Genomic DNA, 51253 nt, shown 5'->3' on the forward strand with positions numbered 1-51253 from the left:
AAACTGGTCCCCTCCCCTTCCTTTGATTTTACGGAAATCTCCCCCCGATGTTCCCGAACTATCTTAAAGACCAGGGTCAGTCCAAGGCCGGAACCTGTTTCCTTGGTGGTAAAATAGGGTTCAAATATTTTAGAAATATTTCCATCCGGTATCCCTATACCGGTATCCGACACAAGGATTTGGATTTCCCCATCCAGAAATTCGGTTTTTAGGGTAAGCTTCCCCCCCCCATCCATGGCAGCCTGGGCGTTCTTAATAAGATTGAGCAGCGCCTGCTTCATGTACCGTTCGTCAAAACCTATCCGGGGAAGGTTCTTATCAAGTTCTAAAATACATTTGATGTCCGATTCTTCCAGCTCATAGCGGACAAACTCCGCCAGTTCTTCTATGAGGACATTGAGGTCCCCTTCCCGGAAATCCATATTCATGGGACGAACCGCAAACAGAAAATCTACCACGATCCGGTTGAGGCGATCGATTTCTTCGTTTACCACACCAATATACTTATCCAGACTTGAAAAATATGAACGGGGATCCTGGCCCAATGCGTCTATACCGCTGGGATGGGCGTTGTAGTATATTTCCTTGTTCGCCTCCATGGCCTTCTGGATCAGCTGGATATGTATGGAAAGGGAGCCCAGGGGATTTTTGATTTCGTGGGCCACGCCGGCAGCCAGGGTGGTGAGGCTGGCAAGGTTTTCCGCCCGCCGGAGCTGGGCCTCCTTGATCCGTCTTTCGGTGATGTCCTCAATATAGATGAGGGAACCCGTAACCTGATGGTTCTTTACCAGGGGAAGAACGCTGATACTGAGCAGCCGGGAGACCCCTTGAACTAAAGTTCCGGGCACTGAAGTTCCGGGAACTTTAGTGCCATTGATCTCCACATCAAATTCCCGCTCTTCCACCCGGTCGCCGTTTTGCAGGGTAAGCTCAAAAAAATCTCGGATCTTCTCATCCCGTACCACCTGCCACAGGGGAACCTTCCCCTGCTCGAAAGAGCTGATTGGAAGCATCCGTTCGGCGTATTTATTGGCCAGTACCAGGTTGTTTTCCGTATCGCAGACCAGGATACCCTCGGTGATAGAATCCAGTACCGTTTCCAGGCGGTCTATTTCGGCGGCGGCGGAAAAAAGCAGATCCCGAACCTGCTCCCCGGTCATCTTATTGAGTTTTTGTAAGGCCCGCTTAATAAATTCTCTCATGGTATCTTCCCTAAAAATAACCATTCTTGGTGTTTTTTGCAATCCGTATTCACCCGGATTGCATTTTTATTTAACGTATAATATAGTAACTATAAGGAGCTGGATTATGGCGATTGCCTTCGATTCCGAATTACGCCTGCCGGCTTCCCGCGAAGGCCTTGATGCGGTAATAGATTGGGTTACGGAGAAAATGGATTATGAGCATTGCCCCCGGAAAATGCAGAATCATGTTGCGGTAGTCACGGAAGAATTGTTCGTAAATATTTGTGATTATGCCTACGGCGCTGGGGTAGGACAGGCGCTTATCCGGATTACTTTTAAGGATAACTCCCTGTATATGCAGTTTGAAGATTCCGGCATTCCCTTTAATCCCCTGGAACAGGGTGCTCCTGATACAAACGCCCGCATAGAGGATCGCCCGATTGGCGGACTCGGCATCCATATAGTAAGGAAATGGATGGATTCGGTTACATACGAAAGAATAGACGAGAAGAATATTCTTACCCTACGAAAATTAATTCCCAACAAGGAGCAGGGATAAAACCTGAATTTGGGCAATAAACATGGAAATATTAGAGCTTCAAAAAGGAACGAAACTTATTCTCACTATAAGAGGCAGGTTGGATGCCAATGAGGGGGATCTGTTACAAAAACGGTTCAAACAGATTAAAATGATGACCACCGATTTGACCCTTGATCTTTCAGAACTGAAATTTCTTTCCAGCGCGGGAATCCGGATAATCATTACTATTATGAAAGAAATGAACGCCAAGAAGGGCACATTCGCCATTAGTAAAATAAGCCCCGAGGTGCGGGAAATTTTTAATGTGGTCGGCCTTATAGACCTTTTTGTTCAGGATGAAAAATATGTCATTGTGGTAAAGGAAAAATCAGAAACAAAAGCGGTTTTAACCATGTCAGGCAATCCTGATCTGAAGTCCGGCCGGGACCTGAGCGACCATATAAAGGAATTGCAGGCCCAGGGGATCACAGAATTCGTACTTGATATGACCGGGATAGCTACCACAACCCCAAAATTTGAAGAAAAATTATTCGAAATTACACGGGAAATAGAGACAAAAAGCAAATTGACCGTGTTACGGCCCCCGGAACCGCCGCCAATAGTACCGGCATAAACAATTACTTATAGTAAATAGCCAGGGTGGTAATATCATCCGACTGTTCGGCGCCTGATACAAACCCGGCAATGTCATTCCGTATGGCAGTGTCAAATTCTTCGGGCAATAAATCGCGGTGTTTATTAGCGGATTCAAGGAAGCGGTCGTTGCCCCATTGTTCCTCAAGGGTATTCATAGCTTCGTTGACCCCATCGGTATACAGGTAAAGCCTGTCTCCGGAATGAAAGCCGATCTCGCAAAGCTGGTATTCCGAACCTTCCAGCATTCCCAGGGGAATACCTTTTTTAAGTTCCATAAAACGGTAGGGTTCGTTATTCTGCGAAATGAGCGGCCTGTTATGCCCCGCATTTGCATAGGTCATCTTTCCGGTTTCCAAATCAAGACATACAAGAAAAACGGTAACAAACATACTCAGGGTGTTATCCTCGCTGAGCTGATCATTCACCTCCCTAAGGGCGGAAGCCGGATCAAGGCCGCGGAGCATCTTTGCTTTAATAAGCGTTTTTGCGATCACCATAAATAAGGCAGCCGGAACACCCTTTCCGCTTACATCGGCGATTACAAATACCGCTTTGGTCTCTTCATCGTTCAGATAGAAAAAATCATAAAAATCGCCTCCAACCTGTTTCGCGGAGATCATCTTCGCAAACAGCGCAAGCCACTTATGGCTGGTAAATTTCGGAAATATTTTAGGCAGCATATCATTCTGGATTTCCGAGGCGATAGAAAGCTCGGCATTTACCCGTTCCTTTTCCGCAGTTATCCTGCTGATATTTTCTATGTGGGCTTTTATATCCCCGGTCATTTTATTAAAGGCATTGCCCAACTCTGCTATTTCATCATTCCCCTTTATGATAATTTTAGCGGCAAGGTCTCCGCTGCCGATACGCCGTACAGTTTCTGCAAGCCTGGCAATGGGCCTTGTCAGGGACAGGGCAAGGATATATGCGAAAATTCCTGCCAGGATAATTACCGGAATAAGCGATATGAAAAGTGCGATAATAGCATTTTGTTCCAGCCTTTTTACAAAGCTTATTTCAAAATCAAGTCCCAAAACGCCGGAAACGGCGCCGTCCTTAATAATAGGTACGTAAGCGGAAATGGCGTTTCCGTATTCATTGGCAACCGGTTTATCGGCAATTCGAAGCGTCCGCTCTTTATAGGCGATATCCATATCTTCCCCGATATAATCCGGATCATGCAGAATATCAATATCAATGGTATCCGGCGTCCAGTCCGAAGACAATAAAAACCGGTACTTATCCCCCACCTTTTCCATATAATAGATATACAGCATATTAAATGAAACGGCGATCTGATCAAGCTTTTCAATCCTGGCCCAAAAATCAGGAGACTGCTCCCTGGCCCCGCTTAAGAGATACTGCGTATCGGCCAATTCGGGCATCCGCTTTTGTACCAGCGCCGCCACTTCCGAGAGGGTTGTCCGATAACTATCTATTATATAATTCTGATAGCGGGAATACATCAAAATTCCGACGCCGAGGGAAACAATAATACCTAATCCGCTTATAAAAATGAAAAAACGCGTTTTCAGACTTTTCATTAATATGTTTCCATGAGACGGGGAGAGCCGTGACTGACCATACCCCGCTTGAGTTCAGAGGCGAGCCGGTCCAGGGCAAGGGCGGGGCTCAGGTTGTAGGTACCCACGGCGCTCTCCGCCTCCCGCACCGCAGCGCGCCATATATCCCGATAGGCAAGGGCGCCCGGGTCTCCTGCAACTTGCAACGAAGTTTCCCGCGCATTAAGACTTTCCCCAATCAGGGTGAGGAGGGACTGCAAAAATTGGCTGAACCGGCTGCGGAGCTCAAAATTGTCCGCGCCCTCCAAAACCTTGGATACCAGGGACTTTGTATCCTCCAGGGGCCGTCCAAGACCGGCGGCCTCCGCAATAGGGGCGGTGTATTTTCCCAGGCTTACCAAGGGGTCGTTCAGCGGCGCGCCGGATCGTTTTAGGGTAATCACCGATCCCATGGCAACCGAGGCGACGAAGAGGGCCCCCAGGGGATAGAGGGTTTCACCGGAAACCGGAAGGAAGGAATCAAGGTATAGGCTGATCGAATCCACCTGTTCCCGGGGATCCCGGAATATCTTGCGTAAAACCTGTGCCTCCACCGTTTTGTCCCGGGCGATAAAACGGTACGGCCGGACCCGGGATAAAATAGTGGGGAGCAGCGCCTCGTAATGGGCCGTGGAAAGCACAATGGTTACCCTTTCCGGGGGCTCTTCCAGTATTTTGAGCAGAGAATTACGGGCGCCATCCTGCATGTGGTCGGCGTTTTCAATAACCAGGAGTTTCCGTTTCCCCTGGGGCGCCAGGCGGCTCCACCACGCGGCCCGGCGTACTTGGGCTACAGAGATACGGTCGCCAATGCCCTCGGCTTCCAGTTTAAAACTGATTTTTAGAATCGAATCCACCGTTTTAGTGAGGGCCTCGGGATCTACGGCGTCTAATTCATCCAGATTCTCGTCCAGGGACTGAATAAGGGGATTTAGTTTTGATATTTTTGGATCGTCCTCCCACAGGACCGGGGAAAAACGGGCCAGGAGTTTGCGGACCGAACGGATAAACAGGAACCGTGTTGCCGGAACCGGGGGATCCCGCAAAAAAGCGGCGGCGGAGGCCGCAATCTCCGCAGAAAAGTTCCGGGGCCCCAGGAGGAGAAGATCCGGATGGGTAAGTTGGCGGTGGCGGGCGCAGGCCGGACAGGAACAGTTCCAGGCCCCTGTTTGTTCGCAGGAGAGGACACGCCCAAGCTCCAGGGCGGCGCTGCCCTTACCCGAAGCCTGGGGACCTGAAAACAGCATGGAAGGCGCCAGGATTCCCCCGCTGATATCCGATGAGAGCAGGCTTATTACCGGCTGGCCTAATACATTTTCAAACATTGTTTCCCGCCCCCAACACGGGCAGCCTCAATTCCCCCACCAGGGGCCCGAGGAACTTCGCAAAAAAACTATGCTCCAAAAGAGAGTCGGGGTTGAACAGGGGCTGTATGCCGATAACGAAGAGGATCAGGCTTACCAGAAGCAGCCCCTCCAATAGGCCAAAGACGAGCCCCAGGGCATGATCAAGCCCCGCTAGAAGATTAATCCGGGAGATAATATCCTGGATGATATGCTCCAGTATTTTGATAACAAGCAAAACGATTACCATGATGGCGACAAAGGCTATCAACTCCGGCAATACCGCCACATCCGAGAGAATCTTCGTTCGGACAAAGGCAGCTCCGGCTTGATAAAACAGCAGGGCCGCCAGAAGGCTCAGTACCACCGAGGCCATGGACATGATCTCCTTGATGAACCCCCGCAGGGCACAGCGGATGATCAGAATAAAAATAAGTACAATAAAGATGATGTCGATGATCGCCATGTTCATGTTTCTCCAGTAAGCGCCGAAAATATTTCCCGGGCGATCAGCGCCGCCCCGTCCCGGTTCCCCATACGCGCCGAAGAAGCGGCCATGGCGTTCCGCAGCTCCGCATTTTCCGCCAGCCCAGCCACGGCGCGGGCCAAGGCCGATGCGGTTTCCTTCAAATTCCCTGCGCCGCCGATTACCACCGCAGCGCCGGCCTTTTCGAAAACCCGGGCATTTTCCACCTGATCCCCCCGGGTACCCGAACCCCGGAGCGGTATGAGCGCCATGGGCTTCCCCGCAACAGCGGCTTCCCAGACCGTACCGGCGCCGCTGCGGCCCAGGATCAGTTCCGCTGCGGCCAATACCTGGGGCATATCCTCCCGGATATACGCGTAGGGAAGGTATCGTTCCGAAGCGGGTACATCCCAGCCCTGGTTGGGGCCGGTCTGGTGTACCACGGTATAATATTTGGTAAGGGCGGGCAAACATTCCCTGACCAGTTCGTTGATCTCCCGGGCGCCCTGGCTGCCCCCTAAAACCAGGAGTATCCGCTCATCAGGCCCAATCCCCAAGAAGGCCCTTCCCCGGGCGGCGTCGGCATTACGGAAGCCGGGCCGTACGGGATTACCGGCGGTCACCACCCTTTCCCGGAAAGCCGGGGCAAAAAAGGACGCCGTGTCCTCATAGGCGGTAAATATACGCCGGGCAAACCGGGCGTTAATCCGGGTAGCAAGCCCGGGGCTATAGTCCGACTCATGGGTAAACACCGGGATACCCAGGGAAGCTGCGGCGGCGCAGGGGGGAACGCTGACGAAGCCGCCCTTTGAAAAGAGCAAGGCGGGCTTCTCTTTTTTTAGTATACGCCGGGCCGCCCAAAACCCGGCGTTTATTTTCAGAATATCCGAAATGTTTTTGAGGGAAAAATACCGCCTGAGCTTTCCCGAAGGGACGCCGAAAAACTCAAACCCCGCCTCTTCTACAATGGACCGGTCCATTCCGGCGGCGGAGCCTATCCAGAAAATCCGGCAGGGTAGAAGTTCCTTCAAGGCCGCGGCCACAGCCAAACCGGGGTATATATGCCCACCGGTACCGCCCCCGGTAAAGGCTATAGGTATCATGAATAAAGTATACCCACTTTACCCCAAAGGAGCAACTAAGAACCGGAACCGCCTTGAAAAAGTATAAAATCATGGTATATTGGGTTAATGAATACCAAAACAACGCTTATCGAAGTTCCCTACGGTACGAAAAAGCTTTCCTGCACAGTTCCAATGGACCGCAGTGTCAGGGTACTCCGTCCCGCTCCGCCGGCGGAGGATGGAGCTTCGGAGATTGATATAATCAAACAGGCTCTGGCGGCGCCCATCGCTTCCCCTCCCCTTGCGGAACTTGCGAGGGGTAAGAAAAACATAGTTATCCTGACCAGCGATCATACCCGGCCTGTGCCGAGCAGCCTTACCCTGCCGGCCATGCTTGGGGAGATACGCCGCTTTTCTCCGGAAGCAAGGATCACCATCCTTATCGGTACGGGGTGTCACCGGGCGACAAGCCGGGAGGAGATGGAAAAAAAAATTCGGCGCCGAACTATGTAAAGGGGAAACCATTATAAACCACAATTCAGAAGACCCCTCTTCCCTGGTATCCCTGGGCCGGCTGCCCTCCGGGGGGGAACTGGTGATAAACCGCCTGGCCGCGGAGGCGGATCTCCTGGTGGCGGACGGCTTTATCGAGCCCCACCAGTTTGCGGGTTTCAGCGGCGGCCGTAAGAGCGTCCTGCCGGGTATCGCCAGCTTTACTACGGTACTTGCCAGCCATAACGCCGAATTTACGGTGCACCCCGCTTCCCGGCCGGGAAGCCTGGAGGGTAACCTGATCCACCAGGATATGCTCTACGCCGCACGGCAGGCGAAGCTGGCCTTTATCCTGAACGTAGCCCTTTCCCCGGCCAAGCGGGTTATCGCCGCCTTCGCGGGGGATATGGAAAAGGCCCACCTGGCGGGATGCGATTTTGTTTTGAAACACTGCGGGGTAAGGGCGCCGGCAACGCCGGTGGTGATCACCTCCAACGGAGGGTATCCCCTGGATCAGAATGTCTATCAGTCCACCAAGTCGATCATGCAGGCGGATCTGGTCTGCGAAAATGGGGGGGTTATCATCTCCGTTAATGAATGCAGGGATGGGCATGGGTCGGAATCCTTCTACCGTATTTTTAAGGAATCCCCGTCCCTGGATACGCTGCTGGGGGAAATTGAAAAACGGGGGCGGGAGGAAACGGTTCCGGACCAATGGGTAATTCAGCTAACCGCAATGATACTGCGGAAAAGGACGGTCATATTCGTGTCCGCCGTTACGCCGGATATTATTGAAGGCCTGCATATGCGCCATGCCGCAAGCCTGGAGGAAGCGCTGACCATGGCGGACAAGATTATAGGCAGGGAAAACAGCCCCATCACGGTGCTTCCGGACGCAGTATCCCTGGTGCTGCAGTAATTATTTTTCGGTCAGGGTTATGGCATCGTCCACGGGTTCCCCCAGGAGACTGTACTCTTCGATCCGTTCCAAATAAACCTTAGAAAGATAATCGTCCTCATCTATACGCAGGGCATTGTTGAAGTAGGTTTTTGCGGTCTCCCATTCTTTCATCGAAAATAGCCGGAGCCCCTTTTCGTAACAATCAAGGAGTTCCCGGTCAATGACCAAAGAAGCGGCCGCAGGGCCCTGGCAATCCGCCGCAGCCGGCTCGCCTGCAAAGGCGGCATATACCGCGTAGAGTCCCACGGGATTACTCTTTCCCTTTACCCTAACCGTATCAACTTTTCTGAATATAAATTGATCCCGGGCGGCTTCGTACATATTTTCCGATACTATGATTGGGTGGTGATACATTTTTGTAACCCCCTCAAGCCGGGAAGCGAGGTTTACATTATCGCCTATTACGGTATAGTCCATCCGGTCCTGGAAGCCGATATTCCCCACAACGCATTCACCGCTGTTAATACCAATGCCTACGGCAAAGCCCTTTTCAGGCAGGGTGAGCTGGGAGGTATCCACCTTCGACAGGGCTTTAATCATCCGCACCGCCGCGCGGATTGCACAGGCCTGGGCATTGGGCAGAGGCCGGGGAGCGCCGAATATGGCCATAATGGCATCGCCGATAAATTTATCGATATGCCTCCCTCGGCGATTATTTCGTTTCCCATGATGGAAAAGAAGGCGTTCAGAAAACCTACAAGATCCTGGGCGCTTGAGTTTTCGGATATCTTGGTGAAATTCCGTATGTCAAGAAAAAAAATCACCACATTTCTGGTTTCGCTCTGGATCGAAGTTCCCGCCGATTTATGGATAATTTCATCAATCACATCCGAGGGAACATAACGGGCAAAGGCTATCCGGGTTTTCTTCTGCAGCTCTTCCATTTCCAGGATCGAAAGGGCGTTTGAAATAATCGGGGAAGCGGCGCTTAAAAAAACATCCAGGTTTTCCATAATGAGGGGGGAAAAATATTCCTTGATTGAATTGCCAATATGCACGGTGGCAAATTTCTGGCCGCCGACCAATAGGGGAACCATGATGTATGATTCGATGCGTTTTTTCTTATCCCCCGGGGGGTAAAAATCCTCTGTTTGCCTTTTTGCAACCTGAAAGTCAGGGAACAGGTTATTAAAATCTGCAATGCTGATGGCATTAAAATCTTCAGCAATCGGTTCATTAAAACCAACACGATTCGCAGAATATACAACCAGGGAATTATCCTGGCCCTTTATCATCACCGTTACGATCTCCGCTTCGCAGATATAATTAAGCAGATCGAAAAACCCTCTGACTATATCTTCCAGGGAACCGAGTTTGGCGGAAAGTTCCGCCAACATCCCTATCACGGTGGTCTGAAAGAGCTTTGCGTCCAGGAGATTGTTTACCGTTTCTATTAAGGCGTTATCGTCAATCCGTTTTCCCTCATGCTCGATCGCCGAAAAGTCCGGTTCCGGGGCCTCCGCCAAAAGCTTGGCTACGCTGTTTTGCAGCTCAGTAAAATTCTCCGGCGATTTTTCTATATAAAAATCTGCTCCGGCCTGGTCCCCCCAGAATTTATCCTTAATTTCACTGAGGCTGGTAAACATAATAATAGGGATAACCTTAGTGTTTTTCCGGGATTTTAGCAGACGGGTAGCCTGGTAGCCCTTAAAGAGGGGCATCTCCACATCGGTAATGATAAGATGGGGCATAAAACTGAATACCATTTTAATTCCTTCAAAACCATTTACCGCCCGTCTCGTTTGGTATCCAAGGGCATCGAGAAATTCTAAAACCATATCGGCAAAAATATCCGAATCCTCAAAAAGCAGTATTCGTTTACCCGGTGAATTGATACTAGCCATTGGCTTCCCCGATAAGTTCCTTAACTGCCGTAAGCAGGTTATGATTATTAAATGAATTTTTAATGATATAGCGGTTTGCCCCGAGCAAAGCCGCCCGTTTCTGATCCTCATCGCTCTCCCGTGAAGAAATAACAATGATAGGAATCTTGGACAGCTCGTCATTTTTGCGTACATTTTCGGTCAGCATAAAGCCGTCCATAATGGGCATATTAAGATCCGTACATATAAGATCATAGGAGCTGTTCTTTGCCGCCGCAAGGGCCTCCGCGCCGTCCGCTGCGGTATCAACCTTGTAACCTTCGGACCTGAGAATTTCACCCTCAATTTCCCTGGTGGGAAGGGAATCGTCAACCACCAGTACTGATTTTCGCATTTTTTCATATTCGATGTGCCGCTTCTTCATGTCTATGGTCTTAAGATGTTTGGCCATCCGTATTACCGTCGGCATATGCAGGGCGGGCACCATTTCATAGTCTTCACTCAACACCATCCCTGAAAAAACGTGGATGTTCTCCATAAAGGTGGGCATTGATTTAAGAATTACCGAGCGCATACTGCTGATGCTGTCGATAACCAGGGCAATAACATCGTCATAGGCATGGATGATAACCACAAAAAGAGCCCGTTGGTTATTCTGATCCCCGCCGGTTTTAAGATGCAGTATCTGGTTAAGGTAATACAGTTTTATTATCCGGTTTTCAAATTTAATTCCCGGCCGGTCAACAACCGTAATAATGTCTTCCTGATTTATAAGAAGAATGGTATCCACAAAATTTGAGGGAATTATAAATTTCATTTCTCCGCAGACTATGGGGAAGCCCATGAGGGAAGCAATGGAAAGAGGAACAAGGATCGTAAATATCGTTCCCCTGCCGGGAACACTCTCAACCAGGATACTACCCTTAAGCTGCTCTATACTGGAACGTACCGCATCCATGCCTACCCCGCGGCCGGAAATGTTGTTTATTTCTTCCGATGTGGTAAAACCGCTTTGGAAAATGAAACCGGTAAGATCCTCCTGGCCCAGTGAAGCAGCCACATCGGCGCTTACCAGGCCCTGGGACACCGCTTTTTTCCGTATAGCTTCCAGATCAATACCGCGGCCATCGTCGGAAATGGTGATCTTCATATTACCGCTTTCCCGGGCGCAATTGATAATAAGCTGTCCCGCCTCGTCCTTTCCTGCGGCAACCCGATCCTCCGGCGGCTCAATGCCGTGGTCTACGGAATTCCGGATCATGTGGAGAAAAACATCGGAAAGTATTTCGATAATATTTTTATCTATCTCGTTTTCACTTCCCTCAATGGTAAGCTGTACCTTTTTTCCAAGCTCTGCGGACATCTCAAATATATACCGGGGATAGGCGTCCAAAATAGTAGAAAGAGGCAGCATACGCAGGGATATGACCCCGTCATAGGCGTTCCGGGTGTTGTTTCCCACATCAATGGAATAATTTCTGAGCCGGGAATTCACTTTACCGCTGATCTGCTCTATTTTTCTAAACCGGTTTACCAGTGCGGGATCCACAAGCTTTGATGTTTTAATGACCCGGGAGTATGCTTTTATCAACTCATGCAGTGTTTCTGTTTCCATTGAAATAGTCTTTGAAGCTATTTCCAGGGACTGCAGGGAGGCAATGCTTTTAATTATGGCGTCTATTTTTGAAAGGGAAATCCGGATACTTTCTGATTTTGCATCCTGCCGCTTCTCCCGCTTTGCCACCTGCCCTGCCGCTTCTCCCGCATTCGCCTTTTCCACGGAGCGGTCACCCTGTTTTTCTATGGCCCTGCTGCCGCTGACCACAAGATTCTCTTCACCCTTTTTCTTTCGTTTTTTTCCGCCCGGTGAAGGTTCATGGCCCGTATCGGCTTCTGCGTTTTTTTTCTCCGGTAAGGGGGACTGTCTTTTTACTTCCCCTTCCGCATCGGGGCTTACGGGCACCAGGAATTCTTCGTTCGATGCCAGAGCTGCAAGTTCCTTTTCAAAGGCAATGATATCAATATCATCATTCTGGGTCTTCTGTACCGTCCCAAGCCCCGATTTAAGGGTATCCAGAGCCGCCAGGGCAAGCCGCATGGCATTATCGGTCAGGCCGATGCGCTGTTCCCGGACCGCCACAAAAACTCCCTCCAGGGCATGGGTCAGGGATTCGATGCGCTTAAATTCCAGCATCCGGGAGGAGCCCTTCAGGGTATGGAGGGCCCGCAGCAGGGTTGCAAGATCATCATCCACCGAAACGCCGTCTTTTATTTCAAAGAGCAGCGTTTCTACAACCTTGATGTTTTCAATTCCCTCATCGATAAATTTACCGATGTACTTTCCCTTATCTATTGCCATAAAACGCCTTAAACGCTAACAGGATCGTTGACCGCAGTATCTGCCGTACCGGCTGTCGCAGCGGAATGGTTCGTGTTTTTAGTTTCAAGGATATTCTCCAGTTCCTTGATCAGCTGGGTGAGCCCTTCCGCAGAGGATGTGGCTACCTCCGTTGAGTGAATAAAATTGCTTAAGCCCTTTGATATATCCGCAATTGCTATATTGATCTGCTCCGAGGACTTCTGCTGTTTCTGGGTGGATACCGTAATGGTCTGGGCCTGGTTGGAAGTTATCTCCGCGCCGGATCGTATTTCCTTGAAAACATCCTCCAGGGCTCTAATCAGCTTGTACCCTTCGGTTATCTTATCCGCACCCTCCTCGCTGGAAACAATGAGGGAGGAAGAGGAATCCTGTATTTCCTCCACCTGATCCCGTATCTGCTTGGTCAGGGCGGCGATATCGTCCGCCAGGCGGTTTACCTCGCTGGCAACCACGGCGAAACGTTTGCCCTTATCCCCGGCGCTTGCCGCTTCCAGCGCGGCGTTAAAGGCGATTACCTTGGTCTGGTCGGTGATGGTGTTGATGGTTTTGACTATATCCCGTATCTTAGCTATCTTGTTTCCCAGGTTTATGATACCGGCAATAATAGCATCGTTCTTTTCCTTGATATCCCCCATCTTGTTAACATTGCTTTCAAGGACCGAAAAGCCTTGGATTACGTCATCTTCCATTTTGGTTGCAATGGTAGCAACGCTGCCGGTCATCTCCGAAATATAGGAGGCAATCTGGGCGTTCTCATTAATGGTGCTTTCGATTTCCTGCACACTGGCGGCCTGGTTATTGGCGGTGGTAAAAATATCCTTGGAGGAAATAAAAATTTCATCCGTGGATTTCTGAATGGTCCCGGCTATCTCCTTGGTCTGGATTACGGTCCGGGAGGCGGCTTCCGCGGCTTCGGATTCGGATTTTATCATGTTTTGAAACAGGGCTATGTGCCTTTTGCAGGCAATCCCCGTAACCGCCCCGGCCATGATCATGCCCATTATCCTGAAGACCTCGTTGTAGAGGGGAAAGGCAACCTCGTGTACTTGGCCTTTATACAGGGCCGTATAGGGAATATCAATGATAGTACGGTGATAGATGATCACAAAGGCATAGAGGATACCGGCGAAAATCCCGGAAAAAATGGCGCACCGTACATTATACCGGAAGGCGCCCAGGGCAACCAGGAGTACATAAAAAAGCGCCTGGATGGAGAGAAAACCTATGGGCAGGGAATGGTTAGGATAGGTTGCGGTGATGAAGATGGCTGTGGAGATAAAAACCATATCAAGGACGACGCAAACATACTTAAAATAGGGGGATAGCAATTCTTTTTTCCGCAGATAGAAAAAAAGTATTATTGAAAAAACCAAATACTCCGAGGTGCCGAAATGTCCCCGCCAGGGCGTATAGCCAAAACCGTTTTTATGTCTGACAATGGAAATTACCACCAGCCCTAACACCCAGATGAGCGCCAGGGAAAAGCGGAAATAGTTGATGATAACCTCTCCATCCCGTTCATCCCTGCTTATACGTTCGTCCATGCTTGTCATATATACTCTCCTGTTTTTTCCGCTTTCTCATGTTTATCATCACCGGTGGCATAGAGCCCCACCGTTCCCCGAAGTTCCTTGGACATGACATTGAGGTTATCCGCTATTTTTGAAGTTGAACCCATGGCGATTACAAACTGTTTGACCCCGGCGGATATTTCCTGCAGGGTGGTAAAAATCTGGGCGGAAGCGAATTCCTGCTTGCGGCTCAAATCCGAAATCTGCTGGGAATTAACCGCCACATTTTTGGAATTCTCCACGATATTTTCAAATACCTCTTTCTGTTCAACCATATGGTCATAGCCTTCATCGATCTGCATTGAGCCGTTATTTGCTTCCGTAATCAGACTCTGGGAGGCGGTCTGGGCCTCTTCGATCCGCTGTTTTATCTCCCCGGTGGAATCCACCACATTGTCGGCAAAGCGCCGTATTTCGCTTGCCACCACGGCGAAGCGGGCTCCGGCCTCACCGGAAGAAGAAGCCTCCAGGGAAGCGTTAAAGGCGATAAGCTTGGTCTGATCCGCTATGTTGTCGATGATGCCTATGGCCTCGCTGATCCGGCTGAGCATTTCCGCAAGATTTTTAATCTCATCAATAATTTTATTGTTCTGATCCCGGATATCCTGCATCATCTCCTGATTCGCTTCCCGCAGTTCCGCTCCCCGCTGGCTCAGTTCCCGGGTTTTGACGGCCAGTTCCGCTACCTCCGCAGTTTTTGCCGCTACCTGTTCGGACATTTCCTTGCTGCCTTCCATGGTACTGACGATCTCCGAAACGCTGGCGGACTGCTCATTGGCGGTGGTGGTAATCTCCTTGGCGGAGGCGGAAAGATCAAACACGGAGGTTGAAACCCTGGAGGCATCCTGACTAAAGGAAACAAAGACGGAACGCAGTTTACCCAGGAAGCGGTTAAAGGCAGACATCAGTTCCCCGAATTCGTCTTTGGAATGGACAGCCAGTTCCAGGGAAAGATCGTTATTATCCAGACTCTTAAAGAGCTGCTTTAGGCTCGCGGTGGATTTGGTTATATTAGCGGTGGTGATGATCACAATGATAAAAGCGATGACGGCGGTAAGGACCGCGAATATAAGGGACCGGTACAGCGCATTCCGGTATCCGATGATCCGCTGCTGCAGGAGTATGTCAAGCTGATCCAGGGAAGCAAGCCACAGATCGTAGGATGCGTCATTGGCCTGGGCAGCGGCGTTTATCACTTCGGTATAATAAAACTCCGGGGTATCCTCCGCGGCAAGAAACGCCTCAAGGATCCCTGTAAGCTTTCCCGCCGTGGAAATATACACATTATTTTTAAACATAAGCTCTTCTGAAAGCAGGGCTTCCAGGGAAGGGTCGGCCCTGAGATTCGCCAATGCCGCATAGGTCGCGGATCGAAGACGGGGGGTATAGGACCGGCTGAGGAGGGTCATATAGGACCGTAATTCCTCCCGCTCCGCCTTGGTTATAACTTTTCTGACATTGGCGACATAGGTCAGATTACTTATCCTTAAAATTTGCTGCTGAATTTCAGGAAGCTCAAGAAGGGAGATTTCGGCAAAATAATAGGTTCCCAGTTCAGGATCCACTATAAGAGAAGACGCATCGCCGATGTAGGATACCAGATCATATAAGTCCTGGATAAAGGCATTGTAACTGTTCAGGATGACCGCCGGATCTCCCTGTATTTCCTTCAGGGAATTCCAGCTGCTCCGGAGCTCGGCGCCGGAAACATAGCGCCGGCCCGGGATGGTTCCTAATTCCGGCTCACCATCGGTTTCCCCAAGATTTGCGATCAGCTCGTCAAGCTGACGGGTTATCTCTTGATCAACGCGGCCATTGCCTTCCGCCGCCGTATTCTGCGCCAATACCATCCTAAGGTGTGCGGGCACCATCCGCAGAAGGCCGGCAATGGGACGCAGATACCCAATTCCCTCCCGTTCATTCGTGCTGATCCGTATGGACGAATTTGCGCTGGAGACTATAAGAAACAGCATCAACGCGATGGGTAGAATAAATACGGCGCTTGAAAAAACCAGTTTGGTGGTAATCTTCAAGTTTTTATAAAACATATCCGCTCCTTATAAAGCCCATCATTTGCTTAGACGTTTTTCAAGGATACGCCGATAATAGTCCGGCGAAAATCCACCAATGAAACACTCATACGAAAGATCCTTACCCAGCTCGACACTTTCTAAAGCTTTTTTTATTTTTACCTCATAGAGAGTGCGGTTCCCCTCCGCCGCTAACAGACTCGCTCTATAAAAAGCAGGCCAAAAAGCGCCGTCCAAGGCGGAGGCCTCCTTGTAAAATGTCTCCGCCTCACTATGTTTGTTCGAAAGATAATTATATTCCCCTCTGAGGAATTTAGTAAAGGCCGATACCTGCTTTTCTTCAGCAAAAGCAAGGACGGCTTCTGCTCCGGCAAAATCCTCCAGGCTGAGAAAGCAGATGACCGCCGCAATAAGCTCGTCCTCCCCGGGATCCGCGGGTTTATCGGTCCGCGCCTTAATAGCCCTAAGAACCTGCTCCGCCGTAGCTTCGCCTTGTTCAAGGAGAGAAGCAATATTTTTCGCAGCCTTGGAATGCGCTATTCGGGAGGATACCTTTTTGGGCGGAGAAACTACCGCTGAATGGGGAGTCCCGGACTGGGACAGGTGCGGCTCACGAATCGGTTCGCTGCGCGGAGAACTTCGTTGCAAGTTGCGCGCATACCTTCGGTCTGAGTCCAGGGTTCTCCGGTCCGAGCTTTGGGCCCTCCGTTCTACGGCACCGGGACTCCTGGCTAAGTTAAAAATCCGCCGCTCTGTGGCCCTCCGGTCCGATGCCTGCCGGGGTTCCCAGGGAATTTCGGAAAGAATTTCCTCCGCCGGCTCCGATAGGGCGGATATTTTTTGAAAATAGAACGCATCGGGGCTCTGTTTGTTTTGCAGGAAGGGATGGTTCACCGAAGGGATTTCGGATATGCCGAAGAGCAGAACTCCCTCCTCGGTAAGGGCTTTTACCAGGAAATCGAGTATTCTCCGGCGGCCTTCGGGGGAGAAATAGATGAGCGCATTTCTGAAGAGGATGAGATCAAAGGCAAGGGGCTCAATACCGTCCATAATATTATGGGGGAAAAAATGTATCCGTTCTTTTAAACTGCTGCTGACAATATAGGTTTCTCCTTCTTTCGTAAGGTACCGGTCCAGGATATATCTCCAGCGATTCCCGTCATGCCTAAAGGCGTTTACCGAATACCGCCCCTGCTTGGCAATTTCTATCATATCCCGGCTTACATCAAAGGCTTCGATTTGAAAATCCAGCTTTTCCACGGTCCGGCTGTAATAGTCCATCAGCATGGCCAGGCTGTAGGCCTCGCAGCCCATGGATGTTGCTGCGGAACAGACCCGAAACGGTTTTTTTCTACGGGCAAACCGGGGCAGAATTTTTTTGAGCAAAAGATCGAAATGAGGTTCCTCCCGGAAAAAGTAGGTTTCATTAATTGTAAGAAAGCGGGCGATATTGAACCGCTCTTCCGGGGAGGAAAGAAGCCGCTCCAATGCGCCGGGAAAATTAAAAATATCGGGATTGCTATTTTTTTCCAGGTAGCCCTTCAATTGCAGCAGGGCATCATCCGCCGCTTTTATCCCCAGGGCTTTTTCCGTCCAGGAGGACAATTTTTCCAGTACATCGTCGCTCATAGTTTTGTTAATTCAATAAGCCGGGGGGCTATACCGTCCAGGGGAAGGACCATATCCACACAACCGGTGCTAAAAGCGGCCATGGGCATGCCGTATATCAGCGATGTCCCCTCGTCCTGAGCAATGGTAATGCCCCCGGCGTTCCTTACAGACCGGGTCCCTTCGGCGCCATCGGCGCCCATTCCGGTAAGCACCACCGAAATAAGGCCCTGGCCAAGCAGCCTGGCAGCGCTTTGAAAGAGCAGATCCGCCGCAGGTTTCTGGTTGTTTACCATGGCCCCGTCATTAAAGATAAATCCCTTGGCATCCAGGAGGAGGTGCTTATCCGTGGGCGCCACATAGAGTTTTCCACTAACGGGAAACTCCCCCGCTTCGGCGAGCTTTACCCCCAGGGGCGTATAGGTGTCAAGCCACTGGACAAATCCCTTATCAAAACCGGATGTGTTATGCTGAACTAAAATTATGGGTACCGGGAAATTCCCGGGAAGGGCAGCGCAAAGCTGGGTAAGGGCCTTTGGGCCGCCGGTGGAAGAGGCGATAACCACGGCGAGGATCGCCCGGTTTCTCACGGCCTTCTTTTCTTCACCCTCACCAAGCTCTTTAACCAAGAGACGGCGGCCTCTGGTCGCAACAATCTGCTTAAGGGCTTCGAGGATCTGCAGCCGTTTAAGGGAACTCATTTCGGTGGTAAAATTATCCTTGGAGTAAAATTCCAGGGCCCCCTTCACCGTCGCTTCGTAGGCCATCTTTGCCGTACTATGGGTGCTGATCACCACCACCGGGGTGGGCAGTATCTTGCGGATTTCCTGTGTCGCCTCAAGCCCGCCCATGACGGGCATCTCGATATCCATGGTGATAAGGTCCGGGTTAAGCATCCGAGCTTTTTCAAGCCCCTCCTTACCATCCGCCGCTTCTCCAACCACGGTAAAATCGCCGTCGCTTTCCAGAAAATCCCTGAGAATCGAACGTACCAAAGTGCTGTCATCTACAATTAGTGTTTTTATCACCGGCTTTACCTACCCTTCCCTGTCAGGAGATTCCGGGTATTCCCCGGCCAGAAGCATACGGGGAATAAGTATGGCCGGATCGATAAAAATATTCATCAAAGGACCGTGAAAGTTAATTCCCGAAAAGAAAGAAACCATATTACCCACCCCAAGTATGGCGGGCAGGGGCTGTATATCTTCCTGGCTAATTTCAACTTCTTTTTCTACTGCGGTTACCAGGAGTACATTCCGCCTATCCGTAAAACCGTCTTTCTCCATGGCCGCTTCCATAGAAAGGCCGCTGTTTTCCCCGCTCCCATCGCCAATAAGGGGAACCTGTTGAATTTGCGGTTTAAGGATAAAGCCATGCCGTATTTCCCGGTCCGTTTCTTTAAAAAAATGGGGAATTGAAAAATAGGTATGTTCATCCCGGTCCCGGTCTATTATCTGTTTTACCTCCCAGGGCACGGTGATGAGGGAAGAAACGGCGTATACCGGGACTCCCAGGGAAAAAGCACCAAAGGCGCACAAAAAAAACCGCATAAACGCCCCTAAACCCTGAATTCGCTTACCACCCGGCTGATAATCTGCCGGATATTGAGAACGAATACGTTGGTTTCATGCCATCCAAAGGAGGATTCGATGATATCGGTTGAGTCGTTTGTCTCGGTTCCCTGTTCGATCTTTAATAAATCAGACTGAGCCACATCGACAATGTCCACCACATCGTCGATCAGGAAGGCTATCTTTTCCACCGTCTCCTTCAGGACCACAACCTTGGATTGAGGGGTGGGAACTTTTTGTATCAAGAGGCCTATATCCACCAGGGCATAGGGCGCGGAATAGCGGTTTATGATTCCCATGACGTATTCCGGCACCAGCGGCAGGGGGTAGACCGTATCAAAGGCGGTAACTTCGCTGATTATCCGTGAGGGAAAGGTATAGAATTTCCCCAAAATCGTAAATACCAGGTATTTTTCTCCATTAAATACTTCCGATTCCCCGTTTTCTTCCGGCATAGGTCACCTCGGAATAAGTATACCATATTACAAAAAATCCATCTATCCTCTCTTACCTTAGTTCAGGGGTATACCACCATTCAATTAACTCAAAACAGCCTAGAAGGATATCTGCTTAAATAAGGCAATGGTACAGGAAGGTCTAAAAATAAAAATTTCTGACCGATTTTCGACTTTTGCTTATACTGTGTTGCAGAAACAAGGAGATGCGAAAATGAACAAAGAAACTACCTGTATACTCGACCATTGCAAAGAAATCATAACCCATTCCACCTATCATCCCCTGGATGCGACTTTTTTTGCCGATGCAGCAAAGGACCTTGCGGCTGTGGGTGATCTTTTTTCCATAACCCCAACCCAGGCGGCACTTTTTACCCTGCTCCTTGATGAATGCGGTGATGGAGCCACCTCTATCAATACTATTGCCGATAAAATTAAATGCGGCAGGATACAGTTCCTTAAATACCTTGACGATTTTGAAGCTTTGGAACAAAAACATCTTATCCGGTCTGAAAAAGACTGGGAGGACTTTTCAAGCGGACGAGGCGGCGGTTCCAGCTTTCCCTCATACTGTATTCCCCTGGATGTAATAAAGGCCCTCCGTGCAGGAAAGGAATACCGCTATGCCCCGTATAGCAGCCTTACGCCGGAAGAATTTTTTGAAACCGCCGGGGAACTTTTAGAATCCTTCAAGCGCTCCAATATTACCAAAAGCAGCCTGGAATCCGAGTTAAGAACCCTGTTTAATTCAAACCAAAAAATGAACTTTGTAAAGGGTATAAAAGCCCTGTCCATCAAAATATATTCCACCGTATTACTGCTTTTTTTCTGCTGCTCCTATATGGATGATCAGGAGAATATCTCCATTAAGGCTTTGCAGCCTTTTTTCAAGCCTTTAGGCCGCCGTATTCTGGTAACGAAATTCAAGAACCGCGATAATCAACTTTTTGAAGAGGGTCTTATCGAAAACGACTGTGATCGGGGTATGGCGGATACCGAATGTTATAAACTTACCCCAAAGGCTAAGGAGATTTTTCTCGCTGATATTAACCTGAAAGAAAAAAACAAAGGGGACCGGAACCTTATCAAAGCGGAAACGTTAAAACCCCGGGACCTGTTCTACGGTAAAAAAACAGAGCGGCGCATAAAGGAACTGGGGTCTTTATTGCGGGAAGAAAACTTTGCCGCCATAAAACAGCGGCTTGCGGAAAAGAACCTCCGTTCAGGCCTTACCTGCATTTTTACCGGCGCCCCCGGGACCGGCAAGACAGAAACGGTCTACTGTCTGGCCCGGGAGACCGGCCGGGACATCATGCTGGTAGACATATCGGAAACAAAAAGTATGTGGTTTGGGGAAAGCGAAAAACGGATCAAGGAAGTATTCAACCGTTACCATGGCCTGATCAAAGGCGGCGGTCTTACCCCCATCCTCTTTTTTAACGAGGCCGACGCCGTATTAGGCAAACGCCAGGAATTGGGCGAAGTCCGCCGGGGCCCTGCCCAAACTGAAAACGCTATTCAGAACATTATTTTACAGGAGATGGAGGACCTCGCCGGGGGTATCCTCATTGCCACCACCAACATGGCGGACAATCTGGACAAGGCCTTTGAACGCCGTTTTCTCTACAAAATTGAATTTGAAAAACCCGACCGGGCAAAAACCGCCATATGGAAAAGCAATCTCCCGGGCCTTACGGAGGATTATGCAGAAACCCTGGCCCGGCGCTTTGATTTTTCAGGGGGCCAGATAGAAAATATTATCCGCAAGGAAACCGTGTCCTCCCTGCTTTCGGGCATTGAAGCAGACCCGGAACGGCTTATCCGGTTCTGCGAAGAAGAAGTGATGGTAAAGGACAAAACAAGGACCATAGGATTTGGGGTGGAAGGGTGACCTTTTTAGATGAAATTAGGTATACTGCTTTGAGGAGGAAAAGGACCCATGGATGATGAATACGATGAAGAAGAAAATACCTACAAAACCATACTCACCATAAAAGAAGGGGATACCTCTGATTACAGCAGGCGGCAGGGAAAAGAAATTGTGGCCCTTAAATTTGCGCCGGGGATTAGCGCTATACGCGCCAATTTTTCGCATAACGAAATACGCTCCCTTACTATCCCCGATACGGTCACGGCGATAAGCCGCGGAGCATTTGCCAATAACCTGCTCACGGAATTGATACTGTCACACAAACTTTCCGTCATCGGCAGAAATACTTTTGCGGAAAACTTCCTCACGGCGCTCACCATACCGGAAGGCGTCGAAGGTATTGATATTGACGGGTTTAGAAAAAACCGATTGAACAAGGTCTCGCTTCCGTCAACCCTCAAATGGTTAGGGGACGGCGCTTTTTCTGAAAATCCGCTGGTCAGTATTACTTTGGGCTCTTTGGTAGAAGGGCGCGATGCGGATGGAACGCCAAACTCAATCCCGGCGGAAGAAACATTCGGCATATACGGACGGAGTTTCATTTCGTGCTACATAGAAACCGGCAGCGCTGCGGGAACCTACAGGTACAACGAAAGTACGGGGGTATGGAGTTATGGGCATTAAGTTTTTATCCCGGGAATATACTCCGCTGTTTATACCCTTTTTTTGTTCAGGTAGCGCCGCAGTTTGTCTAAAAGCACTGCATAATCCAGGGGCTTTCCCAAATGGTCATTCATGCCGGCCTCTATACACTTTTCTATATCTTCGCGGAATACATTTGCGGTCATTGCCACAATAGGCACAGCTGCGGCTGCGATGGGGAGAGCGCGGATACGGCGGGTAGCTTCAAATCCGTCCATTTTGGGCATCTGCACATCCATCAGTATCATGTCGTATTTTTCCGGATTGTTTTGAAACATCTCCACCGCTTTTTCTCCGTTTTCCGCAAAGTCTATAGCCAAGAGGGTGGGTTCCAAAAGGGCCGACACGATTTCCCGGTTAATTTCCACGTCTTCGGCAATAAGCGCCGTAAAACCTTCAAAGACGCCGGTGTCCGTCTGCATATCGGTCTCGGGTGTACCATTCTCATCAGCAGCAAGGGCATTCCCGCGCTCAAGCAGCACGATGAACGAAAATTCGGAGCCCTGTCCCAACTCTGCTTCCACACTGATTTCCCCACCCATCATTTCAACGATGTTTTTTGAAATGACAAGTCCAAGGCCGGTGCCGCCGTATTTGCGGGAGGTGTCGCTTTCGGCCTGCTGGAACGCATGAAACAGCCGGTCTTTCTGCTCAGTGCTTATACCAATACCCTCGTCCTTTACGCTCACCCGGATGCGGCAGCTGCCATTTTCCTCACCAAGCAAACGCGCTTCAAGGTAAATACCCCCGCCTTCCGGAGTGAATTTGACGGCGTTCCCCAAAAGGTTTGTCAGGACCTGGGAAAGGCGCTGATCATCCCCGCGCAAATTGCGGGGTATGGCCTCGTCAATGTGAACGGTCAAAACCTGTTTTTTTTCAGCAACCCGAAAATTGATCATATTGGTAATATTCCGAATCATCTTTTCAAAATCAAAATCCGCAGAGACAAGTTCGAGTTTGCCCGCCTCGATCTTTGACATATCAAGTATATCGTTGACCACCCCAAGAAGATGCCGGGAGGCGCCCTCAATTTTATTGAGGCAATCATCCTTCCGCAGCGAATCCGTGGAAGCCTTCGCGATGCTTGTCATGCCGATGATGGCGCCTATGGGCGTCCTGATTTCATGGCTCATGTTCGAGAGGAATTGGCTCTTCGCAATATTCGCCTGTTCTTTCGCAATAAACGCGTCGTTGATCGGCCTCGCAATTTTACGGGAAAGAAACCGGGATACAAATATTGCGACAAGGATAACCAGCAAAAGCAGGGCTGCCCAAATCACGGTAATAATCCTGATAGTTGAATCCACATTATCTGCGATGGATTTTGCCATTCGCAATACTTCTCCGCTGGTATTATTCGCCAGGCCGGCAATATCCTGCACCCGCAGTATATAGGCAAGGGTCCAGCCGGTCAGCTCTATGGGGGCCCACATGATATATGAATCAACTGGCTCACCATCCCTTCGCACCATGGCGCGTACCGTGCCAAAGGGTTCTGCCCGCATTTCTGCGATGAGGCTTTCCGCATCGTCCCCAAGAAAATCAGAAACGTCATATTCTTCCATATCGCCAAGGCCCGGGGCTGAAATGATTTTTGTATCGCCCTCGGTACTTTTCAGTAAAACGGCATAACCGTTTTCGCCTACCACGGTGGCCTGTATATTTTTATCCAAATTTTCAATTTTGATATCCAGACCGGTTACGCCCTTAAACGTACCGTCCTTCCCATAAAAGGGAGCCGAGATGGTAGTGGCAAGCCAGCGCCCCGCTGAATCCCGTTCGGCGTCGGAGATATAAAGGGCGCCTGAGTTTTTCGCGGCGGTGTACCAGTACCGCTCCCGCATGATAGGCAGCATATCGACGGGTATGTCCACTTTGAACGCCGCATCTTTATCGTATTGAATATTTATCCCCGAGGCTGTGGTAATAAACATGGTGGAGATATCGGGGTTTTTATCCATGATGAGAGCGAGCAGCCGCCCCGCATTGCCAAGCAGGTAGGTTTCCTCCAATAAGCCCGCGCGCTCCAAATCGCTTGCGTCAAACCGGCGATCTTTTTGCATGGTGGGATCGAAAAACCAATGGATCTGAAGCTGCCCCGGCGGGATATCCCGGTAATTAGGGACCGGAACAGGCTTAAAGGCGTCCGGCTCCTGATACATTTTCCCAATGGAGTCTTTTATCAGGACGATATCCCCGGCTATGTCTTCCAGATCATCGTTGATAGTCCGGGCATTTGAGCGGACAAGGCCGGAAGTATCGGCAATCCCCTGATCCAACAGGGATACCATGATGCTATCCGCCGCGATACGGCCTATATCAAACTTACCGTTGGATGTAGCGGCGCGGATGTTCACCAGCGCCACAATGACCAAAACGCCGCTGACAAGCAATGCCGCGACACAGGGGAAAAGTATGGCGTACAGCAGCCTGTTTTGTAACGAATTGTTATTCACGCGCCCTATTATCTCCCCACAAGAAATCGACCTAGGACATTTTGAGAAAAAACCGGAAATTACCGCCAAAAGTGAGCAAATAAGTAACTATTAAGTTTAGCACATGCAAAGTAAGGATGTAAAGCACCGCAAAATTAGGAAAATGAGATCAAAAAATAACTGTTTTTGACAGTTTTTCGACTTTTGCTTATACTGTATCATGCAGGTTGAAGAGCTCCGGAATTGGCCGGGTCGGTGGCTTCAACAGTGCAAAAGGCGGGAAGGATTCGTCCTTTCCAAAAGGGAAGGCTTCTCTTTTAGGAAGCTTTCCCTTTTTTTGAATTACATCATCCCCTTCCAGCCGGGAATAGCAATACCGCCCTTTTCAGCAGCGCCGAGATGCCGTAGGCGCCAAAAACGGAAACAAAGCGGTCCACGATATTAACCGGAAGACGGGCCAAAATCTCCATGGCGGGCAGGCTGAGCCCCTGCCGCAGGAGTCCTACCTTGAAGTAGGTTTCCGGGTGCGCGTCGGATATGGGGGATTGGAGGACCTGGTCTATAAATACCGCAATCAGCCCGCCCAGCACGCTCATGAGGATACACATGAAAAGGGCGAGCATGGACAACATGATGGCCACGGACAAAAAAGAGGATCCGGTGACTTGCAACGGAGTTTCCCGCGCAGGCGCGGATGTGCCGGGGAAAAGCCTGAGAGCGCCGCATTCCCGGGGGAAGCGGCGCATAAAAAATGCGGTAACCAGGGCGGAAGCGGCGCCGCAGATGACAAAGAGGTAATACCCCCAGAAGGGATAAAACCCTATGCCGTAAGCCGCCTGGGAAATGACGGCGGTAAGAAGCCCCGCCGCAGGGCCGCCTGAAAAGGTAACGCTTATGGTTAATACCGTATCGAGGTACAGCCTCTGGCCGAGAAAATCCGCAAAACGCCAAAGACCGTAATTCCCCGCCGCCCCGGCTATGCAGAGGATCGCGGTGACCATCACTCCGCCAAGGATCGTTTTTTTCATTGTAAAAAGTATACCACCCCTTTTTTATTTGTGATACACTTTTCTCATGTTCACCCTCGTGCGTCCGCGACGTCTCCCGTGCAGGCTTCCGGCTTTTTTTCTCCTGGTTTTTTCCCCGGCCCTATACGCCGTACCGCAGGAACAGGCTTCCGCCGGGATCATCCCCCTGATCGAGCAGTGGATGGATGTGGAACGGGCCTTCTACTCGGACGACGCTAGTCTCCCTTTGATATTCGCCGCATTCCGGGAAGATATGGAAAATTATATGCGCTCCCCCCTTTTCCGCCAGTATGCGGGGCTGCCTTCCGGGGATCAGAAGGAAACCATGGGTTCTCTTATCACTGACTTTGCCGAAGCCGCTGCCGCAGGGCGACGGGCGGAAGCGGAGACTGCTGCGGAAGGCATAGGGGCCGCCCTGGTGTTGTGGCAATATTTTGAAAGCTCCGTATCGGATGCAGTTTTTGCCCGGACCTATTTTTTATTCGCCGTTTTTATGCTGATCATCGGCGTCCTGATACTTGCCCTATGGCGCATACACCGGGACCTCCAGCATTCCCGCATACAGGAACAGGGGGCCGCCGCTTTTTCCCGGGCGGTGATCATTGCCCAGGAAACAGAACGGTCCCGGATTTCTATGGAACTGCACGATACGGTTTTACAGGATTTAGGACGGCTGAAACAGCTTACCGAAGAATGCGGTGGGGAAAGGCGCGGGCCCCTGCTTGCCATGGAGGGGAACATCATGAAGGTCCTCCGTTCGGTTTGCCAAACCATTATGCCCCCGGATTTCAGCCGCCTGGCCTTGGTGGATTCTCTCTACACCCTCTCTGTCAACTTCCAGGAACGGACCGGGATTCCCTGCCGGGTCGGCATAAGCGAGGGGCTCAGTATGGAAGGGCTCAATGCGGAACTACAGCTCCAGTGTTACCGCCTGGTTCAGGAGGCCTTCACCAATATTGAGAAACACGCCCATGCGGAAACAGCTTTCCTAACCCTGCAAAACGGGCGTTTGGGGGACCGGGCCAGCCTGCTTATCTGCGCAGCCGATGATGGCGTGGGTATGCAGGATACCGGCCATCCCCTGGACTATTCCCGCATGGGAATACGGGGAATGTATGAACGGATAACAATACTAAAAGGAACCCTTTCCTTCAACGGCGATCCCGGGCACGGCCTTACGGTGCGGATAGAGATACCCCTGGGGGAGGAACCATGAATACCCTTGTGCTAATCGACGACCACACCATGATGCGCCGCGGCCTGGCCGGCTATTTTACCCAGACCGGCCGCTGGCAGGTACTGGGTGAAGCGGGATCCCAGGAAGATGCGCTAACCCTTTTTGAAACCCTCTCCGCCGGCCCCCTGCCCGGGGTCATACTCCTGGATATCGATCTTCATGGTTCCTGGGGGCTCGATCTTATTCCCCGGCTCCGACAATATTACGAACAAAAACCCCCGGCGCTTATCTATTCTGTTTATGAGGACTACGCCCATGTAAAGGCCGCCATCCGCGCCGAAGCCGCAGGATATATGTGCAAGTCCCAGGGGGAAGCGGAATTGGAAATGGCCATGGATGCTGTTTTACAGGGGCGGATTTTCTTTGCCCCCCATCTGATCGTTAAGATGGACGCTGTCTCTGATATACTGCTCTGCCTCACCAAGCGGGAGCGGCAAATCTTCGACCTGGTCCAGCGTTCATACAGCAACCGCCAAATCGCCGAGGAACTTGCGGTCTCTGTGCGTACCATCGAAAACAGCCTGAGCATTATCTATGATAAGACCGGGGTTCCTGGCCGCAAGGAATTGGAAAAACTGTAACGAAGGGATCCCAAACAATGATGGAGTTCCGATGAAGGGCGAAAGAGCGCGGGTATCAACCAATTTTCATGAATTCCGCATGGGAAATATTGCGTCTAAAACACTGTACCGGAGTAGTCATCCCATAATAGACGCGGTAAAATTGACCGGGAAAGAACTTACGAGGCTAAAAAAAATACTGTCGATTAGTAGAAAATAGCCTTAACGCAATGCCCTTACGCACGTCTTATACGCATGGATTTTTCATGAAAGCTCACTCTGGACAAATAATTTCCTCAAAATATAGTATAAAAACTACCTAAATAAAGGAGATCATATAATGAGTAACATTGTTTTAAATGATCCGGAATTAGTCGCCAGAATCAGGATGCCTCTTCCCGGTAAATCTGTTGCCGCAAAAACCGTACCCATACTCTACACGGGTAATTATGATACAGCAAAGGCCTGCATGGTAAGTATTAACCCACAAGAATTTTACAATAGCAATGGATTAAAACCAAATCATCCAATTTCCCGTGCAACCTTGGGAAAAAAAGATAATGAAGAACTTGAGAAAGGAAAGGATGTTAAAAAAATTCTTGATTTTTGCGATAATTATTTTGTTAATTATTTGAAAGAGAATGGCAAGCCCCATCCGTTCTTTTATCAATTAGAAGATGTGCTAAAGGGATTTAATAAAAATAAACAATATTCATTTCAGGACGGAACTTGTGTACTTTTAGACTTGGTGCAATGGGACACACGGCCTTTATGGAGTAAGCTGCAAGCGTCGGCAAAGAAGGAACTTCTCAATTCAGATTCAAAATATCTGAAAAAGTTATTGGAGCGGCAAAATAATTTTGACTTCATGTTTTTAAACGGACGCAAAGTAATTGAAGCTCTAAAAGGTCAATATAATTTGGATTTAACTGAATATACTATACAGCTAAAAAAAGATTGTACTTTATTTTTTGGTACCTGGGGAAATACAAAAACCAAAATAATCGGTTGGAGCCGGTTTTTTGGCAGGTGGCAAATGGGCAAAGATGATTTTTCCCTTTTCCTGCCTGCATTGCATGAAAAATACAACAAGTGGCTTGAAACCCATGCCCGATAAACCCGCCGTAGAAAACACCGACCGCCTCTGTTCCGTGTACTGTCCGCAGTGCAAAAAAGTAACCGACAAAATTTCCTTTAACCTGCTGCGGGAAGCGGGAAAAGTGTCGGTACAATGCCCGGTCTGCGAAAATACAACCCTGCTGGAATATGACGGCAAACAGGCGGCAGTGTGGCATCGCAGCCAGGCCCTGGACGGGGTGATTGCGAAAGTGAAGGAAGCAAAGAAACCGGCAAAATAAATTCTTATACTAAGTGGAGAAAATGACATAACATCATTTAGCTGCGTATCCGATAGGCCATTAAATTAACGTCCGAGGAAGTTAAAATGTCAAGCGAAAAAACATATCAGGAGTGGTTTGCCGAGGCGAGCCAGGATTCGTTTGTACTGGCAAACATGCCCCCTTCGATGATAACACCGGAAATTTGCTTTGAGGCTTTAAAATGCCCCAGCCCATACAATGCATTAATGCGAACGCCCAAAAAATTATTAACCAGGGAATTCTGCCTTGCAGCCGCACAGAAAACAGGGGATACCCTGAATTATCTGAAACATATTAAAAAAACAGACCTTATGACACCGGAAATTTGTTTTGCCGCTGTTAATACCTACGGACGGGCATTGGAGCATGCGCCGGAAACGCAAAAAACGCCGGAACTCTGTCTTGCCGCTGTTCAACAAGATCCTTATGCGCTTCGATATGTACCGGAGCAATTAAAAACAAAGGAACTCTGCTTAGTTGCTTTTCAGAAAAATCATAACACGCTAAATTATATGCCGGAAAATTTCATCACTCCGGAATTATGCCTTATCGCAGTTAAAGAAAGCGGGTACCTGATTTTTAAAGACATACCGGAAAAATTTAAAACTGCGGAACTTTGTAAAAGCGCCGTAGAGCGGGATGGTGTTTCCCTTGAGTATGTGCCCGGTAAATTAAAAACTGCGGAACTCTGCCTTGCTGCGGTACAGAAAAACGGCAATGCCCTTAAAAGCGTACCGGAAAAGTTTAAAACACCGGAACTCTGCCTTATCGCAGTACAGAATAACAGCTCTGCCCTTAAAAGCGTACCGGAAAAATTTAAAACTGCGGAGTTGTGTTTTATTGCCGTACTGAACGACAACGCTGCCTTTCAAGAGGTGCCCCAGGCAATTAAAGCGCAGGTTCAACAGATGCTGAACGATACGCCGCCTGAAAAAGCCGCGCCCCAGGCGCCTCCAGCAGCAGCCGAAGAAAATGAAGCCCTTACAGACATCATTGATGAAATCAAGGCGCTTATCAACGGAGGGAATCCCCCAACCTATCTCATTCCCTATTTACAGCCATTAGCTGCGGAAGGGTATACGGAGATTCAGCAAATCCTGAACACACTGAATTCTTCAAAAACAAAGACAAAAGCTGCCGGATCGGATCTTTTTGATACCCTCGGATGGGCGTATCAATTTGCAGATGATAGTAATAACGCTATTGTTGTTTTCACCGAAGCTATCAAAATTGATCCGAAAAATTCCGATTTGTATTATGGACGCGGCTTCGGATACGAATACAAAGAAGATTATGCCAGCGCAATCGCGGATTACACACTAAGTTTACAGCTAAAGAGCGATAACGACGGTAGTTTATCCGGCCGCGGCAGATGTTATTACGAAACAGGTCAATTAAAAGAAGCCCTGGCGGATTTAACCAAGGCCTGTAAACTCGTTCCTGCCGATCAGTATTACAGAGAGCTATTGGAAATGGTAAAAGCCGCCCTTTAGGATAAGGCCGGACCGTTTGGGAAGAAGTGACGGATATGCTGAGATGGCAAGGAGTTAACTCCTAGTCATTTCAGCGTTTTTTGATCTTTTTAATGAAAATAACTCCTTGTATTATAAGGAGTTATAAACCTTCGGCTGTTTTATCAGATCTGTTTTGAACAAAATGCCCTGTTTTGCTTATACTGTGATACCAAAAAACAAGGACAAAGCGGTGGCGGATAATTCTTTTACGGTTACATTGTCAAACAGTATTAATGCGCAGGGCAGCAATTTCGATGTGGACTTTCTCGAAACCGGCGCTTTTTGGGATATGCTCGAAAAAAACGCCGATATATCCGCCTCAACAGCACGGCTCCTCCGGCTCTGTGTTGTGGCAGGGTTTCACCATAGGGTAAGCGCCGCCGGAAGCCGTACAGATTTACTGCTTATTGCCCGGGATCTGCAAAAAGACTTTTTTATAGCCCCTGATCCGGCGGAAGCTATACTTACCCTGCTTGTTTCCCTGCTCCGCCCCAATAATCCTGAGCTGCTGCCCGATACAGGGCCTGTTTATTCGTCAGGCATTGAGGACTTGCACCAGCTGCCCCCTCCGGGCAATGCGGCGCCGGAGGATGCCTTTCTTTTTGTAAAAGGAAAATCATTTATGATGGGTAAACCCGGCGGTTCCGGCTATGATCATTTAAAACCCCATAAAGTTACGGTAGGCTCCTTTTATATCTGCAAGTTTCCGGTAAGGCAGAATGATTATTACCAAATCATGCAGTTTAACCCCAGTTATCGTATCGGCGCGGCCTTGCCGGTAACCGGGGTAAGCTGGTATAATGCGGTGGATTACTGCAATAAACGCAGTATCATTGATGAGCTGCAGCCTGCATATCGTATTGATACCATGCCTGATCCGCAGAACATCCTTGCCTTTGATGCCAATAAGTGGACCGTTACCTGTAATGCCGAAGCTGACGGGTACAGGCTCCCCACAGACGCCGAATGGGAGTGCGCCTATTCGTTGTTTCAAACCGATGAATATACCCGTGAATGGTGCGGGGATCTGTGGCCAGTCAAGATCAACAGCTACCCTCAATTTGAGCGTACTTACCACAAGCCCCGGGAGGCATGGGACAAGAGCTGCGAATGCCCTTCCGGTGTTGGAGGAGGGCCTTATATCGGCAGTTTAGGTTTCCGCCTGGCAAGGACAGCTTATGAGCAGTAACATTCCTGCAATCGATACAATCAATAGCTTTGCGGCAATCCTTGGAGACCTTGTCCGCGATAAGGGCGCGGGGGTATTACACAGCCCGCAATTAAAGCCCCTGCTTTCCGACTACACCAGAAGGGAATATAAAAACGAGGCTCGTCTTTTTCTGCGTTTACAGGATTCACTTTGCGCTGAAAAAATAATGGCGGCCTCCCCTTCCGATCTGGACAGCGTTGCCCTCTCGCTGGTTCAGTTTTTGCAGGATGAATATGCGCTCTCAGAATTTGCCGCCTGTTTTATTATTGAGGCTTTGAGTTCAAGTCTGCGTGGAGTGATACCCGCCTCCATCACTGCGACGCCCTCAAATTTGAAAAGCCAGGCAGCAGCACCGCTACTTGCAACGCAGTTTTCCGCGCATAGTTCTGTAAATGGCGGCTTTGTACAGATTGCCCCGGGATCATTTATTATGGGCGGAGATTTACCGGAGGTTCCTAAACACAGCGTTGCTGTAGGCGCTTTCGCCATTGCCCAATCTCCGGTAACACAAGCGGAGTTTTTTACGGTCATGGGATATAATCCAAGCTATAGCTACGGCGCGGATTTTCCTGTGGAGGGCCTTAGCTGGTACGAAGCGGTGGAATACTGTAACAGCCGCAGCGTATATGACGGCCTTACCCCTGTGTATATCATTGATAAAACAAAGGAAGCGCCGCCTCTGAGGGTACTCAGTTGGGGGGATGACCCCTTCAACTGGATTATCAGTGCCGACTCTTTCGCCGATGGCTACCGTCTGCCCTCGGAGGCTGAATGGGAGTATACCTGCCGCGCGGGTACGCTTACCGATTACAACACCGGCAATCAGACATTACCCCTTGGTGCAGCCTGTATGAAAAGCTGCTCCCCCGCTCCAGTGGGGAGTTTTCCTCCGAATAATTGGGGCTTATACGATATGCACGGTAACATCAATGAATGGTGCAGTAACCGTACTAATGACGGCCGCTGTTATTACCGGGGTGGCTCATACAGGGATAACCCAAATAGTATGCGCTCCTGGAAAAGGGGTGATCCCCAAAGGCCCTGGAGAACAGCCGCCCCGGCTTTTATATGGAGCGCCGATTACACCGACCCGCATGGCGGCTTTATAGGCCCTTACGGGATACGGCTGGTAAAAAACTAAAGAAAAATACAAGTTCACAAGAGGAGGTATGTGTTATGGAACAGAAAGATAAGGAAGAATACAAAAGATACCGGGATGCCCTGAAAAGAATCGGGCAAAAAAAGACTTTGGTCCTTATTGATTCCCACACCATGTTTCGGGAATTGTTTGTCTCCTGGCTGATAAAGACCGGAGAGCGTTTATGGCAGACCTATGATTTTTCATCGGGCAGCGAAAAATTAGCCGCCTTATTTGAAAAAAAGCCCCCGGATTATATTTTGCTCAGAATGGATTTCGATATGAAGGATGCTGTCGATTTCCTTTCCCTCCTTGAAAAGCAAAATACAAAAACACGCACCGTGGTTTATTCGGATTGTACCGATTATACCCATGTTCGGGCTGCGTATTATGGATCTTCCGGCGGTTTTTTTAGTACCAAAAATACTACAAAAGAGATCATTCTCTGTTTACAGACTATCAAATACAGTAAATACATAGACGTGAATAATGCGCAAAAAATGGCGGATGCTGCGGAAAAAGTAAAGTCTTTGCTCAAAAAAGAGCAGGAAGTATTCACCCTTGTACAACAGGGCTTTTCCAACGCCGAAATGGCGGCCCAGCTTGGCATCGGCAAACACAGTGTGGAAAATTATTTGAGCGCCTTATACACCAAGTTCGGTGTGGAGAGCCGCAAGGAACTGGAAAATTTGTGAAGGGAGAGAGAAAAATGAAAAAGAGCAGTATAAACGAAAAAGAATATCCTTCAGGCAAGACACTTAAAACCTGCGCCTTAAAAACAGTTAAGGTGGGAGAAAAACTCGGCGAAGGCGGACAGGGCGCGGTGTACCAGGTCAGTTACGACGGCAAGCCCAAGGCCCTTAAGTGGTATTTCAGCGGCAGGATAAGTTCGCCGAAGAAATTCTACGAAAATCTTGAGAACAATATTAAAAAAGGCGCCCCCAACGCTGCGTTTTTATGGCCCCTGGATATTACTGAACCAGGCGCCGGGGCCGTAAATAGCGACACCTTCGGCTATATAATGGATCTGCGGCCCGAGGAGTATAAAGACTTTTCGCGGTTTTTGCTGGCAAAGGAAAAATTCGCAAGCCTTACCGCCCTTACCAACACGGCCCTTCAAATTGTGGAAGCCTTTCGGGAACTGCACAATTCCGGCTACAGCTATCAGGATCTGAATGACGGTAATTTTTTTGTCAACCCGAAAACCGGGGATGTGCTTATCTGCGACAATGACAATGTGGCCGAGTACGGCAAGAACTTAGGTATCGCCGGTAAATGCCGCTACATCGCGCCGGAGATCGTACTGGGGAAAAGCCTGCCCAGCGTACACACCGATAAATTTTCCCTTGCGGTGGTACTGTTTCTGCTCCTTATGTACAATCACCCCCTGGAAGGGAAAAAGGCATTCCCGCCCTGTATGACCGAGGCGTTGGAACAAAAAATTTACGGCGAAGAACCGGTGTTCATTTTTGACAGCGAGGATGATTCAAACGCTCCCCTGCCGGGGATCAACAACAATGCGATAAAACGCTGGCCCCTGTATCCGGCATATATACGCGAAAAATTTTGTGAGGCCTTTAGCAAGAAAGCATTAGGCGATCCTTCATTCAGGGTTATCGAAAAGGACTGGCTCAAGGTCTTTATCCGTCTGCGCAGCGAAATTTACAAGTGCGATACCTGCGGCAATGTCTTTTTTGCCGATCCGGTCAAAAGCAGCTATTGCCCTGACTGCCATACGGAGCATCTTTTCCAGCGGCGTATCGAATTGCCCAAATGGAATATCGCGGTTCACAAACGTACACGCCTGTACGCCTGCCATACTGAATTGGACAGCGATGATTTTAAGACCCTTACTGCAGAAATAACCATGAACGAAAGCGGGGGGTTTGAACTGAAAAACCTTTCAAAAAAAACATGGCTTGTGATAGATGCGAAGGGTAAACAAGTATCAAAGGGTATGAATAAAACCGTACCCATGGAAAAGGGAACACAAATTGTCTTTGGCAATGTTACCGCAGTAATTTTATAGGAGGATCTGAAAAATGGGCTTAAATGACGCGGTGGAAGCGATTCCACGAAAAACAATGGTGCTGTTCTTTCTGATAGACACATCGGGAAGTATGTCGGGGTCGAAAATCGGCGCGGTAAATGCCGCCATCGAAGAAGTTCTGCCGGAATTACGGGATCTTTCCGCTTCCAATGCCGACGCGGAGGTCAAAATAGCGGTCCTGGAGTTTAACAATGTCGCCCTGTGGATTACCAAAGACAATCCCGTCAAGGTTGATGATTTCCGCTGGACCTACCTTGATGCGGTCGGTACTACCTGCCTGGGCGATGCCTGTCGCCAGTTGAACGATAAGCTTTCGACCAAGTCATTTATGCGCGAGGCTTCCGGTTCCTTTGCGCCGGCAATTTTCCTGCTTTCCGATGGAGAACCCACGGACAACTTTAACGGTGGCCTTGCGGCATTACAGAAAAACAACTGGTTCCAGGCGGCAATCAAAGTAGCCGTCGCCATAGGGGACGACGCCAACAAGACTGTATTGGCGAAATTTACCGGATCCATGGAATCGGTGCTGGAAGTACACAACACGGCAATGCTCCGCAAAATGATACGTTTTGTGAGCGTACGATCTTCCCAGATTGCGAGCAAAAGTGTGCAAATAAAAACGGCAACGCAAACTCCAACGGCAACGGCAGCTCAGACGGCGGCTTTAGGCGCGGCTTCAAACGTACCGTCCGCTCCTGTTTCGCCTGCCCCCCAGTCCCCGGCAGAAACCGGCGCCAAGCAGCAGGATTTGAACCAGCAGCTTAAGGAAATTGCGGCAGAAGCGGTAAATGCCGGTGATGAGGAATGGTGAAAAAATTGCTACGCAATTTTTTCTTGGAGTTTGCGGAGCAAACTCCACAGGGGGGTTTACAATGATGTACCAGGCCTTTAGCTGTTCAGTCACCGGGGCAAGCCACGCAAAAAGCGGCAAACCTTGCCAGGATTATTCGCTGCATTATGCGGACAAAAATGTTGCCATTGCCGTTGTCGCCGATGGGCACGGCAGCGACGCGCATTTTCGCAGCGACCGGGGCGCCCGTTTTGCCTGTGAATGCGCCGTCAAGCTCATAGCCGCGTTTGCGGAAAAATACGGCGGGAATTTAGGTGAATCGGAACTACCGGAGCTGGCACGGTGCATCGCCTGTGAATGGGATAAACGAGTTACCGAGGATTGGGAAGAAGATCCGCCCGGTACATTAAATAAAGAACAGGTATCAGGGGATTCAGAGAACCATGAAGGTTCTAAGAATCCCAAGGATCTTCTGGATCCTCGCGAAGCCTATGGCTCAACGCTTATCGCGGCGGCGGTAACCCGTAGCGGCTGGTTCGGCCTGCAAATCGGCGATGGTAAATGCGCGGTTCGTTACACTGACGGCGATTTTATGCAGCCCATTCCCTGGGACGAAAAATGCTTTCTCAATGTAACGACTTCCCTGTGTGATACTGATCCGGGTTCAGAATTCCGGTTTTATGCAAGCCGCGAAATTCCTGCCGCACTGTTTATTGGTACTGACGGTGTGGATAATTCGTATCCGGTTCATGAAAACGAAAAACATCTGAACGGGTTATACAGCATTATTGCGGATAATTTTGCCAGGGAAGGTTTTAAAAAAGGATTAGTGGAACTGCGCGATTTTTTGCCTATTCTTACACAAAAAGGCAGCGGGGATGATGTGTCCATTGCCGGCATAATGAGGGTAAACCCCTAAGGAGGATAGTATGGCAAGAGGCTTAACTTTTTTAATACAGGGAATGTCATACAGCGCAGCGCCTGAAAAAATTGACCGAAAAAAACTCTACGGTAGACAGGAGACCCAGGCTGTTGCCGGAGACGGTAGTGTTTGTTCACTTGTTTCGATGGATGAAATCAGTGGATTGATCCTGTCCAAAGGCGGCATAGGCATGGGAAACCTGTCATCCGCAGGGGAGTGGGCGGAACGTTCAACACTGAAAACGGTCGCCCTTGACGGCAGTGAACTTGGCTTACACAAATCCAGCTATGACGGATCAATTACGATAGAACAAACAGTTACCCCGGAAGCATTTCTCAATCATACAATTAAGGCAATTTACAAACTTCCGGTTCCGCCTGAATGTATCGCGGCGGTGGGGAAAAGCATTTATACATTTCCCTACAATTACCGTGATTCTTATGAACAGGAGACCGCATTCCTGCTTGTATCAAACAACACGCTTTTTATGCTCACCGGTTACGAAGCCTCATTTGCCATGCTCACACTGGAACAAAATGCCGCGCTTGTGGACATGGAAACCGAAGATATTGACGAAGAATCGGACAGCGAAATTGATTTTTCATTCCGGTAAAGGAAAACTATATGCGTTTAATCAATATTACCAACGAAAAGCAGCGTGACGCAAAGGTAGCCCTGGAGCCTTTCCCGGACCGGCAGCGCACCAAACTGGTGATGGCCGACGGCACGGAAAAACAAAGCGTCCAGTTTATTAAAACAACAACAAGTTGCGATGCCCTCCTTTCCCAACACGGCTCACTTGACGCTGTGGGGGAAGCCCTCATTTCAGGGGATGGCGAAATAGATTTTGAACAGGTGGGCCGATTTCTACACAAAACGGTTAAACTCTATGTACATACAAACGGCGATATGGCTTACACGTTTAACCTTGTGCAAACCCTGTTCAATAAAGCGGGTGAGGAAATAGAACGACGGAATCTCTCAAAACAGGCGGCAAATATTGTGTCGGAAATCCCCATACGCTGGACGGGGAAACAGATCCCCAAGGACGAAGCTATCCGGCGTTTTGTGTTTACCCGCAATTACCAACTGCGCCATACTTCGGGTCTGAGTTACGATTTCCTGTTCGATATGGCAAAGCAATTACACACACAAAATTCACTGCTCCTGGTTGGGGGCGGCAAATCCGGCACGGAACCTATTGTGCTCAGTCTGGGCGGTACGCCCTATCGAGGTTTTTTAGAAGGGCGTGTAGAGGGTGAATCCGCCGGAAGCGCATATTGCCTCATTCTGCATTTGAGTAATATGGAATTAAAGGATATATAGCCCATGTCATTACTTAATTTGACCGAAGCATTACCGCGTAAAAGTACGGTTATTTTTCTCATTATTGATACGTGTATGCCCGATCTTAAGAGGAATATCCTGGAAGCGGCTATCACCCAATTACAATCCGGTCTACACGACCTTTCTGGGAACAGCAGCGAAACCTGCATTGAGACAGATTTACTGTACTATGAAGGAGAGCAGGAGTTTTCTGCAATGTGTGATACCCTACGGGGCAAACTTTCCACAAAAACTTTTTTGAAAAACCCCCAGGGCTATTATCCGCCGGTGATCGTACTTTTTTCTGCGGGAAGTTCCAATTCCGGTAACTTCGTTAAAACCGAATCGGCCCTGGTAAAACTCCACGCAAACAACTGGTGGAAAGCTGCCGATGTTTCGGCGGTGGCAATAGGCAAGGCAAGTGATCGCGGACTCCTCGTTCACTGGACCGGCAATACCGAACTGGTACTTGACGCGAATACCCCTTCGTCTCTGGAACGCATCGTAGGGTCGATTAACGCACCGCGCTTTTCCCGGGTTTTCGCTGCCGTTGATAGTTGTGAAGAGGAAACGCAGCCGCAAAACAATGATGTGTTGTCGCCAAAGACGGAGGAAGATAAACACCTTGACTACAGGTGCGATCAGACCGTACCGGCTGAATATTCACAGCAGGCAGTAAATTACAAAAAGAATATATCGAAAAACTTTGTACCCCTTAATCCTTCCCAGATAGGGGATAGGCTTTATGGGAGCGAATTTTTTGTAACCAGGAAATACGATGGCCTCTTAACCCTGCTCTTTTGGGAAAATGGCGGCGAAACAGGGGGCGGAAAACTCACCCTTGTTAATTCAAGCGGCAAAACGCTGGACTCCTCTTTACCCTGTGCCGCTGCAGCCGTATCTTGCTTTAGAAGATCGAAAATACAGAGCGCCATAATTGCCGCGGAACTGTACACCGACGAATCAGACGGCAGAACAAGGGTGACAGACACCTTATCGGCGTTAGCGAAAAAGGGCGATCACAGCCGCCTCCGGCTTGCGCCGTTTGATATTGTGTCCATTGATGGCGTCCAATGGCAGGGAGAAAACTACGGCAAAACCCATGCGCAGCTAGGATACATCTTTACTGATACACAGTTCGCAGGTCCCGTCAGGTGTACGGTTTGCCATAACAAATTTGAGGTGCAAAGTATATTTGCCGAGTGGGTTGAAGGTGAAGGCAGCGAAGGGCTTGTGGTACGAACCGGTAAAAACGGCCTTTACAAGATAAAGCCCCGTCAAACCATAGACGCCGCAGTGGTGGGCTTTTCCGAAGTAGACGGCGGGGGCGCGGTACGGAGTCTGCTCTACGCGCTTATGAAAACCGAAAACGGCGAAGCGGGGCAATACCAAATAATAGGGCGTACCGGAAATGGTTTGACAACTGAACAGAAGAAGTCCCTTTACAGCTGCCTTATGGCGCAAAAAATCCCGTCGAATTATGTGGAGGTTGATTCAAATCATGCGGCGTTCCACCTTGTTAAACCCGAATTGGTGGTAGAACTTTCGGTTAATGATGTACTCACCGAAAATGCCGCAGGGCTTATCCGGAATCCCCTGCTTGCTTTACAGGGAAGCGGCCTGAACAAAATCGGCGCCGCCCCCGGTTATAGTTTTGTATCCGCAGTTATTGAACGGTTCCGGGACGATAAAACAGTAAACCCCGTTGATGTGCGCCTGTCCCAATTTTCGGTACAGGCCGAATTGTCCTCAGCGGCTATGCCGGTAGTGCCCGCCAAAATTGCGCCTTCTAAAGTACTGTTCCGGCGGGTATATAAAAAGGAAGCTTCCCCTATGATGGTGCAAAAATATGTGGTATGGTGTACAAATAAAGGGGAAACCCCTCGAAATATCAATTCCGTGGGAAATAAGGATTATCCGTCCTTTGTTTTTTCGTATACCAATTTTAGCGCAGGCCGTGCGGAACCCCTGGCCATCGAGGTGCGTGTCTCGGAAAGCAAGGAACAAATCATGGATCTATGCCGGCGCTGTATCGAAAAAGAGGTAAAGACCGGATGGGTGCAGATTGTGTAATATACAGGGAATAGGAGTTTATCCATGAACCTCTCCAAAAGCCGTTATTGTCAGGGCCTTCAATGCCCCAAAATCCTCTGGATGAAAGAAAATAAACCGGATGAATATAACGATGAAGTGATGAATGAGGCAATACTGAAAACCGGCAATGAAGTCGGCGATCTGGCAATGGGCTATTTTGGCGAATTTGCCGAAGTGGCCTACAACGCCGATAAATCCCGCATGATTTCCGATACCGAAAAACTGCTTGCGGAAGGACATACGGTACTATGCGAAGCATCTTTTTCGTATAAGGGCAATTTCTGTTCCGTTGATATTTTGCGGAAATTCAAAAATGCCGTTGAAATAGTCGAGGTCAAAAGTTCTACGGAAATAAAACCCGTATATATTGATGATATGGCCTTTCAATATTATGTACTCTCAGGATGCGGCCTCGGAGTCAAAAAAATATCCCTCATGCATATCAACAACCGGTATGTCAGACAGGGAAACCTGGATCTCAAAAAACTTTTCACCATAGAGGATTGTACACCGGAAGTTATTGCAAAGCAAAAGGACATGGAAAAACAGATAGCGGACATCAAGCTAATCGCCGGGCAGAAACAGGAACCGGTCATCGGCATAGGCCCCCATTGCGGCGATCCCTATCTCTGCGGATATACGGACTATTGCTGGCGGCACATCCCGGATAAAAGCGTTTTTACCATTGCCCGTTTACCGGGGAAAAAGAAGTTCGATTATTATGATCGGGGAATAATCAGCTTTGATGATATTCTAAAAAGCGGCGTATCCCTCTCGGAAAAGCAACAGCGGCAGCTTGAATCTGAAGCGAAGCAGCTCCCGCCGCGTATTGACACAGAAAAGATACGCGCCTTTCTGGATACCCTGAGTTGCCCCCTCTATTTCCTGGACTTTGAAACCTTCATGCCCGCGCTCCCCCCCTTTGACGGCTGCAGGCCCTATATGCAAATTCCCTTTCAATATTCCCTGCATATCCTTAAAAGCCCTGCCGCGGAATTGGAACACCGTGAATTCCTTGCGCAGGAGGGAACCGACCCCAGGCGCCCCCTGGCGGAGGCCCTCTGTAAGGACATACCCCGGACAGTCTGTACCCTGGCGTATAACATGGGCTTTGAAAAGATGGTGATTGCAAACCTTGCCGAACTGTTCCCCGATTTATCCAAACAGTTACTTGCCATACGGCGGCATATTAAGGACCTGATGACCCCGTTTCAATCCCATGCCTATTACCGCCGTGAGTTTGAAGGCTCCTATTCAATTAAAGCCGTCCTCCCCGCCCTGTTCCCCGATGATCCCGAATTGGATTACCACGGTCTTGACCTAATCCAAAACGGCGGTGATGCCATGAATGCTTTCCTGGGTCTGGAGAAGAAAGAAAGCCGGGAAATCGCCGCAATACGCCAGGCCCTCATTGCCTACTGCCGCCTTGATACCCTGGCAATGGTAAAAATATGGGAGTATTTGAAAAGCCTTGTGTAATCTCTCGAAATACCCCTTGCACAATGAAGAAGGGGCGGGGTATGTACCCCTTGGACGGAACCAACATACCCCGCCGCAGAGCGCGCAAAGCGACGGAGTATGTTGTTCTGTAAGAAAATTGCGGACCTAAGATCCAATTTGACCGGTGGCAGTTGGGGCTAAAACCCCACTATTTCCTTATATCACAAGGAATTATCTAATGAGCCGCGCCTGATTCGAACAGGCGACCCACGCCTTAAAAGGGCGTTGCTCTACCTACTGAGCTAGCGGCCCGGGTCAAAGTACTGTATCCGAATATACAAGTAAAAGTCAAGACTTCAGTTCCGCAATTGCGTCAAAATGGGGTTCCACCGGTTCCAGGGGCCCCAGTATCCTGCACCGGAGAACGGTTCCCGGCGGCGGAAGGGGCTGTCCCGGCTGCAGGGGGAGGCGTAGTTTGAGGTAATTTTCCGATAGGGCGCTTATTGCATCTCCTTGTCGGCCATCTTCGGCTATGGCCTCCACGGTTTTCCCGGCCCAGCGGCTGATATAGGCGGCCCGCCCCTGCCGCCCCAGATTGATGAGGGATTCCACCCGGCTTACCGCTTCCCGTTCCGGAACGCTTTCCGTAAAGTTCCAGGCCTCAGTCCCGGGACGCCGGGAATAGGGGAAGGCGTGGATCCAGGCGAAACCGGCGCGGCGGCAGAGTTCGTGGGTCTTGGCAAATTCTTCGGGGGTTTCGCCGGGGAAACCGGTGATGATATCACAGGCCAGGAACGGGTCTTCCCGCAGGGCCCGCAGGCAACGGACGGCGTTTTCCACGGTTTCCGGACCATAGTTACGGCGCATACGCTCCAGGATTTGCGGGCTGCCGGACTGAATCGACAGGTGAAAATGGGGGCGGATACGCTGGTTGGACAGGACCCGGAGAAAGGGCTCGGTCATACCGTCGGGTTCAAGGGAGGAAAGCCGCAGGGCTATGGTTTGGGTATTTGCCAGGAGATATTCCAGGATGCCCCCCAGATCCAGGCCGGAGGAACGATACTGGTTAAGATTTACCCCGGTGAGTACCGCTTCCCCGTGGCCGGCGTTCTCCAGCGCCCGCAGCCGGGACAGGAGGGTTTCCGCATCCAGGCTTACGCTGGGACCGCGGGCCAGGCTTACCCGGCAGTAGGAGCAGGCATGGTTACAACCATCCTGAATCTTCATGAAAGGCCGGGAGTGGAAGGAAAGGTCCGTTACGTTAAACCGAAAGGGATCCCCGGGATCCATGCCCCCGGAGTCCGGGGGCGCCACTGCCCTACCCGGCTCCAGGTACCGTTCCAGGGCTTGGGACAGGCTGCCGTCAGGCGTATCCCGTAAATACCGGGGCAGGTCCAGGAGGAGGGTCTTGCGGTCACCGGTAAGCACAAAGAGGCGCCGAAGCTCCCCTTCCTCCAGGGCGGCAATAGCATCAGCCTCTACCTGAGCATAGCAGCCGGTGACGATGATACAGGAACGGGGGTTATCCTTTAACGCTTTGCGGATGAGCCGCCGGGCCTTTTGCTCCGACTTGGAGGTAACCGTACAGGTATTGATCACCAGGATGTCCGCGAAATCCCCGGCGCTTACGGAAAAACCTTCACGGCTAAAGGCTTCGGCTATGGATTCACCTTCGATCTGATTTAACTTACAGCCCAGGGTTTGGATGGAGGCGGATACCATTGTTTCTAGCGGATAGTTATGGCCGCCAGGGCCTGCCGGGTACGTTCCAACCCGCGGCGGGCATCGGCATACTGGGCATTCAGGAGAAGGGCCCGCTCATAGGCGCGGATCGCTTCCTGCAGTTCCCTGGCGTTTTCCCGGCCGGCATTTTCCCGGGCATAGGCCAAACGGGTCCACCAGACGGCGTTTCCCGGCACATAGTGCACCGCCGTTGACAGGGCAATATCCGCATGCCGGAAACGGCCCAGACGGATATAGATCTCCCCGATAAAATAATAGACCATATCAATACGGCCCCCCTCGGGGGCGAGGTTGACATACTCCTGAAAATATTCCAGGGCATCCTTGTTACTACCCTGATAGTAGCCGATTTCCCCCAGAATTTCGACGATCCTTGGGTCGTAACGGCTAAGATTCCGGCCCCGCCGGGCGTAATTCAGGGCTTCCTCGTACCGGCCAAGGCTGATAAGGCTCCAGCAGAGCACTACATGGGACTCCAGATTGTTAGGATCTACCCTTAATTCGCTTCTGCAGATGGTAACGGCGGATTCATAATTGCGATTCCGGTATTCAACCAGTGCATCGGGCTGATTTTGTGCAAACCCACGCCCCAAGGGGAAAATGAGAAACAAAAACATCCCCCCACAGAAAAAAAGACCCTTCTTCATTCCCATCTATTCCGTATTATCCCGTTTTTCCATGGTACACCGGCCATTAAACACACAACCGGTATCCATAAAGATATCCGGGGCGGTGACATTGCCGTTCAGTTTTCCGGTTACCGAAACCTCCACCCTTTCCGAAGCGGTGACATCCCCCGTAACAGACCCGCGGATTATCACCCGGGGGGCGTTGATATTCGCCTCCACCACGGCGTCCTCATCAACCACCAAAAGACCCCGGGCTTCTATTTCTCCGGAAAGCTTCCCCCGGATCAGAAAGGGTTTTTCAAAGTTGAGGGTACCGGAAAAATCGATATCCTCGGATAAAATCGTATCAAAATCTTCATCTTCCAGTACGTCGTTGTGAACATCGGTCATTGATAAGCTCCAATTATTAATAATTACCGTTGATTGCCTTCCCGTCAATAGGCCTGGAAAGGAATACACACGGACATAATAAGAATCACCCATTAATTAGTTGGTGTGGTCCGTGGTTATTCCTAATTCCTCTCCGTCCCCTTGCGTGTTCCCCCTATACAAGGTATGCTAAATACAATGTTTTTTAATTAATGTAACCTAAAGGAGAAAAATATGGACTTTGTAAACGACATGCGGCAGAAGGCGAAGGCCCTGCAAAAACGGCTGGTATTAGCCGAAGGAACTGAACCCCGGACAATCCGGGCCGCCCGGGTCATCCTGGATGAAAAGCTGGCCGCTTCGGTAACCCTGGTGGGCAAAGAATCGGAGATTCAGACCGTGGCCGAAAAGGAAGGGGTCAATTTAGGGGGTATTAACATCATCAATCCCCAGGTTTCACCCCTGGCAGGAAAATATGCCCAGGAATATTACAATCTGCGGAAGCATAAGGGCATGACTGAGGAGCAGGCGAAGAAGGATATGACCCATTTCCTGCGCTGGGGGGCCATGATGGTCCACCTGGGTGATGCGGACGCCATGGTTGCGGGCGCGGAAAGCGCCACCGCGGATGTGCTCCGGGCAGGGCTTGCCATTATCGGCACCATTCCCGGCTCCAAGACCGCTTCCTCCTGCTTTGTGGTGCAAACCACCGACAAGGCCTGGGGTGTGGACGGTACCCTGATTTTCTCTGACTGCGCGGTAGTTCCGGACCCCACGGCGGAACAGCTGGCGGATATCGCCGTAAGCGCCTCCCAGTCCTGTAAGGAATTCCTCGGGGTTGACGCGGTGGTGGCCCTGCTCTCCTTCTCCACCAAGGGTTCCGGCGGGGATCACCCCAATGTACTCAAGGTAAAGACAGCCCTGGACCTGGCAAAAGCCAAGGCCCCTAACTTGATAATTGACGGTGAGATCCAGGCCGATGCAGCCCTGGTTCCCGCGGTAACCGATAAAAAAGCCCCGGGCAGCCCTATCAAAGGCAAGGTGAACACCCTGGTATTCCCCGACCTTGGGGCCGGCAACATCGGCTACAAACTGGTACAGCGTCTGGGCAAGGCTGAAGCCTTCGGGCCCTTCCTCCAGGGTTTCGCCAAACCGATCAGCGATCTTTCACGGGGCGCCTCGGTGGAGGACATTGTGGTAACCTCTGCGGTTACTTTAGCCCGGGCGAAGTAATTAGAAAAGAAGCTAAATAAGCGAAAAGAAATTAAAGAAGGCCGGCTTGGACTGATGTCCGGGCCGGCTTTCTTATTCCAGGGCGTTCTCTATGGCCTTTAGAATAGCTTTGCTGCTCCCCGTGGCGCCGCTTACGGCGTCTACCGTCAGGCTCTGTTTTGCCAGAACCGTTTCGGTGATTTTTTCAGCTTTTTTTCCAAGGCCGTTAAAATGTTTAATAATGGTTATGTTTGTTAAGGTTTTATCCTTTACTTCCACGTCCAGGACAACCGACACCGGGCGTATTTTATACTGCCCCCGGTATATGCCATCCTCTTTCCACTGCAAATCCGGCATAACGGCCTGTATTGTATCAAACCTGCTGGCGCATCCGCTCAGGGACACAACTAGTAACACAAGAATCACGCCCATGGCGCCCGTCAATTTCTTCATACTATTCCTCCTTATTCCTTTTCCGCTTGAATCTGCGCCGCCGCAAGTATAGCTGCGGGCACCGCGTATGGCGAGCATGACACATAATTTATGCCCGTGTCCATGCAAAACCGGATCGCCGCCGGGTCGGCGCCCTGCTCGCCGCAGAGTCCGCAGACCAGATCAGGCCGGGTAAGGCGGCCGCGATCCACCGCCAGGGCGATGAGCTCCTGAACCCGTTCGTCCAGCACACGAAAGGGATTGCCCTCCAGAAGATCATAGTGGGAATAGGCGGGTAAAAAGGCGGCGGCATCGTCCCGGGAAAGGCCCAGGGTGGTTTGGGTCAGGTCGTTTGTGCCAAAGCTGAAAAACTGCGCGTACCTGGCAATATCTCCGGCCCCCAGCGCCGCGGCGGGCAGCTCGATCATGGCGCCGATAGGGCAGTTCCGGAATTCCTCAATATCCGCAATTCCCGCGTAGCCTGCCCCCTCCACCCGCTTGCCGTAGGCGATGAGCTTTAGCTCCGCTGCGTTCATCACCAGGGGGACCATGATCTCCGGCCGGACATCCAGCTTCTCATCCTGTATTTTATGGACCGCCTCAAAGATGGCCCGAACCTGCATGGCGTATATTTCCGGATAGCTTACGGCGATGCGGCAGCCCCGGTGTCCGAGCATGGGGTTACATTCCCGCAGCGTTTCTATCCGTGCCAGGATTTCATCCCTGGTTACCACTGTTTCTCCGGAAGCTGAGATGTGGTCAATATACGATGTAATATCAGCATCGCTGCGGGGCATGAATTCGTGGAGGGGGGCGTCCAGGAGCCGGATGGTGACGTGCTTTCCCGCCATGATCTTGAAGATGCGGTAAAAATCATCACCCTGCATTGCCCGGAGCTTTTCCAGGGCCTTGTCCCGCGCCCCGCCGGATTCGGAGAGGATCAGCTCACGGAAGGTGTTGATCCGTTCTGGTTTGAAAAACATGTGTTCCGTGCGGCAGAGACCGATACCCTCGGCGCCAAGGGACAGCGCCTTTTCCGCGTCTTCGGGGGTCTCCGCGTTTGCCCGGATTTGGAAATTCTTTGTAAGCCCCTTAGCCAGGGCGATAAAATCAAGGAGGGCGGATCCGGTAATATTCGGTTCGGAAATTTCCGCAATCCCCTGGTATACCGAAGATTCCGCGTCATAGGGGACATCCAGGGTGATGGGGTCACCTTCGCTAAAACTCAGGCTGCCCAGAATCGCTGTTTTATCAGTAATACTGATCTCCGGCGCCACCAGGGATACCTTACCGTACTGGCGGGCCACCACCGAGGCATGGGCTGCATAGCCGCCCTGGGCAGTGAGAACACCGGCGGCGGCCTCAATGCCCTTTACATCCCCCGCAAATGCGGCCGGCAGGACCAGGATACACCGGGTATCCTCACCCCGCTGCCGGGCGAGCGCCTTGGCTTCCAGGAGGGCATCGGCGCTGAAATAGACCCTGCCCGCCGCCGCACCGGGCGCGCCGGAAATACCGCCGGTCCATTTCGGCAGCCCTTCTGCGCGGGAAACTTCGTTGCAAGTAGCGCGGGAAACTTCGTTGCAAGTAGCGCGGGAAACTTCGTTGCAAGTCATACTTTGGGCGTTTATACGCGGATGGAGAATTTCGTTTAACCGCGAAAGGTCCAGGGCTTTAACCGCGCCGGCCGCGTCCAAGGTTCCCCGTTTCACCTTATCCAGCAGAAACTTTATTTCATCCTCCGCTGTTTTTCTGCTATTTAGAATAATTTTAAGACCCCCTTCTCCGGGCTTTCCAGAAAGGGCTCAAATTTGCTGCTTGACCCCTGGGCTAAATAGCGCCGCAGCCTGGCCACATCCCGAATATCACTTCCGGATACGGCAAATTGGATTGAACCGCCATGCTTAACCTTACCCCAGGTGAACAGGGAATTGATATCCAGGATAGGCTCGTCCCCGTAATAAACATGTACCTTGAGCGTGGGATATTTGGCGTTGTAACTCTGTATAATTCTCTTCCAGGCTTCCACATTGCCGTTGTGGAAAAGCTCATTGGTAACCGCCACGGAGTAAAGGGGGGTCATCTTTACGCGGGGAACTCTCCGACTAAAGTCGGCGCTGCAAGTAACGGGGTTCCCGCCGGCTGTATACAACTCCGGGGGTATGTCCGGCTGGCTGCCGCTGAAAAGGGCGATGGCCGTCTCCGCCGCCTTTAAACAAAGCCCCTGGGGGAGATCCCGGATGGCATTGCCGGCGTAGACCGTAAGGAGTTCCCGGGGACGGACCTTTCCCAGGGCGGTAAGCTGTGCAGCGTTTTTAGGATTGGCTATCAGGAGAAAGCGGGGATCATGGAAGGCGGCAACCAAATCCACGGCCTCCCATTGGGCGAATTCAGCGGCCAGGGCCGGAAGATCGACGGCTATGGCGGCGGGGTTTGCAGAAAGGGCTTGGTATCCCAGCTTGTCCATAAGGAGCGAGCGCAGGAGTGGAAGGACATTGGCGCCGGAAAAATCTCTATACTCCGGCTCCCGGAGTATATCCGAGAGGTTTTCGCCGGTTTCCAGGGTTTCTAAAATCTTAACCGTCTTTTTGATATACCGTACCGCAGAATTAAACCCGGATCTGGTGGATAAAAGCCCCAGGCCGGTTTTTTCTTGTATCATCCTTAAAACTTCCTATGAATAAGCAAAAAAGTAAAGTCTTTTTCGATTTTTCCTCTTCCTTTACTGTTTATAATTTTGTAGTATGATAAAATAGCGGGAAAGGGAGGATTTTTCGTGCCAGATCCCCGGCAAAAAATACTGGATTTTATCACTAAAAACACTCATTTTGTTCTCACCACCCATGATCCGGCGGATGCGGATGGTATTGGGGCAGAGATTGCCATGGTCCATATTTTGCGAAAACTCCATAAGGAGGTACAGGCGCTCAATGCTTCGGCTATTCCGGAGCGGTTCAGCTTTATGGATACCCAAAACATTGCCGGGGTCTGGGAAAGTGGGAAACACCAGGACCTGCCGGGAAAATCGGCGCTGATCATCCTGGATACCTCCGATGAATTCCATACCGGAGCGATGAAGGAAATTATTCCCCAATTTCAAGCGGTCATGGTCATTGACCACCATGAGCTAAACCCCCACTCTACCCTGGACGGGTACATCGACCCGACTGCCGCCGCAACCTGCGAAATGATCATGGAAATCGCCGGGGATCTGAACATACGCTTGGACAGAGAAACCGCCATAGCGGCCTATGCGGGGATCTGTTTTGATTCCGGGTCCTTTGCCTATTCAAAAACCACCGCCAGGACCTTTAGGACGGCCCAGTTACTGGTTGAAGCCGGCGCCATGCCCTATGAGATATACGGCGAGTTGAACGAGAGCGCCTCCACCGCTTCCCTGCTTTTGCAGAGCCAGGTATTAGCCAGTCTGACCCTTTATTTCGGAGGCCGGGTGGCGGTACAGATACTTCGGCAAGGGGACCTTGCTTCCACCGGAGCCGCATTTGAGGATGCTGAATCTTTTATCAACATCCCCCTGAAAAGTAAGGAAATCCTGGTATCAATACTGGTTAAGGAAACCAGCGAAGGCAAGATCCGCTGTTCCCTGCGTTCCAAGGGGCTGGTTAATGTTTCTAAAATAGCCCAGCAATTTTCAGGGGGAGGCCATGCTCTGGCGGCGGGGTTCCGCAGTGATCTTACCATGGAAGAAACCCTGGCCCGTGTTTTAGAAAAGGTGAAAGCCGCTCTGGAAACCCAATCAAAGCCCCCTGCTGCTTGCAGCGAAGGTCCCCGCGCAGAAAAGTTATGACCAGCAAAATTATAAAGATCCTAACCCCCCTGATTTTTTTGCTTACCGCCGCGGGCATCGCTTTTTTGTACTTTATGCCCATACAGCGGTCCAATATACCGGGAAAAAAGCAGTGGCAGACCCGGGTTGTAATTCCCCAGAATCCTGATACCGCCGACTATGAAGGAAACAGTGATGTTGAACGTATGGTCTATGAGGATACCATGAACGCCAAGGTCACCCTGAATGCGGGTGAATCTATTGTGGCTGTCCTCACCCAGGATCTGAACGGTGATATGGTGGATGATCAGATCCTGGCGTACCGTAATCTTCTGGAAATGGACAGCCCCATTTTTATCACCTATATTGTTTTTGATGATGCGGTGGGCGGATATCGGCGGCTGTGGAGCGCCCCAACCACGGTTACCCGTCCGGGGACCGTTTCGGTTTATACCCAGGACCTCATTGGAGATCGCAGTCTTTGTATTCTGATAAGCGGCATGAACAGTACCGGGGAACATACCCTGACGGTTTTTCGTGAAAGTGCGGATGAAAGACAGGATCCGGAGGATCCGGAGGATCCACAGGATCCGTATGAAATGCCCTTCGAAAAATAGCGGATCTGCGTATAGACGGTTCCATTCAGGTGCAGGAAGCGGAACGCACCCAAGCCTACCAGATGGGTCTTGCCAAAGGGCAGAGCTTTACCCTTGCAGCGTATGGCCGGGACTTTGACTCGACAAACATACTGGATCAGGTGGAAGTTATCCATACCTACAACACCCTTAACGGACGCTACGAACAGAGCCGGGTCACCAGGATTCCGGGTTCCCAGATTGAACAGCGCCGGGTACGGGAATTATTGAACGGGGGGCGGGAGGAATTTGAAAAATTCATCACCGGCCTTTGGTACTATGTGAGCCCCCAGGGGACCCTGGATAACCGTCAGTATATCTATTTTGATCCCCCCAATAAGGAGATCATCTTTTACGGTGAAGAGATCCAGCAGGTTTTTACCTGGCAAAATTCCAGTGCCACCCGGCATGGTCTCTATATCTCCAGCCAGAATATTTCGGTAACCACCCTCAGGCGTTTCATTGATATAGAACTGGAATCCATGGACAGTATACGGATGAAGGTTTTTGAGGATGTCCGTCTTAAGATCTACGTTTCCGCCCCCTGGGATGGTTCCTATCGAAAGGCCGGCACGACGGGTGCCCCCGACAGCATTAGCTCTAAACCCGCGGTACTCCCCTATATCGATGCATCCTATGATGGTTCCATCGGCAGGCTGATTCTATCCGCCGACGGAAACTACGAACTCCATTCCACAGGCGCCCTGCAGTCCTGGGGAAAATACGCTTTTTTCATGCTGGACAACCAGGAACTACTCGAACTGCGTCCCAGAAATAATGCCGACCATCCCCACGAAACCTACCGTATAGAACGTAACGAAAGTACGAATCCCGATATCCTTACCCTGGTGCGGATCCGCTTGGGAACCCGGGGAGTACAGGAGCTGCACGAAGCTGCCATTACTTTGGCGCGGATCCCCCGTTAGGCCGGGAACATTGAAGGTCTGTCATCGTGTTCCTTTTCGCAAAAACGGTTCCAGACTTGGACAGCAATGTTTACAAAACCATGCCAGTGATACTATAGGCGCCGTATTCGCGCAGCGCTAATAAATATGCCCCAGGGG

The 51253-nt window shown here is 50.4% G+C and carries 47 protein-coding genes and 1 tRNA gene (1 of these 48 running past the window's edge); 25 read left to right on the forward strand and 23 right to left on the reverse strand.

Annotated elements, in window-relative coordinates; all coding sequences use genetic code 11:
- Nucleotides 1-1202: the 5' portion of a two-component system sensor histidine kinase NtrB gene (locus TPRIMZ1_RS0106710; protein WP_026043577.1), read on the reverse strand. Its footprint begins 67 nt before the window's first position; 1202 of the gene's 1269 nt are visible here — the first part of the coding sequence; the start codon lies at nt 1200-1202; its stop codon lies off the left edge, out of view.
- A 106-nt stretch (nt 1203-1308) separates the two neighbouring features.
- Here TPRIMZ1_RS0106710 and TPRIMZ1_RS0106715 point away from each other — a divergent pair, with 106 nt between their 5' ends.
- Complete coding sequence (locus TPRIMZ1_RS0106715; protein WP_010256713.1) at nt 1309-1743, forward strand: ATP-binding protein; 435 nt, start codon at nt 1309-1311, stop codon at nt 1741-1743.
- A gap of 22 nt (nt 1744-1765) precedes the next feature.
- On the forward strand, nt 1766-2338 hold the full coding sequence (locus TPRIMZ1_RS0106720; RefSeq protein ID WP_051004290.1) for an STAS domain-containing protein: 573 nt from the start codon (nt 1766-1768) through the stop codon (nt 2336-2338).
- Between the two features lie 4 nt (nt 2339-2342).
- Here TPRIMZ1_RS0106720 and TPRIMZ1_RS0106725 read toward each other — a convergent pair whose 3' ends face one another.
- Genes TPRIMZ1_RS0106725 through murG form a run of 4 tightly spaced genes read right to left on the reverse strand, consistent with a single transcriptional unit; the run spans nt 2343 to nt 6835 of the window.
- Nucleotides 2343-3905 (reverse strand): PP2C family protein-serine/threonine phosphatase, encoded by a 1563-nt coding sequence (locus tag TPRIMZ1_RS0106725; RefSeq protein WP_010256718.1) that lies wholly within the window; start codon nt 3903-3905, stop codon nt 2343-2345.
- Nucleotides 3905-5248, reverse strand: a complete 1344-nt coding sequence (locus tag TPRIMZ1_RS0106730; RefSeq protein WP_010256719.1) for a DNA polymerase III subunit delta' — start codon at nt 5246-5248, stop codon at nt 3905-3907. The genes TPRIMZ1_RS0106725 and TPRIMZ1_RS0106730 overlap by 1 nt, the downstream gene beginning before the upstream one ends.
- Entirely contained in the window at nt 5241-5738 is a 498-nt protein-coding gene (locus tag TPRIMZ1_RS0106735) for a CvpA family protein (protein ID WP_010256720.1), read from the reverse strand. Before TPRIMZ1_RS0106735 ends, TPRIMZ1_RS0106730 begins: the two co-directional genes overlap by 8 nt.
- Nucleotides 5735-6835, reverse strand: a complete 1101-nt coding sequence (gene murG, locus TPRIMZ1_RS0106740) for an undecaprenyldiphospho-muramoylpentapeptide beta-N-acetylglucosaminyltransferase (RefSeq protein ID WP_010256722.1) — start codon at nt 6833-6835, stop codon at nt 5735-5737. Before murG ends, TPRIMZ1_RS0106735 begins: the two co-directional genes overlap by 4 nt.
- Before the next feature lie 87 nt (nt 6836-6922).
- Here murG and TPRIMZ1_RS20975 point away from each other — a divergent pair, with 87 nt between their 5' ends.
- Nucleotides 6923-7309 carry a lactate racemase domain-containing protein gene (locus tag TPRIMZ1_RS20975; RefSeq protein WP_269775811.1) on the forward strand — a complete coding sequence of 129 codons (387 nt, stop codon included), beginning with the start codon at nt 6923-6925 and terminating at the stop codon, nt 7307-7309.
- Nucleotides 7191-8207 (forward strand): nickel-dependent lactate racemase, encoded by a 1017-nt coding sequence (larA, locus tag TPRIMZ1_RS18570; protein WP_269775812.1) that lies wholly within the window; start codon nt 7191-7193, stop codon nt 8205-8207. Before TPRIMZ1_RS20975 ends, larA begins: the two co-directional genes overlap by 119 nt.
- Here the strand turns inward: larA and TPRIMZ1_RS20980 are convergent, their stop codons facing one another.
- Genes TPRIMZ1_RS20980 through TPRIMZ1_RS0106790 form a run of 9 tightly spaced genes read right to left on the reverse strand, consistent with a single transcriptional unit; the run spans nt 8208 to nt 19687 of the window.
- Nucleotides 8208-8858 carry an adenylate/guanylate cyclase domain-containing protein gene (locus TPRIMZ1_RS20980; RefSeq protein WP_081503632.1) on the reverse strand — a complete coding sequence of 217 codons (651 nt, stop codon included), beginning with the start codon at nt 8856-8858 and terminating at the stop codon, nt 8208-8210.
- On the reverse strand, nt 8786-10093 hold the full coding sequence (locus TPRIMZ1_RS20985) for a response regulator (protein ID WP_010256726.1): 1308 nt from the start codon (nt 10091-10093) through the stop codon (nt 8786-8788). The genes TPRIMZ1_RS20980 and TPRIMZ1_RS20985 overlap by 73 nt, the downstream gene beginning before the upstream one ends.
- On the reverse strand, nt 10086-12431 hold the full coding sequence (locus tag TPRIMZ1_RS0106760; RefSeq protein ID WP_010256730.1) for a hybrid sensor histidine kinase/response regulator: 2346 nt from the start codon (nt 12429-12431) through the stop codon (nt 10086-10088). The genes TPRIMZ1_RS20985 and TPRIMZ1_RS0106760 overlap by 8 nt, the downstream gene beginning before the upstream one ends.
- 8 nt (nt 12432-12439) lie before the next feature.
- Nucleotides 12440-14005 (reverse strand): methyl-accepting chemotaxis protein, encoded by a 1566-nt coding sequence (locus TPRIMZ1_RS0106765; protein WP_010256733.1) that lies wholly within the window; start codon nt 14003-14005, stop codon nt 12440-12442.
- A complete protein-coding gene (locus TPRIMZ1_RS0106770; RefSeq protein ID WP_010256736.1) occupies nt 14002-16071 on the reverse strand; it encodes a methyl-accepting chemotaxis protein in 2070 nt (689 codons plus the stop codon). Before TPRIMZ1_RS0106770 ends, TPRIMZ1_RS0106765 begins: the two co-directional genes overlap by 4 nt.
- 21 nt (nt 16072-16092) lie before the next feature.
- The gene (locus TPRIMZ1_RS0106775; protein ID WP_010256739.1) at nt 16093-17682 is read right to left on the reverse strand and encodes a CheR family methyltransferase; all 1590 of its coding nucleotides are present in this window, start codon (nt 17680-17682) and stop codon (nt 16093-16095) included.
- Nucleotides 17679-18689: a chemotaxis-specific protein-glutamate methyltransferase CheB gene (gene cheB / locus TPRIMZ1_RS0106780; RefSeq protein WP_010256742.1), complete on the reverse strand. Its 1011-nt coding sequence runs from the start codon at nt 18687-18689 to the stop codon at nt 17679-17681. Before cheB ends, TPRIMZ1_RS0106775 begins: the two co-directional genes overlap by 4 nt.
- Before the next feature lie 9 nt (nt 18690-18698).
- Nucleotides 18699-19211 carry a hypothetical protein gene (locus TPRIMZ1_RS0106785; RefSeq protein ID WP_010256745.1) on the reverse strand — a complete coding sequence of 171 codons (513 nt, stop codon included), beginning with the start codon at nt 19209-19211 and terminating at the stop codon, nt 18699-18701.
- 8 nt (nt 19212-19219) lie between these two features.
- The gene (locus tag TPRIMZ1_RS0106790) at nt 19220-19687 is read right to left on the reverse strand and encodes a chemotaxis protein CheW (protein ID WP_010256748.1); all 468 of its coding nucleotides are present in this window, start codon (nt 19685-19687) and stop codon (nt 19220-19222) included.
- A 214-nt stretch (nt 19688-19901) separates the two neighbouring features.
- Here TPRIMZ1_RS0106790 and TPRIMZ1_RS0106795 point away from each other — a divergent pair, with 214 nt between their 5' ends.
- Nucleotides 19902-21578, forward strand: a complete 1677-nt coding sequence (locus tag TPRIMZ1_RS0106795) for an ATP-binding protein (protein ID WP_010256751.1) — start codon at nt 19902-19904, stop codon at nt 21576-21578.
- Nucleotides 21579-21626: 48 nt separating this feature from the next.
- Nucleotides 21627-22241 (forward strand): leucine-rich repeat domain-containing protein, encoded by a 615-nt coding sequence (locus TPRIMZ1_RS0106800; protein ID WP_010256754.1) that lies wholly within the window; start codon nt 21627-21629, stop codon nt 22239-22241.
- A 29-nt stretch (nt 22242-22270) separates the two neighbouring features.
- Here the strand turns inward: TPRIMZ1_RS0106800 and TPRIMZ1_RS0106805 are convergent, their stop codons facing one another.
- Together TPRIMZ1_RS0106805 and TPRIMZ1_RS0106810 are read right to left on the reverse strand one after the other, a co-directional pair.
- On the reverse strand, nt 22271-24715 hold the full coding sequence (locus tag TPRIMZ1_RS0106805; protein WP_010256757.1) for a hybrid sensor histidine kinase/response regulator: 2445 nt from the start codon (nt 24713-24715) through the stop codon (nt 22271-22273).
- A 326-nt stretch (nt 24716-25041) separates the two neighbouring features.
- The gene (locus TPRIMZ1_RS0106810; protein ID WP_026043578.1) at nt 25042-25722 is read right to left on the reverse strand and encodes a hypothetical protein; all 681 of its coding nucleotides are present in this window, start codon (nt 25720-25722) and stop codon (nt 25042-25044) included.
- Nucleotides 25723-25768: 46 nt separating this feature from the next.
- Here TPRIMZ1_RS0106810 and TPRIMZ1_RS0106815 point away from each other — a divergent pair, with 46 nt between their 5' ends.
- The 15 genes from TPRIMZ1_RS0106815 (at nt 25769) to TPRIMZ1_RS0106885 (ending at nt 41421) form a co-directional block, all read left to right on the forward strand.
- A complete protein-coding gene (locus TPRIMZ1_RS0106815) occupies nt 25769-26938 on the forward strand; it encodes a sensor histidine kinase (protein WP_010256760.1) in 1170 nt (389 codons plus the stop codon).
- Nucleotides 26935-27540, forward strand: coding sequence for a response regulator transcription factor (locus TPRIMZ1_RS0106820; protein WP_010256765.1), 606 nt, complete (start codon nt 26935-26937; stop codon nt 27538-27540). The genes TPRIMZ1_RS0106815 and TPRIMZ1_RS0106820 overlap by 4 nt, the downstream gene beginning before the upstream one ends.
- A 319-nt stretch (nt 27541-27859) precedes the next feature.
- Complete coding sequence (locus TPRIMZ1_RS0106825; RefSeq protein WP_010256769.1) at nt 27860-28636, forward strand: hypothetical protein; 777 nt, start codon at nt 27860-27862, stop codon at nt 28634-28636.
- On the forward strand, nt 28626-28877 hold the full coding sequence (locus TPRIMZ1_RS0106830; RefSeq protein ID WP_010256774.1) for a hypothetical protein: 252 nt from the start codon (nt 28626-28628) through the stop codon (nt 28875-28877). Before TPRIMZ1_RS0106825 ends, TPRIMZ1_RS0106830 begins: the two co-directional genes overlap by 11 nt.
- Before the next feature lie 86 nt (nt 28878-28963).
- On the forward strand, nt 28964-30391 hold the full coding sequence (locus tag TPRIMZ1_RS0106835) for a DUF4116 domain-containing protein (protein ID WP_010256775.1): 1428 nt from the start codon (nt 28964-28966) through the stop codon (nt 30389-30391).
- 211 nt (nt 30392-30602) lie between these two features.
- Entirely contained in the window at nt 30603-31601 is a 999-nt protein-coding gene (locus TPRIMZ1_RS19705) for a formylglycine-generating enzyme family protein (RefSeq protein WP_198429912.1), read from the forward strand.
- Nucleotides 31591-32763 carry a formylglycine-generating enzyme family protein gene (locus tag TPRIMZ1_RS0106845; protein ID WP_010256779.1) on the forward strand — a complete coding sequence of 391 codons (1173 nt, stop codon included), beginning with the start codon at nt 31591-31593 and terminating at the stop codon, nt 32761-32763. Before TPRIMZ1_RS19705 ends, TPRIMZ1_RS0106845 begins: the two co-directional genes overlap by 11 nt.
- A 35-nt stretch (nt 32764-32798) precedes the next feature.
- Complete coding sequence (locus TPRIMZ1_RS0106850) at nt 32799-33455, forward strand: response regulator transcription factor (RefSeq protein ID WP_010256783.1); 657 nt, start codon at nt 32799-32801, stop codon at nt 33453-33455.
- 14 nt (nt 33456-33469) lie between these two features.
- Nucleotides 33470-34789 carry a protein kinase domain-containing protein gene (locus TPRIMZ1_RS0106855; RefSeq protein ID WP_010256786.1) on the forward strand — a complete coding sequence of 440 codons (1320 nt, stop codon included), beginning with the start codon at nt 33470-33472 and terminating at the stop codon, nt 34787-34789.
- A gap of 13 nt (nt 34790-34802) precedes the next feature.
- The gene (locus TPRIMZ1_RS0106860; protein WP_010256791.1) at nt 34803-35621 is read left to right on the forward strand and encodes a vWA domain-containing protein; all 819 of its coding nucleotides are present in this window, start codon (nt 34803-34805) and stop codon (nt 35619-35621) included.
- A 61-nt stretch (nt 35622-35682) separates the two neighbouring features.
- Entirely contained in the window at nt 35683-36519 is an 837-nt protein-coding gene (locus TPRIMZ1_RS0106865; protein ID WP_010256794.1) for a PP2C family serine/threonine-protein phosphatase, read from the forward strand.
- A 10-nt stretch (nt 36520-36529) separates the two neighbouring features.
- Nucleotides 36530-37135: a hypothetical protein gene (locus TPRIMZ1_RS0106870; protein ID WP_010256797.1), complete on the forward strand. Its 606-nt coding sequence runs from the start codon at nt 36530-36532 to the stop codon at nt 37133-37135.
- Nucleotides 37136-37146: 11 nt separating this feature from the next.
- Nucleotides 37147-37848, forward strand: a complete 702-nt coding sequence (locus TPRIMZ1_RS0106875; RefSeq protein WP_010256800.1) for a hypothetical protein — start codon at nt 37147-37149, stop codon at nt 37846-37848.
- Between the two features lie 3 nt (nt 37849-37851).
- The gene (locus TPRIMZ1_RS0106880; protein WP_010256803.1) at nt 37852-39921 is read left to right on the forward strand and encodes an ATP-dependent DNA ligase; all 2070 of its coding nucleotides are present in this window, start codon (nt 37852-37854) and stop codon (nt 39919-39921) included.
- A gap of 24 nt (nt 39922-39945) precedes the next feature.
- The gene (locus TPRIMZ1_RS0106885; RefSeq protein WP_010256806.1) at nt 39946-41421 is read left to right on the forward strand and encodes a DUF2779 domain-containing protein; all 1476 of its coding nucleotides are present in this window, start codon (nt 39946-39948) and stop codon (nt 41419-41421) included.
- A gap of 200 nt (nt 41422-41621) precedes the next feature.
- Here TPRIMZ1_RS0106885 and TPRIMZ1_RS0106890 read toward each other — a convergent pair.
- The 4 genes from TPRIMZ1_RS0106890 to TPRIMZ1_RS0106905 form a co-directional block, all read right to left on the reverse strand.
- Nucleotides 41622-41694 (reverse strand) — tRNA-Lys (locus tag TPRIMZ1_RS0106890).
- A gap of 36 nt (nt 41695-41730) precedes the next feature.
- A complete protein-coding gene (mtaB, locus tag TPRIMZ1_RS0106895) occupies nt 41731-43104 on the reverse strand; it encodes a tRNA (N(6)-L-threonylcarbamoyladenosine(37)-C(2))-methylthiotransferase MtaB (RefSeq protein WP_010256808.1) in 1374 nt (457 codons plus the stop codon).
- A 5-nt stretch (nt 43105-43109) separates the two neighbouring features.
- On the reverse strand, nt 43110-43742 hold the full coding sequence (locus TPRIMZ1_RS0106900) for a tetratricopeptide repeat protein (RefSeq protein ID WP_100217020.1): 633 nt from the start codon (nt 43740-43742) through the stop codon (nt 43110-43112).
- Nucleotides 43743-43778: 36 nt separating this feature from the next.
- A complete protein-coding gene (locus tag TPRIMZ1_RS0106905) occupies nt 43779-44144 on the reverse strand; it encodes a bactofilin family protein (RefSeq protein WP_010256814.1) in 366 nt (121 codons plus the stop codon).
- 213 nt (nt 44145-44357) lie between these two features.
- On the opposite strand from TPRIMZ1_RS0106905, the gene pta reads away from it, so the two are divergent.
- Entirely contained in the window at nt 44358-45356 is a 999-nt protein-coding gene (gene pta / locus TPRIMZ1_RS0106910; RefSeq protein ID WP_010256818.1) for a phosphate acetyltransferase, read from the forward strand.
- A 72-nt stretch (nt 45357-45428) separates the two neighbouring features.
- On the opposite strand, the gene TPRIMZ1_RS0106915 is transcribed toward pta, so the two are convergent.
- The 3 genes from TPRIMZ1_RS0106915 to TPRIMZ1_RS0106925 are packed head-to-tail and all read right to left on the reverse strand — an operon-like array spanning nt 45429 to nt 48429.
- A complete protein-coding gene (locus TPRIMZ1_RS0106915; protein ID WP_010256822.1) occupies nt 45429-45788 on the reverse strand; it encodes an FMN-binding protein in 360 nt (119 codons plus the stop codon).
- Between the two features lie 11 nt (nt 45789-45799).
- Nucleotides 45800-47479, reverse strand: a complete 1680-nt coding sequence (locus TPRIMZ1_RS18585; protein WP_010256826.1) for a putative PEP-binding protein — start codon at nt 47477-47479, stop codon at nt 45800-45802.
- 47 nt (nt 47480-47526) lie between these two features.
- On the reverse strand, nt 47527-48429 hold the full coding sequence (locus TPRIMZ1_RS0106925; RefSeq protein ID WP_010256829.1) for a hypothetical protein: 903 nt from the start codon (nt 48427-48429) through the stop codon (nt 47527-47529).
- A 114-nt stretch (nt 48430-48543) separates the two neighbouring features.
- Here TPRIMZ1_RS0106925 and TPRIMZ1_RS0106930 point away from each other — a divergent pair, with 114 nt between their 5' ends.
- Genes TPRIMZ1_RS0106930 through TPRIMZ1_RS20845 form a run of 3 tightly spaced genes read left to right on the forward strand, consistent with a single transcriptional unit; the run spans nt 48544 to nt 51115 of the window.
- Nucleotides 48544-49575 (forward strand): DHH family phosphoesterase, encoded by a 1032-nt coding sequence (locus TPRIMZ1_RS0106930; RefSeq protein WP_010256832.1) that lies wholly within the window; start codon nt 48544-48546, stop codon nt 49573-49575.
- The gene (locus tag TPRIMZ1_RS20840) at nt 49572-50171 is read left to right on the forward strand and encodes a hypothetical protein (protein ID WP_038078062.1); all 600 of its coding nucleotides are present in this window, start codon (nt 49572-49574) and stop codon (nt 50169-50171) included. The genes TPRIMZ1_RS0106930 and TPRIMZ1_RS20840 overlap by 4 nt, the downstream gene beginning before the upstream one ends.
- A 29-nt stretch (nt 50172-50200) precedes the next feature.
- Nucleotides 50201-51115: a pallilysin-related adhesin gene (locus TPRIMZ1_RS20845; protein WP_232616763.1), complete on the forward strand. Its 915-nt coding sequence runs from the start codon at nt 50201-50203 to the stop codon at nt 51113-51115.
- Nucleotides 51116-51253: the final 138 nt, after the last annotated feature.

The organism is Treponema primitia ZAS-1 (assembly GCF_000297095.1).
Taxonomy (GTDB): domain Bacteria; phylum Spirochaetota; class Spirochaetia; order Treponematales; family Breznakiellaceae; genus Termitinema; species Termitinema primitia_A.

What these genes read in the sequence shown, in the direction of transcription:
- TPRIMZ1_RS0106715 (WP_010256713.1), top strand. Translation starts at nt 1,309, where the DNA reads ATGGCGATTGCCTTCGATTCCGAATTACGCCTGCCGGCTTCCCGCGAA.
- TPRIMZ1_RS0106720 (WP_051004290.1), top strand. Translation starts at nt 1,766, where the DNA reads ATGGAAATATTAGAGCTTCAAAAAGGAACGAAACTTATTCTCACTATA.
- TPRIMZ1_RS0106725 (WP_010256718.1), bottom strand. Translation starts at nt 3,905, where the DNA reads ATGAAAAGTCTGAAAACGCGTTTTTTCATTTTTATAAGCGGATTAGGT.
- TPRIMZ1_RS0106730 (WP_010256719.1), bottom strand. Translation starts at nt 5,248, where the DNA reads ATGTTTGAAAATGTATTAGGCCAGCCGGTAATAAGCCTGCTCTCATCG.
- TPRIMZ1_RS0106735 (WP_010256720.1), bottom strand. Translation starts at nt 5,738, where the DNA reads ATGAACATGGCGATCATCGACATCATCTTTATTGTACTTATTTTTATT.
- murG (WP_010256722.1), bottom strand. Translation starts at nt 6,835, where the DNA reads ATGATACCTATAGCCTTTACCGGGGGCGGTACCGGTGGGCATATATAC.
- TPRIMZ1_RS20975 (WP_269775811.1), top strand. Translation starts at nt 6,923, where the DNA reads ATGAATACCAAAACAACGCTTATCGAAGTTCCCTACGGTACGAAAAAG.
- TPRIMZ1_RS20980 (WP_081503632.1), bottom strand. Translation starts at nt 8,858, where the DNA reads ATGGCCATATTCGGCGCTCCCCGGCCTCTGCCCAATGCCCAGGCCTGT.
- TPRIMZ1_RS20985 (WP_010256726.1), bottom strand. Translation starts at nt 10,093, where the DNA reads ATGGCTAGTATCAATTCACCGGGTAAACGAATACTGCTTTTTGAGGAT.
- TPRIMZ1_RS0106760 (WP_010256730.1), bottom strand. Translation starts at nt 12,431, where the DNA reads ATGGCAATAGATAAGGGAAAGTACATCGGTAAATTTATCGATGAGGGA.
- TPRIMZ1_RS0106765 (WP_010256733.1), bottom strand. Translation starts at nt 14,005, where the DNA reads ATGACAAGCATGGACGAACGTATAAGCAGGGATGAACGGGATGGAGAG.
- TPRIMZ1_RS0106770 (WP_010256736.1), bottom strand. Translation starts at nt 16,071, where the DNA reads ATGTTTTATAAAAACTTGAAGATTACCACCAAACTGGTTTTTTCAAGC.
- TPRIMZ1_RS0106775 (WP_010256739.1), bottom strand. Translation starts at nt 17,682, where the DNA reads ATGAGCGACGATGTACTGGAAAAATTGTCCTCCTGGACGGAAAAAGCC.
- TPRIMZ1_RS0106785 (WP_010256745.1), bottom strand. Translation starts at nt 19,211, where the DNA reads ATGCGGTTTTTTTTGTGCGCCTTTGGTGCTTTTTCCCTGGGAGTCCCG.
- TPRIMZ1_RS0106790 (WP_010256748.1), bottom strand. Translation starts at nt 19,687, where the DNA reads ATGCCGGAAGAAAACGGGGAATCGGAAGTATTTAATGGAGAAAAATAC.
- TPRIMZ1_RS0106795 (WP_010256751.1), top strand. Translation starts at nt 19,902, where the DNA reads ATGAACAAAGAAACTACCTGTATACTCGACCATTGCAAAGAAATCATA.
- TPRIMZ1_RS0106800 (WP_010256754.1), top strand. Translation starts at nt 21,627, where the DNA reads ATGGATGATGAATACGATGAAGAAGAAAATACCTACAAAACCATACTC.
- TPRIMZ1_RS0106810 (WP_026043578.1), bottom strand. Translation starts at nt 25,722, where the DNA reads ATGAAAAAAACGATCCTTGGCGGAGTGATGGTCACCGCGATCCTCTGC.
- TPRIMZ1_RS0106815 (WP_010256760.1), top strand. Translation starts at nt 25,769, where the DNA reads ATGTTCACCCTCGTGCGTCCGCGACGTCTCCCGTGCAGGCTTCCGGCT.
- TPRIMZ1_RS0106820 (WP_010256765.1), top strand. Translation starts at nt 26,935, where the DNA reads ATGAATACCCTTGTGCTAATCGACGACCACACCATGATGCGCCGCGGC.
- TPRIMZ1_RS0106825 (WP_010256769.1), top strand. Translation starts at nt 27,860, where the DNA reads ATGAGTAACATTGTTTTAAATGATCCGGAATTAGTCGCCAGAATCAGG.
- TPRIMZ1_RS0106830 (WP_010256774.1), top strand. Translation starts at nt 28,626, where the DNA reads ATGCCCGATAAACCCGCCGTAGAAAACACCGACCGCCTCTGTTCCGTG.
- TPRIMZ1_RS0106835 (WP_010256775.1), top strand. Translation starts at nt 28,964, where the DNA reads ATGTCAAGCGAAAAAACATATCAGGAGTGGTTTGCCGAGGCGAGCCAG.
- TPRIMZ1_RS0106845 (WP_010256779.1), top strand. Translation starts at nt 31,591, where the DNA reads ATGAGCAGTAACATTCCTGCAATCGATACAATCAATAGCTTTGCGGCA.
- TPRIMZ1_RS0106850 (WP_010256783.1), top strand. Translation starts at nt 32,799, where the DNA reads ATGGAACAGAAAGATAAGGAAGAATACAAAAGATACCGGGATGCCCTG.
- TPRIMZ1_RS0106855 (WP_010256786.1), top strand. Translation starts at nt 33,470, where the DNA reads ATGAAAAAGAGCAGTATAAACGAAAAAGAATATCCTTCAGGCAAGACA.
- TPRIMZ1_RS0106860 (WP_010256791.1), top strand. Translation starts at nt 34,803, where the DNA reads ATGGGCTTAAATGACGCGGTGGAAGCGATTCCACGAAAAACAATGGTG.
- TPRIMZ1_RS0106865 (WP_010256794.1), top strand. Translation starts at nt 35,683, where the DNA reads ATGATGTACCAGGCCTTTAGCTGTTCAGTCACCGGGGCAAGCCACGCA.
- TPRIMZ1_RS0106870 (WP_010256797.1), top strand. Translation starts at nt 36,530, where the DNA reads ATGGCAAGAGGCTTAACTTTTTTAATACAGGGAATGTCATACAGCGCA.
- TPRIMZ1_RS0106875 (WP_010256800.1), top strand. Translation starts at nt 37,147, where the DNA reads ATGCGTTTAATCAATATTACCAACGAAAAGCAGCGTGACGCAAAGGTA.
- TPRIMZ1_RS0106880 (WP_010256803.1), top strand. Translation starts at nt 37,852, where the DNA reads ATGTCATTACTTAATTTGACCGAAGCATTACCGCGTAAAAGTACGGTT.
- TPRIMZ1_RS0106885 (WP_010256806.1), top strand. Translation starts at nt 39,946, where the DNA reads ATGAACCTCTCCAAAAGCCGTTATTGTCAGGGCCTTCAATGCCCCAAA.
- mtaB (WP_010256808.1), bottom strand. Translation starts at nt 43,104, where the DNA reads ATGGTATCCGCCTCCATCCAAACCCTGGGCTGTAAGTTAAATCAGATC.
- TPRIMZ1_RS0106900 (WP_100217020.1), bottom strand. Translation starts at nt 43,742, where the DNA reads ATGTTTTTGTTTCTCATTTTCCCCTTGGGGCGTGGGTTTGCACAAAAT.
- TPRIMZ1_RS0106905 (WP_010256814.1), bottom strand. Translation starts at nt 44,144, where the DNA reads ATGACCGATGTTCACAACGACGTACTGGAAGATGAAGATTTTGATACG.
- pta (WP_010256818.1), top strand. Translation starts at nt 44,358, where the DNA reads ATGGACTTTGTAAACGACATGCGGCAGAAGGCGAAGGCCCTGCAAAAA.
- TPRIMZ1_RS0106915 (WP_010256822.1), bottom strand. Translation starts at nt 45,788, where the DNA reads ATGAAGAAATTGACGGGCGCCATGGGCGTGATTCTTGTGTTACTAGTT.
- TPRIMZ1_RS0106925 (WP_010256829.1), bottom strand. Translation starts at nt 48,429, where the DNA reads ATGATACAAGAAAAAACCGGCCTGGGGCTTTTATCCACCAGATCCGGG.
- TPRIMZ1_RS20840 (WP_038078062.1), top strand. Translation starts at nt 49,572, where the DNA reads ATGACCAGCAAAATTATAAAGATCCTAACCCCCCTGATTTTTTTGCTT.